Source organism: Gordonia sp. NPDC127522, assembly GCF_042672305.1.
GTDB lineage: Bacteria > Actinomycetota > Actinomycetes > Mycobacteriales > Mycobacteriaceae > Gordonia > Gordonia hongkongensis.
In genome coordinates, this window is sequence record NZ_JBHXVK010000005.1 from 1 (window position 1) to 56,523 (window position 56,523).

55 protein-coding genes (1 of these 55 only partly in view) are annotated in these 56,523 nt (G+C 69.8%); 24 read left to right on the plus strand and 31 right to left on the minus strand.

The window, feature by feature from the left end; all coding sequences use genetic code 11:
- Positions 1-41 precede the first annotated feature (41 nt).
- Genes ACFVHY_RS11615 through ACFVHY_RS11630 form a run of 4 tightly spaced genes read right to left on the minus strand, consistent with a single transcriptional unit; the run spans position 42 to position 5,569 of the window.
- Positions 42-1,340: a glycosyltransferase gene (locus ACFVHY_RS11615; protein WP_390271876.1), complete on the minus strand. Its 1,299-nt coding sequence runs from the start codon at positions 1,338-1,340 to the stop codon at positions 42-44.
- Positions 1,337-2,719 carry a hypothetical protein gene (locus ACFVHY_RS11620; protein ID WP_390271878.1) on the minus strand — a complete coding sequence of 461 codons (1,383 nt, stop codon included), beginning with the start codon at positions 2,717-2,719 and terminating at the stop codon, positions 1,337-1,339. The genes ACFVHY_RS11615 and ACFVHY_RS11620 overlap by 4 nt, the downstream gene beginning before the upstream one ends.
- Positions 2,720-2,750: 31 nt before the next feature.
- A complete protein-coding gene (locus tag ACFVHY_RS11625; protein WP_390271880.1) occupies positions 2,751-4,220 on the minus strand; it encodes a hypothetical protein in 1,470 nt (489 codons plus the stop codon).
- Complete coding sequence (locus ACFVHY_RS11630; RefSeq protein WP_390271882.1) at positions 4,217-5,569, minus strand: glycosyltransferase; 1,353 nt, start codon at positions 5,567-5,569, stop codon at positions 4,217-4,219. The genes ACFVHY_RS11625 and ACFVHY_RS11630 overlap by 4 nt, the downstream gene beginning before the upstream one ends.
- A 179-nt stretch (positions 5,570-5,748) precedes the next feature.
- Here ACFVHY_RS11630 and ACFVHY_RS11635 point away from each other — a divergent pair, with 179 nt between their 5' ends.
- On the plus strand, positions 5,749-7,080 hold the full coding sequence (locus ACFVHY_RS11635) for a glycosyltransferase (RefSeq protein WP_390271884.1): 1,332 nt from the start codon (positions 5,749-5,751) through the stop codon (positions 7,078-7,080).
- A 28-nt stretch (positions 7,081-7,108) separates the two neighbouring features.
- Here the strand turns inward: ACFVHY_RS11635 and ACFVHY_RS11640 are convergent, their stop codons facing one another.
- From ACFVHY_RS11640 to ACFVHY_RS11650, 3 genes are read right to left on the minus strand one after another with little or no spacing between them, the layout of a single operon-like run.
- The gene (locus tag ACFVHY_RS11640) at positions 7,109-7,987 is read right to left on the minus strand and encodes a glycosyltransferase family 2 protein (RefSeq protein ID WP_390271886.1); all 879 of its coding nucleotides are present in this window, start codon (positions 7,985-7,987) and stop codon (positions 7,109-7,111) included.
- Positions 7,988-8,026: 39 nt separating this feature from the next.
- A complete protein-coding gene (locus ACFVHY_RS11645; RefSeq protein ID WP_269554203.1) occupies positions 8,027-8,857 on the minus strand; it encodes an ABC transporter permease in 831 nt (276 codons plus the stop codon).
- Positions 8,854-9,855: an ATP-binding cassette domain-containing protein gene (locus ACFVHY_RS11650; RefSeq protein ID WP_390271888.1), complete on the minus strand. Its 1,002-nt coding sequence runs from the start codon at positions 9,853-9,855 to the stop codon at positions 8,854-8,856. Before ACFVHY_RS11650 ends, ACFVHY_RS11645 begins: the two co-directional genes overlap by 4 nt.
- A 600-nt stretch (positions 9,856-10,455) precedes the next feature.
- Here ACFVHY_RS11650 and ACFVHY_RS11655 point away from each other — a divergent pair.
- The 4 genes from ACFVHY_RS11655 to ACFVHY_RS11670 all read left to right on the plus strand — a co-directional run bounded on the left by ACFVHY_RS11655 (position 10,456) and on the right by ACFVHY_RS11670 (position 15,434).
- The gene (locus tag ACFVHY_RS11655; RefSeq protein ID WP_390271890.1) at positions 10,456-11,913 is read left to right on the plus strand and encodes a condensation domain-containing protein; all 1,458 of its coding nucleotides are present in this window, start codon (positions 10,456-10,458) and stop codon (positions 11,911-11,913) included.
- A gap of 16 nt (positions 11,914-11,929) precedes the next feature.
- Positions 11,930-13,426, plus strand: coding sequence for a condensation domain-containing protein (locus tag ACFVHY_RS11660; RefSeq protein ID WP_390271892.1), 1,497 nt, complete (start codon positions 11,930-11,932; stop codon positions 13,424-13,426).
- Positions 13,427-14,851 (plus strand): condensation domain-containing protein, encoded by a 1,425-nt coding sequence (locus ACFVHY_RS11665; RefSeq protein ID WP_390271894.1) that lies wholly within the window; start codon positions 13,427-13,429, stop codon positions 14,849-14,851.
- Positions 14,852-14,954: 103 nt separating this feature from the next.
- A complete protein-coding gene (locus ACFVHY_RS11670; protein ID WP_065632816.1) occupies positions 14,955-15,434 on the plus strand; it encodes a DUF4383 domain-containing protein in 480 nt (159 codons plus the stop codon).
- A gap of 16 nt (positions 15,435-15,450) precedes the next feature.
- Here the strand turns inward: ACFVHY_RS11670 and ACFVHY_RS11675 are convergent, their stop codons facing one another.
- Positions 15,451-16,035 (minus strand): TetR/AcrR family transcriptional regulator, encoded by a 585-nt coding sequence (locus ACFVHY_RS11675; protein WP_390272224.1) that lies wholly within the window; start codon positions 16,033-16,035, stop codon positions 15,451-15,453.
- Positions 16,036-16,241: 206 nt separating this feature from the next.
- Between ACFVHY_RS11675 and ACFVHY_RS11680 the strand changes: the two genes are divergently transcribed.
- Complete coding sequence (locus tag ACFVHY_RS11680) at positions 16,242-17,804, plus strand: flavin-containing monooxygenase (RefSeq protein ID WP_390271896.1); 1,563 nt, start codon at positions 16,242-16,244, stop codon at positions 17,802-17,804.
- A 26-nt stretch (positions 17,805-17,830) separates the two neighbouring features.
- Positions 17,831-18,658: an SDR family NAD(P)-dependent oxidoreductase gene (locus tag ACFVHY_RS11685; RefSeq protein ID WP_390271898.1), complete on the plus strand. Its 828-nt coding sequence runs from the start codon at positions 17,831-17,833 to the stop codon at positions 18,656-18,658.
- A 151-nt stretch (positions 18,659-18,809) separates the two neighbouring features.
- Here the strand turns inward: ACFVHY_RS11685 and ACFVHY_RS11690 are convergent, their stop codons facing one another.
- Positions 18,810-19,760 carry a glycine/betaine ABC transporter substrate-binding protein gene (locus tag ACFVHY_RS11690; protein WP_390271900.1) on the minus strand — a complete coding sequence of 317 codons (951 nt, stop codon included), beginning with the start codon at positions 19,758-19,760 and terminating at the stop codon, positions 18,810-18,812.
- Between the two features lie 58 nt (positions 19,761-19,818).
- On the minus strand, positions 19,819-20,439 hold the full coding sequence (locus tag ACFVHY_RS11695; protein ID WP_211538110.1) for a MarC family protein: 621 nt from the start codon (positions 20,437-20,439) through the stop codon (positions 19,819-19,821).
- Between the two features lie 42 nt (positions 20,440-20,481).
- Here ACFVHY_RS11695 and ACFVHY_RS11700 point away from each other — a divergent pair, with 42 nt between their 5' ends.
- From ACFVHY_RS11700 to ACFVHY_RS11710, 3 genes are all read left to right on the plus strand, one after another.
- Positions 20,482-21,567: a magnesium and cobalt transport protein CorA gene (locus ACFVHY_RS11700; RefSeq protein ID WP_390271902.1), complete on the plus strand. Its 1,086-nt coding sequence runs from the start codon at positions 20,482-20,484 to the stop codon at positions 21,565-21,567.
- A 49-nt stretch (positions 21,568-21,616) separates the two neighbouring features.
- Positions 21,617-22,276, plus strand: a complete 660-nt coding sequence (locus ACFVHY_RS11705; protein WP_390271904.1) for an endonuclease — start codon at positions 21,617-21,619, stop codon at positions 22,274-22,276.
- A gap of 140 nt (positions 22,277-22,416) precedes the next feature.
- The gene (locus ACFVHY_RS11710) at positions 22,417-23,454 is read left to right on the plus strand and encodes an iron-containing redox enzyme family protein (protein ID WP_390272226.1); all 1,038 of its coding nucleotides are present in this window, start codon (positions 22,417-22,419) and stop codon (positions 23,452-23,454) included.
- A gap of 44 nt (positions 23,455-23,498) precedes the next feature.
- Here the strand turns inward: ACFVHY_RS11710 and ACFVHY_RS11715 are convergent, their stop codons facing one another.
- The 3 genes from ACFVHY_RS11715 to ACFVHY_RS11725 all read right to left on the minus strand — a co-directional run bounded on the left by ACFVHY_RS11715 (position 23,499) and on the right by ACFVHY_RS11725 (position 25,168).
- Complete coding sequence (locus ACFVHY_RS11715; protein WP_390271906.1) at positions 23,499-23,702, minus strand: CDGSH iron-sulfur domain-containing protein; 204 nt, start codon at positions 23,700-23,702, stop codon at positions 23,499-23,501.
- Positions 23,699-24,415: a HemK2/MTQ2 family protein methyltransferase gene (locus ACFVHY_RS11720; RefSeq protein ID WP_390271908.1), complete on the minus strand. Its 717-nt coding sequence runs from the start codon at positions 24,413-24,415 to the stop codon at positions 23,699-23,701. The genes ACFVHY_RS11715 and ACFVHY_RS11720 overlap by 4 nt, the downstream gene beginning before the upstream one ends.
- A gap of 159 nt (positions 24,416-24,574) precedes the next feature.
- Positions 24,575-25,168, minus strand: coding sequence for a suppressor of fused domain protein (locus ACFVHY_RS11725; RefSeq protein WP_058252715.1), 594 nt, complete (start codon positions 25,166-25,168; stop codon positions 24,575-24,577).
- 58 nt (positions 25,169-25,226) lie between these two features.
- Between ACFVHY_RS11725 and ACFVHY_RS11730 the strand changes: the two genes are divergently transcribed.
- Together ACFVHY_RS11730 and ACFVHY_RS11735 are read left to right on the plus strand one after the other, a co-directional pair.
- On the plus strand, positions 25,227-25,916 hold the full coding sequence (locus ACFVHY_RS11730) for a metallophosphoesterase (RefSeq protein WP_390271910.1): 690 nt from the start codon (positions 25,227-25,229) through the stop codon (positions 25,914-25,916).
- The gene (locus ACFVHY_RS11735) at positions 25,906-26,763 is read left to right on the plus strand and encodes a chromosome partitioning protein ParB (protein WP_390271912.1); all 858 of its coding nucleotides are present in this window, start codon (positions 25,906-25,908) and stop codon (positions 26,761-26,763) included. Before ACFVHY_RS11730 ends, ACFVHY_RS11735 begins: the two co-directional genes overlap by 11 nt.
- Positions 26,764-26,791: 28 nt before the next feature.
- Here ACFVHY_RS11735 and ACFVHY_RS11740 read toward each other — a convergent pair whose 3' ends face one another.
- From ACFVHY_RS11740 to ACFVHY_RS11760, 5 genes are all read right to left on the minus strand, one after another.
- Positions 26,792-27,967: an ABC transporter ATP-binding protein gene (locus ACFVHY_RS11740; RefSeq protein WP_058252713.1), complete on the minus strand. Its 1,176-nt coding sequence runs from the start codon at positions 27,965-27,967 to the stop codon at positions 26,792-26,794.
- A gap of 3 nt (positions 27,968-27,970) precedes the next feature.
- Positions 27,971-28,801, minus strand: coding sequence for a carbohydrate ABC transporter permease (locus tag ACFVHY_RS11745; RefSeq protein ID WP_390271914.1), 831 nt, complete (start codon positions 28,799-28,801; stop codon positions 27,971-27,973).
- 4 nt (positions 28,802-28,805) lie between these two features.
- The gene (locus ACFVHY_RS11750) at positions 28,806-30,026 is read right to left on the minus strand and encodes an ABC transporter permease subunit (RefSeq protein WP_390271916.1); all 1,221 of its coding nucleotides are present in this window, start codon (positions 30,024-30,026) and stop codon (positions 28,806-28,808) included.
- On the minus strand, positions 30,023-31,435 hold the full coding sequence (locus ACFVHY_RS11755) for an extracellular solute-binding protein (protein ID WP_390271918.1): 1,413 nt from the start codon (positions 31,433-31,435) through the stop codon (positions 30,023-30,025). Before ACFVHY_RS11755 ends, ACFVHY_RS11750 begins: the two co-directional genes overlap by 4 nt.
- Before the next feature lie 220 nt (positions 31,436-31,655).
- Positions 31,656-32,144, minus strand: a complete 489-nt coding sequence (locus ACFVHY_RS11760) for a general stress protein (protein ID WP_055475026.1) — start codon at positions 32,142-32,144, stop codon at positions 31,656-31,658.
- Between the two features lie 135 nt (positions 32,145-32,279).
- Here ACFVHY_RS11760 and ACFVHY_RS11765 point away from each other — a divergent pair, with 135 nt between their 5' ends.
- The 4 genes from ACFVHY_RS11765 (at position 32,280) to ACFVHY_RS11780 (ending at position 36,711) form a co-directional block, all read left to right on the plus strand.
- Positions 32,280-33,629, plus strand: a complete 1,350-nt coding sequence (locus tag ACFVHY_RS11765; RefSeq protein WP_078112023.1) for a magnesium transporter MgtE N-terminal domain-containing protein — start codon at positions 32,280-32,282, stop codon at positions 33,627-33,629.
- Positions 33,626-34,141: a DUF1003 domain-containing protein gene (locus ACFVHY_RS11770; RefSeq protein WP_390271921.1), complete on the plus strand. Its 516-nt coding sequence runs from the start codon at positions 33,626-33,628 to the stop codon at positions 34,139-34,141. The genes ACFVHY_RS11765 and ACFVHY_RS11770 overlap by 4 nt, the downstream gene beginning before the upstream one ends.
- Before the next feature lie 241 nt (positions 34,142-34,382).
- Positions 34,383-35,507 carry a lytic transglycosylase domain-containing protein gene (locus ACFVHY_RS11775; RefSeq protein ID WP_390271923.1) on the plus strand — a complete coding sequence of 375 codons (1,125 nt, stop codon included), beginning with the start codon at positions 34,383-34,385 and terminating at the stop codon, positions 35,505-35,507.
- A gap of 58 nt (positions 35,508-35,565) precedes the next feature.
- Complete coding sequence (locus ACFVHY_RS11780; RefSeq protein WP_055475030.1) at positions 35,566-36,711, plus strand: Mrp/NBP35 family ATP-binding protein; 1,146 nt, start codon at positions 35,566-35,568, stop codon at positions 36,709-36,711.
- 4 nt (positions 36,712-36,715) lie between these two features.
- Here the strand turns inward: ACFVHY_RS11780 and tatB are convergent, their stop codons facing one another.
- From tatB to sigE, 4 genes are all read right to left on the minus strand, one after another.
- Positions 36,716-37,195: a Sec-independent protein translocase protein TatB gene (gene tatB / locus ACFVHY_RS11785; RefSeq protein ID WP_247451887.1), complete on the minus strand. Its 480-nt coding sequence runs from the start codon at positions 37,193-37,195 to the stop codon at positions 36,716-36,718.
- Positions 37,196-37,226: 31 nt separating this feature from the next.
- Positions 37,227-38,747 carry a trypsin-like peptidase domain-containing protein gene (locus ACFVHY_RS11790; RefSeq protein ID WP_390271925.1) on the minus strand — a complete coding sequence of 507 codons (1,521 nt, stop codon included), beginning with the start codon at positions 38,745-38,747 and terminating at the stop codon, positions 37,227-37,229.
- Complete coding sequence (locus ACFVHY_RS11795; RefSeq protein ID WP_390271927.1) at positions 38,744-39,274, minus strand: hypothetical protein; 531 nt, start codon at positions 39,272-39,274, stop codon at positions 38,744-38,746. The genes ACFVHY_RS11790 and ACFVHY_RS11795 overlap by 4 nt, the downstream gene beginning before the upstream one ends.
- A 234-nt stretch (positions 39,275-39,508) precedes the next feature.
- A complete protein-coding gene (sigE, locus tag ACFVHY_RS11800) occupies positions 39,509-40,129 on the minus strand; it encodes an RNA polymerase sigma factor SigE (protein WP_055475034.1) in 621 nt (206 codons plus the stop codon).
- 292 nt (positions 40,130-40,421) lie between these two features.
- Between sigE and ACFVHY_RS11805 the strand changes: the two genes are divergently transcribed.
- Positions 40,422-41,069, plus strand: coding sequence for an O-methyltransferase (locus ACFVHY_RS11805; protein ID WP_055475035.1), 648 nt, complete (start codon positions 40,422-40,424; stop codon positions 41,067-41,069).
- Between the two features lie 17 nt (positions 41,070-41,086).
- Here the strand turns inward: ACFVHY_RS11805 and ACFVHY_RS11810 are convergent, their stop codons facing one another.
- Genes ACFVHY_RS11810 through rfbD form a run of 3 tightly spaced genes read right to left on the minus strand, consistent with a single transcriptional unit; the run spans position 41,087 to position 44,099 of the window.
- Positions 41,087-42,220, minus strand: a complete 1,134-nt coding sequence (locus ACFVHY_RS11810; protein ID WP_055475036.1) for a sugar phosphate nucleotidyltransferase — start codon at positions 42,218-42,220, stop codon at positions 41,087-41,089.
- A 44-nt stretch (positions 42,221-42,264) separates the two neighbouring features.
- Entirely contained in the window at positions 42,265-43,143 is an 879-nt protein-coding gene (locus tag ACFVHY_RS11815) for a glycosyltransferase family 2 protein (protein WP_390271929.1), read from the minus strand.
- 5 nt (positions 43,144-43,148) lie between these two features.
- A complete protein-coding gene (gene rfbD, locus ACFVHY_RS11820) occupies positions 43,149-44,099 on the minus strand; it encodes a dTDP-4-dehydrorhamnose reductase (protein ID WP_390271931.1) in 951 nt (316 codons plus the stop codon).
- Between the two features lie 311 nt (positions 44,100-44,410).
- Here rfbD and ACFVHY_RS11825 point away from each other — a divergent pair, with 311 nt between their 5' ends.
- Genes ACFVHY_RS11825 through ACFVHY_RS11840 form a run of 4 tightly spaced genes read left to right on the plus strand, consistent with a single transcriptional unit; the run spans position 44,411 to position 48,302 of the window.
- The gene (locus tag ACFVHY_RS11825; protein ID WP_390272228.1) at positions 44,411-46,348 is read left to right on the plus strand and encodes an LCP family protein; all 1,938 of its coding nucleotides are present in this window, start codon (positions 44,411-44,413) and stop codon (positions 46,346-46,348) included.
- Positions 46,336-47,052, plus strand: coding sequence for a TIGR03089 family protein (locus ACFVHY_RS11830; RefSeq protein WP_390271933.1), 717 nt, complete (start codon positions 46,336-46,338; stop codon positions 47,050-47,052). The genes ACFVHY_RS11825 and ACFVHY_RS11830 overlap by 13 nt, the downstream gene beginning before the upstream one ends.
- Before the next feature lie 40 nt (positions 47,053-47,092).
- A complete protein-coding gene (locus tag ACFVHY_RS11835) occupies positions 47,093-47,467 on the plus strand; it encodes a nitroreductase family deazaflavin-dependent oxidoreductase (RefSeq protein ID WP_390271935.1) in 375 nt (124 codons plus the stop codon).
- A gap of 4 nt (positions 47,468-47,471) precedes the next feature.
- Positions 47,472-48,302, plus strand: a complete 831-nt coding sequence (locus ACFVHY_RS11840) for a dienelactone hydrolase family protein (RefSeq protein WP_390271937.1) — start codon at positions 47,472-47,474, stop codon at positions 48,300-48,302.
- Positions 48,303-48,314: 12 nt separating this feature from the next.
- On the opposite strand, the gene purE is transcribed toward ACFVHY_RS11840, so the two are convergent.
- Both purE and ACFVHY_RS11850 read right to left on the minus strand, forming a co-directional pair.
- Positions 48,315-48,827: a 5-(carboxyamino)imidazole ribonucleotide mutase gene (gene purE / locus ACFVHY_RS11845; protein WP_390271939.1), complete on the minus strand. Its 513-nt coding sequence runs from the start codon at positions 48,825-48,827 to the stop codon at positions 48,315-48,317.
- Complete coding sequence (locus ACFVHY_RS11850; RefSeq protein WP_390272230.1) at positions 48,824-50,020, minus strand: 5-(carboxyamino)imidazole ribonucleotide synthase; 1,197 nt, start codon at positions 50,018-50,020, stop codon at positions 48,824-48,826. Before ACFVHY_RS11850 ends, purE begins: the two co-directional genes overlap by 4 nt.
- Before the next feature lie 182 nt (positions 50,021-50,202).
- Between ACFVHY_RS11850 and ACFVHY_RS11855 the strand changes: the two genes are divergently transcribed.
- Positions 50,203-50,763 carry a GtrA family protein gene (locus ACFVHY_RS11855; RefSeq protein WP_390271941.1) on the plus strand — a complete coding sequence of 187 codons (561 nt, stop codon included), beginning with the start codon at positions 50,203-50,205 and terminating at the stop codon, positions 50,761-50,763.
- Here the strand turns inward: ACFVHY_RS11855 and ACFVHY_RS11860 are convergent.
- Genes ACFVHY_RS11860 through ACFVHY_RS11870 form a run of 3 tightly spaced genes read right to left on the minus strand, consistent with a single transcriptional unit; the run spans position 50,735 to position 53,419 of the window.
- Complete coding sequence (locus ACFVHY_RS11860) at positions 50,735-52,132, minus strand: sensor histidine kinase (protein ID WP_390271943.1); 1,398 nt, start codon at positions 52,130-52,132, stop codon at positions 50,735-50,737. The two genes, ACFVHY_RS11855 and ACFVHY_RS11860, sit on opposite strands and share 29 nt — an antisense overlap.
- A 7-nt stretch (positions 52,133-52,139) precedes the next feature.
- Positions 52,140-52,814, minus strand: coding sequence for a response regulator transcription factor (locus ACFVHY_RS11865; RefSeq protein WP_004572230.1), 675 nt, complete (start codon positions 52,812-52,814; stop codon positions 52,140-52,142).
- Entirely contained in the window at positions 52,811-53,419 is a 609-nt protein-coding gene (locus ACFVHY_RS11870; protein WP_390271945.1) for a PH domain-containing protein, read from the minus strand. Before ACFVHY_RS11870 ends, ACFVHY_RS11865 begins: the two co-directional genes overlap by 4 nt.
- Positions 53,420-53,575: 156 nt before the next feature.
- Between ACFVHY_RS11870 and ACFVHY_RS11875 the strand changes: the two genes are divergently transcribed.
- Positions 53,576-54,196 (plus strand): hypothetical protein, encoded by a 621-nt coding sequence (locus ACFVHY_RS11875; RefSeq protein WP_390271947.1) that lies wholly within the window; start codon positions 53,576-53,578, stop codon positions 54,194-54,196.
- A gap of 35 nt (positions 54,197-54,231) precedes the next feature.
- Here the strand turns inward: ACFVHY_RS11875 and ACFVHY_RS11880 are convergent, their stop codons facing one another.
- The gene (locus tag ACFVHY_RS11880; RefSeq protein ID WP_390271949.1) at positions 54,232-55,023 is read right to left on the minus strand and encodes a biotin--[acetyl-CoA-carboxylase] ligase; all 792 of its coding nucleotides are present in this window, start codon (positions 55,021-55,023) and stop codon (positions 54,232-54,234) included.
- A 158-nt stretch (positions 55,024-55,181) separates the two neighbouring features.
- Between ACFVHY_RS11880 and ACFVHY_RS11885 the strand changes: the two genes are divergently transcribed.
- On the plus strand, positions 55,182-56,523 hold the 5' portion of the coding sequence (locus ACFVHY_RS11885; protein ID WP_390271951.1) for an acyl-CoA carboxylase subunit beta. Its footprint extends 287 nt past the window's final position; 1,342 of the gene's 1,629 nt are visible here — the first part of the coding sequence; its start codon is at positions 55,182-55,184; its stop codon lies off the right edge, out of view.

The following is a 56,523-nucleotide window of genomic DNA, read 5'->3' on the forward strand; positions in this document are numbered from 1 at the left end:
CCGACCCGAGCGGGTCGGTGGCCGCAGTCGTCATGTGGGTTCTAGGTCAGCCGGGCTTCGCAGATGTCGGCGGCCGCCGCGACGGCCTTGTCGGCGGGCGTCATCCGGCGGGCGAGAGCAGCAGCGGCCGAACGGGTTCCGTCGTCGAACAGGACCGCGAGACCCGCGCGCGCATCGTCGTCGGTGACACTCGACAGCCGGACGGCCGCCCCGACGCCCAGGGCACGGACCCGTTCGCCCCAGAACGGCTGATCGGCGGTGACCGCGCAGACCAGGGTGGGGAGGCCGGCCCGCAGACTCGCCGCGGTGGTGCCGGCGCCGCCGTGATGGACCGCGGCCGCGCATCGCGGCAGGACCGACGCGTGGTCGACACCCGCGACGTGGAACACGTCCGGGTCGTCGGGATCGACTCCGGTCGGATCTCCCATGGCGATGAGGCAGCGCACCCCCTGGGCACGGGCGGCTGTCCGCCAGCGGGTGATCAGAGCCTCCGGGTCGAGGATCGGCATGCTGCCGAAGGTGACGAACAGCGGGGGTTCACCGGCCTCGAGCCAGCGCGCGAGATCGGTTGCCTCGGCGTCGATCTCGGAGATACCCGCCCGGCTTCCCGCGGGCAGGTCGAAGAATCCGACGACGGGTTTGCGATCGTCCCACTCCGCGGCGAGGCCCGGCACCATCTCCGCGTCGTAGGCCTGGATCTGGGGGATCCGCTCGGCGCTCAACCGTCGCGCCAGCGGTCGCCGGCTCGGGGCCAGGCCGATCCGGCGACGGAAGCGGTTCTCGTTCCACCCCGTCGCGGCCCAGGTCAGCCGGTCGGCGAGGCGCCAGGAGCGCCGCTTCCAGTCCGGCGACCAACTGTCGGTGAGTCCCGGTACGGCGCCGAGGAGTCCGTTCTCCGACATCGGGCCGTATCTCAGCACGGTCAGCGGGATGCCCAGATGTTCGGCGACCGCCAGCCCGCGGTCCTGGCACAGCGGCGCGACGACGAGGAGGTCGGTGTCGCGCAGCGGCGCCGTACCCGCGATGAAGAGTCGCTCGAGGGCGGCGTCCAGGGCGTCGAATCCGCCGCGGACCGTCCGCAACGCAAACGCCATCCGCGCCAATGGGTTACGACTGTTGCGCGCCGACCGCGCATCCTCCGACGACCACGCGGTGTCGGAGTCGAGACCGATCTCGTGGACATCCCGCACGCCCGTTGCCCGCGCGAGACCGGCCAGGTTCGGTGGGACGAGGGCGCTCACCCGGTGGCCGCGCACCTGGAGTTCGAGGGCGAGGCAGATACCGGGCTGGATGTCGCCCCGGCTGCCGTACAGGACGATCGCGATGTGTGCCGGCGTCACCAGAATCGATGCCCGATCCGCCAGGCGGTCAACTCGTCGGCGATCAGTGTGCGCAGCCGGACGGGATCGCCGAAATCGTCGGGGTCGATGCCGAAGAAGGTGAGCGTGACGGTGTCGCCGTAGGTGACCGCCCAGGCGGCGACCGCCGGGCCGCGTTCGCGCCGCTCCTGGGCGGGCATCCCCTGCATCACCGCGCGGATGGCGAACCGGGACGCCGTGTGACCACCGATCCGCATCGCCGAGTCGGGCGTGGCCCCGAGATTCGACACGGTGGTGTCGGGTCCGGGGATTCCGCGCATCAACCGACCGATGAGTCGTCTCGGCAGAATGCGCACGATCGGCTGCAGGTTGTCGGCGGCCTGATCGGCCCCGGACTCGGCGTAGTCGACGAAGGCCCGTTTGCTCGACGACCGGATGGCGGTGAGGTCGGCGTCCGGCTCGACGGGGTCGGCAAGGCGGATCCACACCCCGCCCGACGCATTGGCGCGATTGTCGTCGTCGCCGTGCCGCTTGCTGACCGCGATGCACACCTTCATCGGTCCGTCGAGCGGGCGACCCGAACGGTGCACGATACCGGCGAGCAAGGCGGTGAACAGGGAGTTGCCGGTGCCGCCGTGCTCGGTGGCGCGCGCGGCCCATTCGGTTGCCGAGACGTCGACCGTCGCCAGCGTGGTGTCCGGCTCGGGCGCGGACCGCGGTCTCGCCGGACGCGTGGTACGCGACGAACCCGGCGCGGATCGGGTGTCGGCGGACCCGGTGTCGGTGCCTCGCGCCGCCCGGGCCTCGCGGATCAGGATTCGCGCTGATCGGGCGGCTGCGCGCACCGACTCGGCGGCGTCGGCGGCGTCGGCGCGGACCGCCTCCCAGGAGTGTCCGCTGACGGGAGCGGGCAGACCGGCGGTGCGGCCCGCCGCGGCGTCGGCCACCAGCCGGTAGAGGCCGTGACCGTCGGTGATCATGTGGGAGGCGAGCAGGGACACCGCCCGCCCGCCGCCGCGGATCCGGGCCGAGTCGAGCTGCCAGCCCGTTCCCCGCACGGGATCGAGACGGCTCGCGCGGAGGACGGCGTCGGCCCACTCCCCGACGGCGTCGGCCTCGACGACCGGCACCGGCCCGGGGTGGACTGGCAGCGGCGATCGCACCCAGCGGTGCCTGGCGAACGGGACCCGACGGCGCGACACCGCACGGTGTAGCGGCCCGGCCGCGAGTCCGGCGCGCAACGACTCGATCGCCGCGTCCCCCGGGTCGTCGTCGAAGACCCAGGTGATCTGGATGGGCGCACCCATCCCGAACAGTTCCGCGACGAGCAGGTACGACTCGTCGGGGCCGGTCACGCGGAGTACCTCGGCGCGACGGGTGTCGGTTGCCGTTGCCGTCACGTGTGCTCCTCAGCTTCACGAGGTGACATGATCACCAGATCTCATGGGGCAGACCCCAGGCCGTCAGTTCCCGGTCGAGCAGGTCCGCGACCACCGCGTCGGAGGGAAAACTCGTCTCGTCGCAACCGAGCACGGTGAACGTCACCTGATCACGGGTGCGGACCAGCCACGACTGGACGCCGTCACCGAAGCGCTGGCCGACCGAGGCGTCGACGCCCTGAGCCATGCCGCGGAATGCGACCTTGCGCGCCGACCGCCCGCCGAGCACCGTCGCCTCCGGGGGGATGTCGCCGAGGTTGGAGATCACCGCGTCGGGAATCCCGTTGCCCGCGCTGACCAGCTTCACGATGACCGCGGGCGGCAGGAACCAGGCCAACGGCCGCAGGTGGATGTGCGGTGCCCGGCGGCCCTCCGACAGTCGGACGAAAGCCGCCTTGCACGTCGCCCGGATCCCGCCGAGATCGCCACCGGCGACCGGCTCGTCGGTGAGGTACACCGACACACCGGCGATCGGGTTGGACCGGGTGTCCGCCTCGCTCTCACGACGGTCGACCGGCACCCCGACCTTGATCGGATTCGGCAGCGGCGCATGGCCACTGGAGCGCAGCAAGCCGCTGACCACCGCGATGAACAGAGTGTTCGCGGTGCCGTCGTGCTCGGCGGCGACCCGGTCGAAGTCCGTCGCGGGGACCGTCGCGGTCGCCCAGGTGAAGTCGGCGGCCGGCGACCGTTCGGCTATCGGCGCACGGACCGGACGCGGGTCGGGTTCGGGGCCACCGGCCTTGCGCTGCTCGAGTGCCGCCCGCACGAGCCCGGCGAGGACCGCGCCGGCCTGCGACCCGGCGTCGGCGAGGTCGCCGATCCGCTGCCGCCGCCACGAGACCGGCGGACGCGTCGTCGCCGCCGGATCGGCCCCGGACGCCCGGTCCGCGTCGCGAGCCAGTGGCACCTCCGACGCCGAGGCGGCCTCGGCGGCCGCCGCGAGCATGCCGCGACCGTCGGTGACGACGTGCAGGGCACAGAGGGACACCACCGTTCCACCCGACGCGGTGGGCGCCGACCGCAGGCGCCAGCACCGCCCGCCCTCGGCGTCGAGGGGAACCGAGGACATCTCGGCGGTCGCCCAGTCGTCGATCTTCGCCTCCGACACCGGTCGGCTGTCGGCGGCCAGCCCGGGTGCGTCGGGCGCGGCAATCCACCGCGGGCGGGCTCCGACGACATCCGGTACGACGAGCATGCGGTTGAGGCGCCCTCGCGCGAACGCGGCGTTCATCGCGGTCAGCGTCTCGATCGAGACCTCCTCGTCGAACACCCACACGAGCTGGAGCACCACCGACCAGCCGAGTGCCGGCGTGACGAACCAGAACGGGGCGTCCTCGGAGGTCAGGCGCTCGCCTCGGATCGCCGCCCGCTCGTCGCGGAGCCGGGCTGCGAGGCCACGCAGACCCGGTGCCCGCCCGGCGTCGGGTTGTTCTGCCATGGGCGACTTCGTCGTCGTCATACGTCCACCTTCGTTGCGCTGTGACTGTGTGGTCCCTGTGGGAGCCGTGGCCCCGTGCTCGAGCTTGTCACCGAACGCTCGATCTCGCGCACGGCGTCCCCGAGCGCCACATCCTCGGCCACCAGGGCGTCGCGGAGCCGTCCGGACCGCTCGGCGGCTGCGGGATCGAGCATCGACGCGACGGCGTCGGTCAACCGGTCCACGTCCAGGTCCCGTCCCGCGCGGGCCATGGGCATCGCCACGCCGACCCCCAGGCGTTCGAGTTCGGCGCCCCAGAACGGCTGATCCGCGCCGTACCAGCAGACGACCGACGGCCGGCCCGCGCGCAGAACGGCCGCCGTGGTTCCGGCGCCGCCGTGGTGGACCACCACCGCGCATCGGCCGAAGACCGTGCGGTGATCGACCTGGGACTCGATCCGCACCGCCTCGGATGCGATCTCGGCCCGGACCTCGGCGTCCAGTTCGGTCCAGCCGGCGCACACCAGGACTCGTCGACCGAGCCGCCGACCGAGTTCGGTGACGACGCGTAAGGTGGCCGCCTCTCCCCGCAGCGGCATGCTCCCGAATCCGACATAGATCGGGGCGTCCCCGGCGTCGAGCCAGGACGTGAGCGCGTCGGACCCGGCGACGGGCTGGTCTGCCGGCGATCCGAGGAAACCGACCGTCGGACGACGACGAACCGCGGAGTCGGCGGTCCATCTGCGTTCGTGCTCTACGCCGAACATCGGGTCGTAGGCCTGCAATTCGAGGCCGGGCGCTGCCCGCAGTCGGGCGGCGTAGGAAGCCGACGACCCGGGCGACCCGAGGTGCATGCGCAGCCGGCGCTCACGCCGTCGGGTGAGGACGGCGAACGCGGCGTCGTAGGCGGCCCATTGCGTCCGGACGGCACGCGGTCCGCCCGGGAGTTGACCGGGCACCGGTGCGACCCGACTGTTACGCCGCACCGGCGCGTGATGAAGGGAGATCAGGGGGACGCCGGCGGACTCGGCGAAGGCGAGAGCGGGCTGTTCGGTGATCAATCCCGTGACGATGACATCGGCACCGTCGACGACCCCGGCCATGTCGGAGACGAGCTGGTCCCACCCGGCGTTCCGGAGCGACAGCAGCACGCGCAGCCGTCGCAGCGGATGACGGCCGGCCTGCTTCCGGGCTCGCGCCACCGACTCGAGGTGGGCCCGGGTGTCCACGCCGAGACGCACGACCTCGAGCCCGGTGATGCCGTCTGCCCACTCCAGAGCCGGCCCGATCATGTTGGGCGGCACCCCGAGACGGACGTCGTGTCCGCGCCGCGCGAGCGCGCAGGCCAGCACCGTCGCCGGTTGGACGTCCCCGCGGGTTCCGTTGATCACGAACGAGATCCTCATGCCGACCGCCCGGTGATCCTGGTTCCCGGCCGGGTGGTGATCCCGGTCTCCGGCCGCGCGCCGCAGTGGCCGACCGTGTTTAGAATCGGTCCCGATCCGCCACCGCCGGGCACGGGTCGCCCATCCGACCGCACCCAGACGTGAGGGGTTCGACGTTGAGGTTCGTGATCGCAGTCAACGGCAGTCGCGGCGATGCCCAGCCGGCCGTCGCCCTGGCCGCCGAGCTCGTGGGCCGGGGCCATACGGCGACTCTCGCGCTGCCACCCGACCTGGTCGACTTCGGCAGCGGCGCAGGGGTTCCCACCGAGTCGTACGGGTCGAGCACCCGTGCCCTGCTCGACTCCGAGATGGTCCGGGAGGACATGCGGTCGAAGAACCCCCGGACCCGGTTGCGTGCGGTGTCGGCGATGTCGGTGCGGGATGGCCGGGCGATGCAGCAGCGGTTGCTCGAACTCGCCGACGGCGCGGATGCGATCATCGCGAGCAGCGCCGGTCAGGAACGCGCCCACAATGTCTCGGCGGTCCTCGGCATCCCCCACATCCCGTTGCACTACTGCCCCATCCGGCGCAACAGCTCGGTGTCGTTGCTCGCGCACCTGGGTATCGACGCCCCGGCGATCGTCAACGACCTGAGCTGGCGCGGGGCCGAACGCGCCCTGTGGCTCGCCACCCGCTCGGCGGAGACCACGCTGCGGGCCGATCTCGGACTGTCGCCGCTGAACCACCCGTATTCCGAACTCATCGGCCGTACCGGCGTTCCCGAGATCCAGGCCTACGATCCGGCCCTCTTCGACGGACTCGCGACCCAGTGGGGCCGGCGCCGGCCGCTGGTCGGGTTCTTCACCCTTGCGGCCGCGCAACGCGCCGGGGTGGGCGACGCCGGACTGGACGGGGCCTCGGGAGCGGGGACGCTGGCCGACTGGCTCGACGCCGGCGACGCCCCGGTGTACGTCGGCTTCGGCAGTATGCTGCCCGCCGACCCCGACGGTCTGGCCGATGCATTCCGGACCGCAGCGCGGCGACTCGGGATCCGCCTGCTGGTGTCGGGCGGCTGGAGCGGTTTCATGTCGACCGAAACCGGCGCTGCCGCATCCGAATCCGAGGCAGCGGGACTCACGGACGCGATCCGCGTCGTCGGACACGTCGATCACGACACCGTGCTGCCGCGGTGCCGGGCCGCGGTCCACCACGGCGGCGCGGGTTCGGTGGCCGCCGGGTTGCGTGCCGGCCTGCCGACGCTGATCACGTGGGTCGGCGCCGATCAGCCGATCTGGGGCCGGGCGGTGAGCAAGGCCGCGGTCGGGGCCACGCTGCCGATGGCGCGGGTGACATCGGAGTCGCTGATCGGCGCCCTCGACACGATCCTGGACACCGAGGTCCGGGGACGGTCCGCCGAGCTCCGCAGTCGGCTCATCGCCCCCGACGAGGCCGTACACGCGGCGGCCGACATCGTCGAGGACACGATGCTTGTCACGACGGTGCGCGGCGCCGGCTGATCCCGGAACGCCGACCGACCGCCCGACCCTATGGGAGGACTCGATCGGAACCACCGCCCCGCAACAGGTTTCGCGGGTCGACACGCCCGGTCCGGGAGTCGTAGGACCGCAACACGACGAGTCGTAGCGCATGCGCGACCGTGATTGCGGGCACGTACACCGCCGCCGAACCCGCTGCCAACCCGAAGCGACGGTGCAGCAGGAACGTGCGCGGCAGGAAACTCATGTAGCGGACGAACGGCACCATGCCGGTCTCCATCCGGCGCGGTGACACCCCGACGGTCAGCGAGCGGAGAAACGCGTTACGACCCCCGGCGTCACCGACACACAGTCCCATGTCGACGTCTTCGAAGATGTTGCGGCGCATGCTGACACGGTCCCGGATCCGCACCCAGGTCGCACGGCGCAGCACCATGTTCGAGCCGTACAGGACAGGCACCTCGGACACGGACTGCTCGCCCCGCAACTTGTTCAGCGGGTGCAGCCGGGTCTTCCACCGGTCCAACCTGCCGGCGAGCGGCACGTCGTAGGCCTCCCCTCGCCCGCACAGGGCCGCCCAGTCACCGCGGACATCCGCGGTGAAGAACTCCACGATCGTCCGCGCCCAGTCCGGCGGCACCCGGGTGTCGGCGTCGATGCGGGCGATGAGATCACCGGTCGCCGCGTCGAGTCCGGCGTTGCGCGCGTAGACCAACCCCTGTCGTGCTTCGTCGATCACCCGGACACGGGGATCAGCCGAACACCAGGCATCGATCACCGCCCGGCCGCCGTCGGTCGAGTTGTTGTCCACCACCACGATCTCGGTGATCTGGTCGAACTGTGCGGCCAGGCGGGTCAGGCAGTCGCCGATCGTGTCCTCCTCGTCGAAGACCGGGACGACCACCGAGAAGGTGAGCGGCGTGCCCATGATGGCTACTCCTTGCGCTGATCGGTTCGGTGCGGACACTCAGGTCCGCCGCATGTAGGTCCGCAGGGTCACCGGCACCACGACGGCGAGGACCGCCGCCGCGCCCACGAGCGTGTAGGCGATGTCGGTTCCCACGTCCTCGCCCGCGGCCAGTCCGCGCGCCGCCGTGACGAGATGGGAGACCGGATTCGCCGACGCACAGGCCTGCATCCACCCGGGCATGGTGTCGATCGGGACGAGGGCGTTCGACACGAAGGTGATCGGCATCAGCACGAGCATCGAGACGCCTTGGACGGTCGACGCCTTGTCGAGCAGGACGCCGAGCAGCGCGAAGATCCAGCTCAGCGAGAATGCCACCACCACGATCAGGACGCAGGCGACCGCGACCCCCACGGGGCTCGCCGGCCGGTACCCCATGATCACCCCGACGCAGACCGTGATGGCCGAGGCCACCACGTACCGCAACGTGTTGGCCACCAGTGCGCCGGCCAGCGGCGCGATGCGCGCGATCGGCAGCGACTTGAACCGGTCGAACACCCCGCGATCGAGGTCCTCGCGCAGCTGGACGCCGGTGACCACCGACGCCGCGACACACACCTGGACCAGTACGCCGGGAATGAGCAGCGGCAGGTAGCCCACCACGTTCCCGGCGATCGCGCCGCCGAAGATCGAGGAGAACATGACCGTGAACACGATGGGAAGCACGATGACGTCGAACAGCTGCTGCGGGTTGTGTTTGATCTTCAGCAGGCCACGATGGGTCATGGTGAGTGACTGCATCACCGCGGCGGTCGGCCGAACCCGGTCGTGGGGTTCAGCCGGGGCGTCGCCGGCGGCGAGTGCGCTCGGCTGCAGGGAACCGGTGGTCATGCGCGGGCTCCCGCCGAATCCGCCTGTGCCGCCATCGGTGCCGATCGCGTGGGGTCGCCCCCGTCGGTCAGCGCGAAGAACACCTCGTCGAGGGTCGGGCGCACGACGTTGACCGACGTCAGCCCGAGCCCGCGCGCGCGGAGCGCACCGAGGATGTCGGCGAGGGGGTCGATGTCGGACATGGGCAGCACGAGGATGCCCTCGTCGCGCGCGATCGTCGCCTCGCCGTTCGCGGTGAACGGCGCGCACACCTCTGCCGCGGCGATCAGATCGTCCGCATCGGCCAATTCGAGTTTCACACTCATGTCGCCGACTCCGGCTTTCAATTCGTCGGCGGTCCCGTCGGCGACCACACGGCCGCGATCCATGACCGCGATGTGATCGGCGAGTTCATCGGCCTCGTCGAGATATTGGGTGGTCAGCAATACGGTCGAACCGCGCGACACCATCTCACGAACCGTCTGCCACATCTGCGCCCGCGTCCGTGGGTCGAGTCCGGTGGTCGGCTCGTCGAGGAACAGCAGGCGAGGCCGGGTGATCAGCGAAGCCGCGAGATCGAGGCGCCGGCGCATCCCGCCGGAGAAGTGCCCCACCCGGCGGGTGGCGACCGCACCCAGCCCGAATTCCTCGAGCAGTTCGTCGGCACGGACCCGGGCGCGGCGGCGCGACGAACCGATCAGACGACCGAAGATCATCAGGTTCTCGCGGGCGGTGAGATCCTCGTCGACCGAGGCATACTGCCCCGTGACCCCGATCAGCGATCGAACCGCCGTCGCCTCCGCGACGACGTCGTGCCCGAAGATCCGGGCGCCCCCGGCATCCGGGCGCAGCAAGGTCGCGAGCATGCGCACGGTGGTGGTCTTGCCCGCACCGTTGGTTCCGAGCAGGGCGAACACCCCGCCCGCGGGTACGTGGAGGTCGACGGCGTCGACAGCACGCGTCCCGCCGTACTGCTTGGTCAGACCGTGGGCCTCGATGGCCGGGACGGTCGTGGACATGGCACCCCCGATGCGTGTATTCGACTTCGAGTGGGCCCGCTCGCTCCGCTGCCGGCACCCTTCTCGGCCCACGGTAGGTGAGCTCTCCGGACGCCGCAACGTGACCTGTCCCGGCATACCGTGCTGCCCGGCAATGCATTTCGGCGCAACGCGGCCTGACCGCGCATTCCCTCCGATGCCACCCCTGTGCGGCAGCCGCTCGTCATGAGTTCTTTACATGAACGCAACGAAACGCCCTTGACCGCAGGGCCGAACACCCAATTCGGATCAAAAACCTCTGTCTCGCAGCGCGATTCCGACACCGACGGTGCGCCCGTGCACACCTGGACACCGTCCCCGTGATCAAGCTCACGGACTCCTGCCGCTGCACGTGTCCGATGTGACCGCTTAGGCTCGGTTCAGACACAGGCGGCCGTGATGCGGTCCGTTCGACCGGAGAGACCTCCGGGACGTCGTCGGACAAGGTCGTGCGCGTGCATCGGGGTACGGGCGATTCCTGTTGTCTCAGATCAGAACTCATGGGCCGGGGGGCCATGCCGGCGAAGGCATGGCATGGCGTCGCGGCCCGAGAACGGATGACCGACGCATGGACGACCGCGAATGAAGTTCACCGAACTGTCCGACTATCCCGTCCCGCCCGGGACGGTGACGATCTGGACACCGACCACACGCGCGGATTCCGCGGGCTGGCACACCGATCCGCGACCGTTCACCTACGACCAGTCCGCCTCGATACGACGGTCGACCGCCTGCGACTCCGACGAGGCCTCCTGGCTCGGGGCGGTTTTCGAGATCGACGACGATCTCGACGACGAGCACTTCGATGCCTGCCTGCGGGGGTGGATCACCCGGCACGAAGCCCTCCGCTCGACCTCCGACCCGACAGCCGACGACCCGCACGACGGCCGCCGCACCTACCGCGGAGCGCATCTCGGCGTCGACGCCGAGGCGGTCGGCGGATTCGACTCGGGGGACGACGTCCGCGAGCTGCTCACCGCGGTCTTCGACACCAGGCTCGCGCCGACGCGGTGGCCACACTGCATCGTGGCCACGATCGAGTCCGAGCGCGGCTTCACCGTCGCCTTCGCCGCCGACCACGTGGTGATGGATGCGTACTCGATCCTGTTGAGCATGAGCGAGATCCGCCGGCTCTACCTCTCCCCACGGCGCGGCTCGTCCACCGAGATGGCGGAGGTCGGCAGCCATCTCGACTTCAGCGTCCACGATCGGGCGGTGGGACTCGGACTCACCGTCGATCACCCCGTCGTCGCACGATGGCGCACCTTCCTGGACAGCTCCGCCGAGACCCCGGGCTTCGACCTCCCGCTGGTCCGTCCGCACCTGCAGACCCGGGACCGTGCGCGCACCCCGCGCCAGCGCGGCATCTCCGAGTATGTCGCCTCCGACAACCAGGCGACCTTCATGACCTCGGCAGCGCGTGCGCGCGGACACGGTACCCAGACCGCGGTGTTCGCCGCCCTCGCGGTCACCCTCCGCGCACTCACCGGCCGGGACACGCTGCGGCTCACGATGCCGATGCACACCCGATCCGAGGCACGGTATGCCGGGTCGGTCGGCTGGTATGTCGGTCTGGCGCCGCTCGAGGTCGACCTCACCGCCGCCCACACGTTCGACGACGCCCTCGACGCGACCGCGGCCGCCATCGACGCCGTGCGCCATCTGCCGTCCTTCCCCTATCAGCGCATCGTCGAACTGCTCGGTACCGGCGGCGAACCCGAGTTCGTGGTGTCGTATCTCGACATCCGCCACGTCCCCGGGGCGGCCGAATGGGAGGCGGCCCGCGCGCAGATCCTGCGGGGCGGCTCACGGTCGGACCGCGAGGTCTACCTCTGGATCGCGCGTGTACCCGGCGGGATCACCCTGTCCGCCCGGCATCCCGGCCATGACCCCGCCGACGCGAGCATCCGCGACCTCCTCACGACGTACGCGACCGTCCTGCGAGTACTCGCCACCACCGGCACCGGACTGCCCCTGTCCTCCTACACCCACGCGAACTTCGCCGGCGCCACCGCGATCGACGGCGCCCGCCCCGCATGACCGACGAGAGGACCCGATGAGAATCACGGCCATGGGCAACTGGCGCCCACAACCGGGAACCGCCGTGCGATTCGATCCGACCGAGGCGTGCCGCGCGGCCGCGGCGGCCACTCCCGTCCACACCGCACCGGTGACCTTCCTGGCCCAGAACCACGTCCGCGGTGCTGCGGTGGCCCGGGCCGCGGGCCGTACCCATCGCGGATACCTGGGATCGGGCACGGAGATCGACGGCGACCTCGACACCGCGGCACTCGGGACCGCCCTGACGCTCTTCGTCCGGCGACACGAGGTGCTGCGCACCTGGTTCGAATGCCGCGACGGAGAGGTCACCGCCCATGTCGTCGACCCGTCCGACATCGAGTTCGAGGCACACGTCGACGGCGAACTGGCGAGCACCGAGGACATCCACCCCTATCTCGTCGACCGATTCGACCGCGAGACCCCGAGCGACTCCTTCCCCGGCTTCTCCTTCGGAGCCGTCCGCCGCCCGGGCGGCTTCGCCATCTTCCTGGCGTGCGATCACGCGCTCTCCGACGGCGCCTCACAGGCCCTCGCCCTCGACGAGATCGCGCAGATCTACGCCGAACTGATCCGGCCGGACGGGCACGGCCACCCCGAGCCGGACCCCGCGACGCCGGCCGCCGGGAGTTACTTCGCCTATGCGGCCGCGGAAGCGGAGGTGACTGCCGTGCATCTGGCCGGGTCGCCCCAGACCAGGGCGTGGCAGGACATCTTCCGACGCCACGACCTGCAGATGCCGCGCTTCCCACTGGACCTCGGGCTGGGGCCGGGAGAAACAGCGCAGGTGGCCGGGGTCGAGGTCTCACTGCTCGATCGTGCCGGCATCGTCGCCTTCGACGCCGTCTGCCGGGCGGCGGGGGGTCGGTTCGTCGACGGCATCTACGCCGCCATCGCCGTCGCGGACCGGGAACTGGCCGGCGCCGACGACTACTACGGCATGACGGTGTTCAACACGCGTGCCGCGCTCGACGGGTACGCGACGTCGCAGGGATGGTTCTGCAACTTCGCCCCGGTCGAGTTCTCCCTCGCCGGCGCGTCGACGTTCTCCGAACTCATCCCGGCGGCCCATGCGGCCCGTCGCCGCGCTCGTGACCTGGCCGGCGTCCCGGTCGCCGCCGCACTGGCCGCCATCGCCGCCGCCGGGGCCACCCCGGACGCGATCATCACCGCACCGAACCTGTTGTCGTACATAGACTTCCGCTGGTTCCCCGGCACCTCGCGCGAGGCCTTCCGGCGCGGTGCGCTGTTCACCGGGGAGGGGCGCACGGCCAACGCGTCGGCGTGGATCAATCGCGATCACGACGAGCTCTACCTGGGTAGCCAGATCCCGGGCACGCCCTTCGCCGAGTCGGTGGCCCGGCCCTACTACGAGCGGCTACGCGACATCATGACCGACATCGCCGCGACCGGCGATCGGCGAATCCAGGCACCGGCGGCCGGTTCCGGGCGAGCTGCCCCGGCCACCGACACGGCGCTACGCAGAGGAGCGTGAGTGGGCGTGCACGTCACCACCATCGATCGCTACTGCCCACCCGCCGGCGAGCTGCTGACCTGGACCGTGGACGTCTCGGCCGCCCGGCCCGAGATGTCCGACGTACCACCGTCGTTCAACCAGACCGTGCACCTGGCCACGGCCGGTGACTCGAGTACGTGGCTGGCCGCCGCGTTCACCGTCCGCGGGCGCGTGGACCGTGCGGCGCTCGGGTCCGCCTACCGGGCGCTCATCGCCCGGCACGGCACCCTGCGGTCGTCGTTCTCGGCGGGGCCCGCGGGAATCCGGCGACACGCATACGATCCGGACGACCTGGTCCTGCACCTCGGCAGCGTGGTCGACACGACCGCCGACACCATCCTACGCGACCGGCTTCGCGACACCCTCGATCACGCGTGTCACCCCTTCGGTTACCCCGCGTTCCTGTTCGCGGCAATCGACCGCGACGACGCGTCGACGATCATCTGCGGATTCGACCACTCCCATGTGGATGCCTACTCGATCTCCATCGTCATCGACGACCTGCACCGGTTGTACGACGGATACCGTTGGCACGGCCAGCTTTTCGATCCCACCGCCCTCGCGATGAGCGGGAGTTTCGTCGACTTCTGCGCCGCGGAGTCACAAGCGCCCCCGGTCGCACTGTCCGACCCGCGGATGCGCCGATGGCTCCGGTTCTTCGACGACCGGGACGGCACACTGCCCACCTTCCCGCTGGATCTCGGGGTCGAACCCGGCGCCACCGCGCCACAGGCCACCGAGGTGCGCGCACTCCTCGACCGGCGGGCGACGGAGCAGTTCGCCGAGTTGTGCCGGCGCAGCGGCGCGAGCGTGTTCGGCGGGACGCTGGCCGCGATGGCCGACGCCGTGCGCCGCTGCGGCGGCGGACCCGAACTACCCCTTCTGTTCCCGATGCACACCCGACGGGAAGAGAGGTGGCGCAACGCAGTCGGATGGTTCACCACCAATGCCCCGCTGCGGGTCGTGGGCACCGGCGATCTGCTGGAGACGATCCGGCGTACCGGGCCCGAACTCCGTCGCGCGGTCACGCTCGGCGAGGTTCCCGTCCCACAGGTGATCGAGGCGATGGGCGGACTCCGTCGCACACGCTCGGACATCTTCATGGTGTCCTATGTCGACTACCGGCTGCTGCCCGGCGCCGACCGACACCGGACCATCGACGCCCACCACATCTCGAACGCGACCACCGCCGACGACGCGCAGTTCTGGATCTCGCGCACGGACGACGGACTCGCGCTGCGGGCCCGGCACCCCGACACGCTGACCGCGCACCGCACCATCCGCCGGTTCACCGACGAGCTGATCCGCACCCTGCAAGCGGGCGTCGAACTCACGGCGGTCGGCGACACCGACATCCAGGAGCTGGACGGAGGCGCGGACACCGCGCACGTGGTCGGTCTCTGACCACCAGGTTTGAGAGGTCGCGAGGGGGATACTCCCCAGTCGTCCCCTGCCGTGGTGAAGAACCCGCCGCGACGATCCAGGTCTCTTCCGGAGGTCGGCTCTCATGACATCTGCGAACGCGCGAACCGCCCGGTCACCCATCCAGATCGCGGCACTGGCGGTCGGTGCGGTGTTCCTTCTCGTCGGCATCCTGGGTTTCATCCCGGGCATCACCACCGGCTACGACACCCTCACCTTCGCCGGCCATCATTCCGAGGCCGCCCTCCTGGGGATCTTCCAGGTGTCGGTTCTGCACAACATCGTCCACCTGCTCTTCGGCGTGGCGGGCATCCTGATGGCGCGGACGGCGTCCTCGTCGTTCCTCTACCTCGTGGCCGGCGGCGCGGTGTACCTGGTGCTCTGGGTGTACGGACTCCTGATCGACCACCACAGCGCCGCCAACTTCGTCCCGGTGAACACCGCCGACAACTGGCTGCACTTCGTACTCGGCGTCGGGATGGTCGGTCTCGGCCTGCTCCTGCGCGGTCGTTCGGTCCCAACCGGCACCCGTCGCACGGGACCGGTCGGCGGTCAGCGGATCTGAACCCGGTCGCCGGCCTCTACTGGATCGTCGCCGCCGCGAGGGCGGGCAGCGCAGCTGTGATGAGGGCGAGTAGTTCGTCCCGGGTGAGTGCTTCGGCGTCGATCGGCTCGGCGGTGAGCCAGCGGATCGTGGTCTCCTCGACGAACGCGATCCAACCGTGCACGCTCATCTCGACGATCGGCGTCACCTCGACCCCGAACACGGGCGCGTGGTCGAGAACCCGGCCGACCATCACCTCGCGGGTGCGGTCGACGACCTCCCGCATCGCCGCGTCCGAACTCGACGCGCCGCGGATCAGCGCGGTGTAGGCGGTCCGGTTCTCGCTCACGTAGTCGACGAAGGCCGCCATCGACGCGGCCAGGATCGCGATCGGGTCGCCGAGGGACTCGTCCGGCTCGGTGCGGGCGAGCATCCGGTCGGCCTGGGCCTGTGCGATCGCGACGTGGAATTCCTGCTTCGACGCGAAGTAGTGGAACAGCAGGGCACGCGACACCCCGGCGGCCTCGGCGATCGCGTCGATCGTGATCTCCTCCAGCGGTCGTTCCCCGACCATCGCGAGCCCGTAGTCGATGAGCTGGTCACGACGTGCCTCGGGACTCATGCGCGTGCGTTTGTGCGGCGCGCGCCGGTGGTCACCTCCGTCGTCGCCGGTCGTCTCGTCGCCGGTCGTCTCGTCGCCGATCGTCTCGCCGTTGATCATCGACACCGCGCACGTCCTCGTCTACTGGCCACGCGAACAGCCTACCCCCTATTGAGTGTTGTTCAATAGCTATTGACACGTGTTCAGTACCACCTTATGGTGACACCATGACAACGAACGATGTAGAGATCGCCATCATCGGTGCCGGCTTCTCGGGTCTGGGTGCCGCGGTCCGCCTCAAGCAGAACGGTTTCGACGACTTCGTCCTCCTCGATCGCGGTAGCGACTTCGGCGGGACCTGGCGCGACAACACCTACCCGGGCGCGGCCTGCGACGTGCCCTCGCAGCTCTACTCCTTCTCGTTCGCGAAGAACCCCACCTGGTCGCGGTCCTACTCTCACCAGCCCGAGATCCACGACTACATCAACGGGGTCGCCGACCGGTTCGGAATCGGCGCGAAGGCGCGCTTCGGCACCGAGGTGACGCGGACCGCATGGAACGAGGACGAGGGCCGTTGGATCATCGACACCCTGCAGGACGGCAAGACCGATCAAGTGCGGGCACGAGTCCTGGTCGGCGGTGTCGGCCCGCTCTGCGAGCCCAACCTCCCCGACATCGAGGGCATCGAGTCCTTCGAGGGCAAGATCGTGCACTCCGCGCGCTGGGACAACGACCACGACTTCGGCGGGCAGCGCGTCGCGGTGATCGGGACCGGTGCGTCGGCGATCCAGCTCGTTCCCGAGGTCGCGAAGGTCGCCGGGCGCCTCGACGTGTACCAGCGGACCGCACCGTGGATCGTCCCCCGCACCGAGCGCGCCTACAGCTCCGTCGAGCACTGGGCCTACAAGAACGTCCCCGGGTACCAGTCCGCGGTCCGCGGTGGCATCTACGCCGCCAACGAGGTCGTCGCGTTCGGTCTGACCTACTCCCCCAAGACCCTCAAGCCGGTCGAGTTGCTATGCCGCGCCAACATCCTGCGCGGCATCGGCCGCGACGCCGAGCTGCGGCGCAAGGCCACCCCGACCTTCCAGGTGGGCTGCAAGCGCATCCTGCGGTCCAACGACTGGTACCCGGCCCTCGCCCGCCCGAACGTCGATCTCGTGACCGACGGCATCGACCGCATCACCCCGACCGGGATCGTGTCGAAGGACGGCACCGTCCGCGAGGTGGACGTGATCGTCGTCGCCACCGGATTCCACGTCACCGACTCCCCCGTGTTCGAGAAGATCATCGGCAAGGACGGCCGCAGCCTCGCGCAGGTGTGGAACGAGATCGGTATGCAGGGCTACAAGGGCTCGTTCGTCCACGGCTTCCCGAACATGATGCTGATGGTGGGCCCGTCGACCGGGCTGGGCCACACCTCGATGGTGTACATGATCGAGTCGCAGCTGAACTACCTCGTCGATTATCTGAAAACCTCTCGCGCGCTGGGGATCACCCGGACCGAGGTGAAGCTCTCCGCCCAGCAGGAGTTCAACGCCGGAATCCAGCACAAGCTGCGCAACAGCGTGTGGGTGAACGGCGGGTGTGCCTCCTGGTACAAGGACGCCAACGGCAACATCACCACACTGTGGCCGGGCTTCACCTTCGCGTTCCGGCAGACGACCCGTTCCTTCGACGTCGCCGCCTACGATGTGACCCGCGGTGCCCGGCGATCCGCCGCACCCGCGGTGCCGGCCGGTTCTGCCACCGGCGACGACATCGCGTCGCCCGCCACCGCCAACGCCTGACCGAACCCACCCACAGGAGACAAGACATGAAGGACTTTCGCGGCAAGGTCGTCGTGATCACCGGCGCCGGTTCGGGAATGGGCCGTGACATCGCCGTCAAGCTCGCGCGTCGCGGTGCGCGGCTGGCCATCTCCGACGTCACCCCCGACGGCCTGGCCGTCACCGAGAAGCTGGTGACAGAGGCAGGCGCCGAGGTGCATTCGCAGCTGCTGAACGTCGCCGAGCGCGAAGCGGTACTCACCTACGCCGACACCGTCGCCGAGCACTTCGGCGTGGTCAATGTCGTGTTCAACAACGCCGGCATCGCCCACCACGGCGAGATCGAGCGCACCGAGTTCAAGGACATCGAACGGGTGATGGACGTCGACTACTGGGGAGTCGTCAACGGCACCAAGGCGTTTCTGCCGCACGTGATCGCGTCCGGGGACGGGCACATCGTGAACACCTCGTCGTTGTTCGGCTTGCTGGCCGAACCGGGCCAGGCCGCCTACAACTCCGCCAAGTTCGCGGTGCGCGGATTCACCGAGGCGCTGCGGCAGGAGATGATCATCGCCAAGCACCCGGTGGAGGTGTCGTGCGTGCATCCCGGCGGGATCAAGACCGCGATCGCCCGGAACGCCACCACGTCCGGGGATCACGACCAGAAGGCCACGGCCGAATTCTTCGACCGCTACCTCGCCCGGATGACGAGTGAGGATGCGGCCGAGGTGATCATCGAGGGCGTTCGGAAGAACAAGGCACGCATCCTGGTCGGCACCGACGCCAAGATCCTGGACCTCTCGGTGCGCCTCGTCGCCTCGAAGTACCAGTGGGTGTCGGCGAAGCTCACCGGCTGGGCGCTGTCGAAGGCGTAATAGGTCCGTGGTCGCGCACGGGTCGTGACACCGACACGCGGTCGGGGCGTGTCGGTGTCACGGCGCCGGGAGCGAAGCGAGCGGGCCGAATGAGCACGGCGCCGGGAGCGAAGCGAGCGGGCCGAATGAGCACGGCGTTGTCGTGTCTTCCCTACAGCCCGTGTTCGCCCAGCCAGGCCAGCGCGACGTCGCGCGGGTCCGCACCGCCGTCGACCTCGGCCGCCATGGTGGCGAGATCGGCGGTGGTGATCTCGCCCGCCACCTTGTTCACGGCCTTCACCTGATCGCGGTTCAGTGCCGCGGAACGGAACACCGGGACCAGCACCTCCGCCCGCGGACCCGACTCGTCCGCGGGTTCGGCAGCCGCGGCACCGTCCGCGGTGTCGCCGCCACCCGGTGATGTGCGGAGCGCCTGGACCTCCGACGACGCCCCGTCGGCGTCCTCGCCGGCGATCTCGAGGGGGGTCAGCAGCCCGACCGCGCTGCCGTCGGCGGCACGTCGGAGTACCTCCTCTCCGGTGGCGGCGACCTCGACCGGACCGAAGGCACAACCGGCGTCGGCGAAGCCACGCATCGTCGAGTCATCGGGTTCGGCGACGGCCACGACCGGCAGGCCCGCCGGCAGTCGGCCGCAGTCCTCGAGTCCGGTGGCGCCGACGTCCCCGGCGAGGGTCGTCGACACGAAGATCTGTGGCGCCGCCGACACCGGCGTCTCATCGCCGACCGAAACCCCCTGCGGGAGTGAGCGGTTCAGGTCGTTGTAGACGTCCTCGGCGCCGATCGCGGTAGACGCCGGGGACAACAACGTCAGCAGTTCCCCGGTGAAAGCGGGGAAGAGATCGAGCGCAGCGCGGTCCATCTCGTCCAGCAGCGCCGGCGCGTCGCCGCGGAGCTGGTCACCGGACACCACCGACCCCGAATTGCGCAACGCTCCCGCGTACACTTCGGCCATCACACGCATCGCCGGGTCCTCCGACGAGCCGATCACCACCCCGCGTGGCGGAGACGACGAGTCGTCGGCGCACCCGGCGATCACCACCGCCAGGACGACGATCAGACCGGCCACCGTGATGAGACGTTTGCGGACACGACGTTCAGTCACCCCGCCACCGTATCCGCAGCACCTCCCACGTCCGAACGAGGCGGGTCCCCGGGTCGGCTCACGCTCCCTCGGCAATGAATCCCATCACGGAGTCGGCGATGAGCTGCACGGCGATCGCGGCAAGGAGCAGGCCCGCGATCTTGGCGAGCAGCGTGATGCCGCCGATGCCCAGGAGGCGGATGAGCGCCGTCGAATAGCGCAGGACGAGCATCACCACCAGGTGAACGCTGACGATGGCTGCCGCGATGGCCAGATAACCACCAGATCCGGCGTCGACGCCGCTCACACCGACGATGACCGCGGCGATGGCACCCGGTCCGGCGAGCAGCGGGGTGCCGAGCGGGACCAGCGCGACGTTGACGTCGTCGGCGGCCGTGGGCTTACCGGCGTTGCCGAGGCCGGTGAGCAATTGCAGCGCCACGAGCAGCAACAGCAAACCGCCGGCGCCCTGCAGCGCCGGGATCCCGATGTGGAGATAGTTCAGGATGGCTTTGCCGGCGACGGCGAACACACTGATCACCAGGAGGCTGACGAGCGGCGCCTGCCAGGCCGCGCGCCGCCGGTACTCCGGCGAGCGCTGACCGACCAGGCTGAGGAACAGCGGGATCTGGCCAGGCGGGTCCATGATGACGAGCAGCGTGATCAACGTCGTCGTGTACACCGTGACGTCGAAGGACACGTTCGGAGAGTGTACGGGGCCCGCCGGGTAGCATCGGCACTCGTGCCCTCGATCCCCCGGCCTGGTCCGCGCGGGTTGTCACCGCGCCGCGAACGCCGCCCGCTCCCCGAGATCCGTGTCCCCGTCGCACGGGCGATCGTCGACTGCGCGGTGTACGTCGACGGCCACCGGCAACCGGGACGGGTGAGCTACACCGAGGGCCTCGCCCGCGTGCGGGCCGCCGGCGAGGGCTTCGTATGGGTCGGACTCCACGCCCCCGACGACGCTCAGATGGCCGATGTCGGCGCCACGTTCGGCCTTCACGAACTCGTCGTCGAAGACGCGGTACACGCACACCAGCGGCCGAAGCTCGAGGTCTACGACGACACCCAGTTCCTCGTCCTGCGCACCGTGCAGTATATCGAGCACGAGACGATGGCCAAGGCGAGCGAGGTCGTCGAAACCGGCGAGATCATGGTCTTCGCGGGGCCGGACTTCGTACTGACCGTGCGCCACGGCGAGCACACCGAGTTGTCCGAACTGCGCCGTCGCCTGGAGACGCACCCCGAGCGTCTGGCCCTCGGCCCGACCGCGGTGCTGCACGCCGTCGCCGACAAGGTCGTCGACAGCTACCTCGCCGTCACCGACCGGATGGATGCCGATGTCGCGGCGATCGAGGAGGTCGTGTTCGGTCGGCAGGCTCACGCACTCGACATCGATCCCGTCTACCTCCTGCGGCGTGAGGTGCTCGAACTCCGTCGCGCGGTGACCCCGCTGGCGGCCCCGCTGCAGAGTCTCACGGCGAGCGGTAATCCCCTGGTGCCCAAGGAGATCCGGCGCCAGTTCCGCGACGTCGCCGACCACCTCACGACCGTCATCGACCGGGTCCTGGAGTACGACGAGCTGCTCACCTCCCTCCTGCAGGCCGCGGCGGCGAAGGTCGGTATCCAGCAGTCGACCGACATGCGCAAGATCTCGGCATGGGTCGCGATCGCCGCGGTGCCGACCATGGTCGCCGGGATCTACGGCATGAACTTCGACCACATGCCCGAACTGCACCAGGAGTGGGGTTATCCCGTCGTGCTGGGCTGTCTCGTGGCCCTCTGCGCGACGCTGTTCGTCGTGTTCCGGCGCAGTCACTGGTTGTGACCGGCGGCGTCCGGGATTGCCCACGCACCGGCGTGGGTAACCGGCTTCGATGACCCGCACGGACCACGCCGAGGACACGGCGCGACAACTGATCGACCGCGCCGGCCGCACCTACGCGCAGGACGCCGGCATCACCCTGAAGAACACGCCGTCGCCGCTTTTCGAACTGTTGGTGCTCGCCCTGCTCCTCGGTACGCGGATCTCCGCGGACATCGCGGTGGCCGCGGCGCGCGAACTGTTCACCGCCGGTTACCGGACGCCGGAGAAGATGGCCCGCGCCGACTGGCAGAAGCTGGTCGACGCGCTCGGCCGCGGCCACTACGTCCGCTATGACGAGAGCACCGCCACCCGCCTCGGCGAGGCGGCGCAGAAGGTCCTCGACGACCACCGCGGCGATCTCCGTGGGCTCGCCGACGACGCCGACTCCGACCCCACCCGGGCGGCCGAACTGCTCCAGGATTTCACCGGCATCGGTCCGGTCGGGGCCGACATCTTTTTGCGTGAGGTGCAGTCGGTGTGGGAGTGGGTCGCGCCGCGTTTCGACAAACGCGCGCTCGCCGCCGCCCGCGACCTCGGACTACCCGAGGACCCGGCACGGCTCGCCGATCTCGCCGACGGCCGGCCCGAGGTGCTGGCGGCGGCGCTGGTGCGTGTCTCGCTCGACAAGCGGTTGCGCGCGGAGATCGCCGGATCCGACAACCGGGCCTAGGCTGGGACGACGATCACAACCACCCGGTGGTGGTTTGTGCCGTCCCCGATCCGGTTACCCAGGAGAGCTGGCGTCCGCCGCGCACCGCGGTGCCGGACGCCCGGACCCGACAGGAGGACTCCCAGGTGTCAGCTGACCCGATGGTCGACGATCCGACGGCGCACGACAGGGTCTTCCGACGCCCCCCGTTGCCGGGTGCGCGCGGACCGCTCTCGGACATGGTGATCGATCTCCTCCGCGGCGACCCTGCGTCCGCATCGGTCCTCGACCTGCCGGCCGACGACCCGAGGGTCGTCGATGCCGATCCCTACGGCGATGATCTGCAGCTCGCGCTGTACCTCTGCTACGAGATGCACTACGTCGGGTTCGTCGACGCCGACGCCGGATGGGAATGGAGTCCGGCCCTGCTCACGGTCCGGGCCACGCTCGAGCAGCGGTTCCTCGCCGCCCTGCATCGCGACGTCCCGGCGATGACCGCCGACGATTCCGCCGAGCACGAGATGGACGAACTGTGCATCGAGAACCCCGACGGTGACGGCGCCTCCTACCGGCTCCGCGACGCCGGGTCGTGGGAGCAGTACCGGCAGCTCTTCGCCCTGCGCTCGCTGTACCACCTCAAGGAGGCCGACCCGCACGCCTTCGCGATCCCTCGACTGCGCGGGCATGCCAAGGCCGCCTACGTCGCCGTCGAGTTCGACGAGTTCGGCGGCGGACGCGGCGACGCCGTGCATCAGGAGCTGTTCGCCGATCTGCTCCGCGCTTCCGATCTCAGCGCCGACTACCTCGGCTACCTCGACACCGTGCCCGGCGTCGCCCTCACGCCGGTCAACCTGATGTCGCTCTTCGGACTCCACCGGCGCTACCGGGGCGCGGCGGTCGGACATCTGGCGGCCACCGAGATCACCTCGCCGCCCGGTTCACAGCGCCTGCTGGCCGGTTTGGAGCAGCTCGACGCCCCGGAGGCGTGCCGACGGTTCTATCGCGAACACGTCGAGGCCGATGCTGTGCACGAGCAGATCCTGCGTACCGATGTCGTCGGCGATCTCATCCGCACCGAGCCGGACACCGAAGCCGATGTGATCTTCGGGATCCGCGCCTTCCTGTTCGTCGAAGACGCCCTCGACCGGCATGTGCTGTCCGCGTGGGACGACGGAAAGAGCGCCTTCCCGGGTATCTGATCCGGGAAGGCGCTCGTTCGGGCCGGTGCGAGCTGGGTGAGCCGTCAGGTCGCGCGACGGCGCTTCTTGCGGTGGCTGGTGTCGCACAGGGGGTAGTTCTTGCTCCGACCGCACGCACACACCGCGACCATGAATCGATCCGACTGCACCCGCGCGCCGTCGGGGAGTTCGATGTCGACCGGGCCGGATACCAGGACCGGCCCCCCTCGGATCACCCGCACCGCATTCGGTTTCCTGTCCCCGCTCACCGCGACGCTCCGGCCGGGGCGGGGCCATTCGGGGCGACGGCGACGATCGCGACGAGACGCTCGATGCGACGGTTGCGTTCGAGCATGCCGCACTCTTCCATCCAGCCCGCGCGTGCGGTGAGGACCGGACCGAACGGGATGACCCGCTCGGCCACCACCTCTGCGGTCAATCCCCCGGCGCGCAGGGCGCGCAGCGAGGCGTCGGAGTCCGCGAATTCCGAGTGGACCAGCACGAAGGCGCCGCCGGGCACCAGCAGTTCGGGAACGCGTGCGCACAGCGGGTCGAGGACGGCCCGGCCGTCGAGTCCGGCGTCCCAGGCGTGCGACGGGCCGGCCGGGTGCAGTTCCGACTCGGACTCCGGTGGGGTCGGAACATACGGGGGGTTGCAGGTGACGACGTCGTAGCGACCCTGATGGCACCGGAGATCACCGTGCGCCACCTCGATCCGGACCCCGGCGTCGGCTGCCGCGCGCCGGGCATAGGCGACCGCATCCGCCGATGCGTCCACCGCGGTCACGTGCGCCGCACCCGCCCGGGCGGCCGCTATCGCGATGGCCCCGCTGCCGGTGCAGAGATCGAGCACGCGGGCCCCCGAGACGCCGCGGGAACGAAGGGTGTCGATCAGCAACTGGGTGTCCTGCTGTGGCAGGTAGACATCGAGCTCGGGTCGCGCTGCGGTCGCGGTGGGAAGCGACGATGAGGTGATGGTCACGCCGGGCACCGCCCGTTCGTCGTGCCGATGGTCCCTGCTCCCCGTGACTCCATGCACCCTCACTTCTCAGACGGACCGTACTCAGTTGGTCAGATGTTCCCTCTGTCATACGTTCCGAAACCTCGACGCGGATGACTCCGCCGGGAATCCGCCGGCCGGTCAGGCCGGGGTTGCCGAGGCCCGATCCGGCCGCCGCACATCGATACCCGCCTCACGCCAGGCCTCGCGGAGTGCGTCGGCACCCTTCAGACGGACCCACGCGGCCTCGTTGGCGGTGATCGGCACCGCCCGGAGCATGCTGACCGGGTCCATGGGCGTGGGCAGCTCGACCATCCCGAGTTCGTCTGCCTCGAGCAGGACCGCGGTGAACGGCGAACCGTCCCACAGTGGTTCGCCGAGGTCGACCAGCGCATCGGCGGCGATGACGAGGCCCTCGACCGCCGGCGCGGCCGCCAGCGTCGCCATGCGCTTGTGCAGACCCGGCAGCGGCGTTCCCGACGACACGCGTACGACGAGTTCGGCACGGGGGCCGCGGACCGGATCGGCGTGCAGGTCGGTGGGATCGGACATCGGGTGTCGTGCGCACCCCGACGTCACGTAGACCACCTCACCCCGATCGCCGGCCTCGTCGGGCACGAACCGCAGGACGTCGATCGGCTCGACACCGAGGAACGTCACCGACGCACGTTGGGGGGTCGCCCCCAGCCGGTCTTCGAGAAATCGTCCGACGACCTCAGTCACGGCTTCGCTCACAACCGACAGGCTACCGACTCCGGCGCACAGGCCCGGGGTGCTCCTCTAGCCTGGAGCAATGGTCCGGGTTCTGGCGGTCGCCGACGAGGTGGTGGACTCCCTCACCTTCGGGGTGGGGATCGAGTCCCGGCCCGACCTCATCCTCGGTGCGGGTGACCTCCCGTTCGAGTACCTCGAGATCCTGTCGTCGCTGTGCGACGCGCCGTGCGTGTTCGTGCCCGGCAATCACGACCGGGACCTGCGCGGGTACCGCCGCGGCCGCACCGGCTGGACGCGCGCCGGACTCCCCGTCGAGGACCCCGGACCGTGCGGTGCGGTCAACGCCGACGGCCGGACCGTGACGGTCGCCGGACTCCGTATCAGCGGCCTCGGCGGCAGTCGCCGCTACAACAGCGGCACCAACCAGTACACCGACACCCAACAGCGGTTGCGGTCCCTCCGGTTGCGATGCACCACCGCCCTGTCACCTCCCCGCGGTGCCGACATCCTGCTCACGCACAGCCCGGCCCGCGGCGTCGGCGACCGCGACGATCTGCCCCACCGGGGTTTCGACTGCTTCCACCCGCTGGTCCGGTCGCTGCAACCGGCGCTGCTGGTCCACGGCCACGTCCATCCGTACGGCGAACGACCGGCTGATCTGCCGATCGGCTCCTCGACGACCTCGATGAACGTCGTCGGCTATTGCCAGTTCGACTTCGATCCCGCCACCCGGGAGGTCGAGATCGTGAGGCGCAGACATGGCGCGTGACACCGGATTTCCCGACGCCGACGCGGAGAACGACTTCGCCCGGATGCGACGCCAGGCCGAACGCGCGCGGCTCGCACAGTGGTTCATGCGTCAGCCCGCCGACGTGAACACCATCCTCCCGTTCGACGAGGTCGTCGCCGCGCTCGGCCGGACCGGGGAGACCCCACTCGGACTGCAGGTCGTCGAGGTGTCCTCGATCGTCGGAAGTGTCGACCGCACCAAGGATTTCGACCGCTACTTCCGGCCCACCTCGTCGCGCGGCCGGGAGCGCTGGCAGCGGCTGGCGGCCGCGCAACGCCGCGGAGAATCCGTCCCTCCGGTACAGCTGTACCGGATCGGATCGATGCACTTCGTCATCGACGGCCATCACCGCGTGTCCATCGCGATCGCGCGGAACTGGGTCACGATCGACGCCTACGTCACCCTGATCCACACGCGCATCTCCCCCGAGGGCATCACCGCGACCTCCGACCTGGTCCTCAAGGACCATCGTCGGATCTTCCTGTCACGCGTGCCGCTCGAGGGGTCCCAGGCCGAGGCCATCCGACTCAGCTTCCCGTTCGACTACGCCGAACTCGCCGAGAACGTCGAGGCGTGGGGATTCCGCCTGAGCCAGGAGATCGGCGAGTTCCTCAACCGCACCGAGACCGCCCGGCGCTGGTTCGGTGAAGAGTTCCTGCCGGTCGTGCGGATGGCACGCCGGGCGGGCATCCGGCCCGACCTCGACAGCGACGCCGAGCTGTACATGTGGGTGGCCTGCGAGCGGTATCGGCTTGTGCGCAGGCACATCTGGGACGAACACGTCTTCGACGAACTACTCGACCACTCCCGCAGGCGCCGGCGCTGAGCCGACGCCTGCAGGGACATGCGGAACACTAGCGGACGCGCAGGGACTGCCCCGAGCTCTGGTCGAACACCGCGATCTTCGACGCGTCGTAGAACAGCTCCGCCGAACCGCCGCGGCTCACCTTCGAGTCCGGGGACAGTCGCGCGATGAACTGGTTGCCGCCGAGATCGGTTCCGGAATCGGCGGACAACTCGGCGAGGGCGTCGCTCGACGCCCGGCTCGACCCGACGCCGAAGTAGGCGTAGATGTCGGAACCCATCGACTCGAGCACGTCGATGTTCGCGGTGAAGGTCCCGCCGTGCCCACGGGTCGTCGAGTCGACTAGAGACGCGTCTTCGAGGTGCTCGGGCCGGATGCCGATGAGCACGTCCCCGCCACTGCCGACGTCGCCGGCACGCGAGACCACCGCACGGTGGTCGTCGAGCACGATCGTGCCGATCGCGGTCTCGATACCCTCGCTGCCGAGGCGCCCGGACAGGAAGTTCATCGCCGGGGAGCCGATGAAACCGGCCACGAACACGTTGGTCGGATTGTTGTACAGTTCCTGCGGAGTACCGATCTGCTGCACGTACCCGTTGCGCAGCACGACGACCCGGTCACCGAGGGTCATCGCCTCGGTCTGGTCGTGGGTCACGTAGACCGTGGTGGTCCCCAGTCGCTGCTGCAGCTGTGAGATCTCCGTGCGCATCTGCACGCGCAGCTTCGCATCGAGGTTCGACAGCGGCTCGTCCATCAGGAACGCCTTCGGCGAGCGCACGATCGCCCGGCCCATCGCCACGCGCTGCCGCTGACCGCCGGAGAGATTGGCCGGCTTGCGGTCGAGGTACTGCCCGAGGTCGAGGATGCGCGCGGCCTCGTCGACCTTCGCGGCCACCTGATCTTTCGGCATCTTCGCGAGAGTCAGTGGGAAGGCGATGTTCTCGCGCACCGACATGTGCGGGTAGAGCGCGTAACTCTGGAACACCATCGCGATGTCGCGGTCCTTGGGTGCGCGCTCGTTGACCCGCTCCCCGCCGATCCGCAGCTCGCCGCCGGAGATGTCCTCGAGTCCGGCGATCATGTTGAGCGTCGTCGACTTACCGCATCCCGACGGGCCCACCAGGATCACGAACTCGCCGTCGGCGATCTCGATGTCGACCCCGTGCACGGCGGTCGAGCCGTCGGGATACTGCTTGGAGACGTTGTCCAGAACGATGTCTGCCATGGGTTATCCCTTCACGGCGCCGGAGGTCAGGCCGGCCACGATTCGACGTTGGAAGAAGAGCACGAAGATGATGATGGGGATGGTGATGACCACCGCGGCGGCCGAGATCGACCCGGTCGGTTCCTCGAACTGCGAACTGCCGGTGAAGTTCGCGATCGCCACCGGCGCGGTGATCGCCCGTTCGGTCGACGTCAGCGACAGGGCCAGGAGCAGGTCGTTCCAGGCGAAGATGAACACCAGGATCGCCGCCGTCACGACGCCCGGGGCGGCGAGCGGGGCGATGACCTTGCGGAAGGCCTGCCACGGGGTGGCGCCGTCCATCTTGGCGGCCTTCTCCAGCTCCCACGGGATCTCGCGGAAGAAGGCGGACAAGGTGTAGATCGCCAGCGGCAGCGCGAAGGTGATGTAGGGCAGGATCAGGCCCGGCCAGGTGTCGAACAACCCGATCGCCCGCTCGATGTTGAACAGCGGTGTCACCAGCGAGATCTGGGGGAACATCGCGATCAGCAGCGCGGCACCGATCAGGAGCTTCTTGCCCGGGAAGTCCAGGCGGGCCACCGCATAGGCCGCCATCGTCCCCAGGATCACCGCGATCACCGTGGTGATCAGACCCACGCCGATCGAGTTGATCAGCGCCGAGGTGAAGGCGCTGGTCTCGAAGATGCTCCTGTAGTTGTCGAGGGTGAACTCACTCGGCCAGAACTTCCCGTCGGTCACGCTGCTCGCCGGCTTGAAGGACAGGCTGATGATCCACAGCAGCGGGATGAGTGCATACAGGATCACCAGGATGTTGGCGATCGACCACCAGGCCTTGGACTTTCCGCTCGCATTCAACGGCTTACCTCCCCTCGTCGTCGGAACCCGGTGCGGCGGTGCCGAACCCCTTGATGAACACGAACGCGATGATCGCGACACAGATGAAGATCAGGATCGAGATCGCCGAGCCGACGCCGAGATTGAAGGCGCCGAACAGATTGTCGTAACCCAGCATCGACACCGAATAGGTGTTGTTGGACCCACTGGTGAGGACGTAGATGTTGTCGAACACGCGGAACGCGTCGAGTGTGCGGAACAGCAGCGCCACCAGGATCGCCGGCTTCATCAGCGGAAGGATGATGCGCCACAGTCTCGTCCACGCCCCGGCGCCGTCGACCTGGGCCGCCTTGAGCAGATCGTCCGGGACGAGCGCGAGGCCGGCCAGCAGGAGCAGGGCCATGAACGGCGTCGTCTTCCAGACCTCGGCGAGGACGATGATCGCCAGCGACGGCCATTGCTCGGTGAGCGGTGCGGTGCCGTCGGGTAGCAGGTTGGCGAGATATCCGGTGCCCGGCGTCCACGCGTAGTACCAGGAGAACGCCGCCGCCACGGTCACGATGCCGTACGGGATCAGGACGACGGTGCGGATGGTGCCCCGCCCGAAGATCGTCCGGTGCATGACGAGTGCGATCGCCATGCCCAGCACGAGTTCGATGAGTACCGAGACGACCGTGATGCCGACCGTGACGGCAAACGCCGTCCACCAGTAGTTGTCGGTGAGGACGGTGGCGTAGTTGGCGAACCAGACGAACTCGCGTTCCCCCGGCGCCGAGAGGCTCATCTTGTTCAGCGAGAGCCAGACCGCGTACACGATCGGATATCCGGTGACCAAGAGCATCATCAGTGCGGCCGGCGCCACGAGCCAGAAGGCCAGCCGGCGCTCGGCGGTTTTGCCCTCGCTGCGCTTGCGCGGGGCGGCCGGCGGCGTGTCGGCCCGGGGCCGATCGATCACCGCGGTGCCCCCGCCCGTCCCGGTCGCCGGCTTCGACAGCGAGCCGGGCGCGGGATCCGGGGTGGGCCGGTCGGTGTGAGACGACGCCGCGGTCACCTCGTGCCGACCTCCCGGCGGAGCGGTCCACACCTGATCGGACTGCACCGGGGGTGTGTCACCGACGATCGGGATCGGACCGGTCTGCGGTGGGGCATCATCCGGGAGGGCGTGTCGCCCGGCGCGGAACCCCGCGTCGTCGGGGTTGCCGCCCGCGTTCTCGGCGTCGTTGCGCGGAGTGTCGTTGTCGCTCACGGGACCAGCCCTTCCCCGTCGATGGCCTTCTGGACCGCTTCGGCGAGCTCGTCGACCAGGGCCTCCGGCTCCCAGGCGCCGACCGGGCTCAACTTGGCCTGCAGCAGCGTCGAGATTGCTTGATAGTCGGGCGATTTCGGCCGCAGAGCAGCGTGCTCGGGTTCGAGCTGCCGCTTGATCTCGTCGGCCATCGGGTACGCGAGGCGGAAGTCGGCGTCGTCGTAGATGGACTCGATGACCGGCGGCGGACCCGCACTGAACGAGAACGTCTTCTGCGATGCCTCACTGGTGATGCACTCGGCGGCCTGGTAGGCGAGGTCCTGCTGTTGCGAGGTGCTCGCCACGGCGATGTTGATGCCGCCCAGGGTCGTCTTGGTGGGAAGTCCCTCGAAGCCCGGGTAGGGCGCGAAGTCGAAGACCCGCCGCATCTCGCGGTTGAGCGGGACCACCTGCGCCGGGGTCGGCGGATTCGCGGTGTCCGCGTACAGGTTCGCGTACTCGGTGAGGTCGAGGAAGGCGACACTTCCCGCCACGGCGTTCTCGCGCATCCCGGCGAAGACGAACGGCCAGTTCACCTGGTACAGGGCCTCACCGCTCTCCATGCCGAGCCGCGCGGCGCCCTCGTCGGAGTTGGTCAGCGACGGATCGGCACCGGGGGCGGTGGCGACCCGCTTCAGCGTCTCCAGTGCGCGGACCGTCGCGGCGCGGTGTTCGGGGGTGTCGTTCAGCGTGACCTTGTCGGGGTCGTCCGGGTCGACGATCTGCCCACCGGCGCTGGCGAGTACCGAGTTGAACCACACCATCAGGCCTTCGTACTGCCTGCCCTGCACCATGATGTAGGTCGGTCCGCCGTTGCGACCGCTGACGAGCGCGTCCTCGAGCATGCCGTTCCACGTCGACGCCGGACGCCGGCGGTCGACGTCCTCGACGAGCACATCCGGTCGGTACCAGAGCAATTGGGTGTTCGTGGAGAACGGGATGGCGTAGAGCCGTTCCCGCTCGTCGTCGTCGGTCTTCCAGACCGCGGTGTCGAGCGGACCACCCAGGGTGCGCGCCGACACCTCGGCGGCCATGGCGTCGGGCACCGGCACCATCCAACCCGCGTCGGCGAATTCGGCCGTCCACACCACGTCCATGCCCATCAGGTCCAGCCCGCTGTCGTTGCCCGCGAGGCGCCGTGCGAGCTGCAAACGCTGATCGTCGGCGCCCTTGGGCAACGGGGTGGTCACGACCTTGTACGCACCACCGGAATCGGCCGAGCACTTGTCGCCGATCTCGGCGAAGGTGTCCGCGCCGTCGGCCGGCGGATAGAAATTGAGTACGCCCGCTTCATATCCCGAGCCACATGCGGACAGCACGGGCAGCATGGCCACCGCTGCCACCGCCGCGGCGAGGACCTTTCGTCTCACGCGCCTGGTAGATCCGTCGGTGCTGATGGATCCGTCCGTGCTGACCCTGCTCCGCACGCAGCCTCCTCGATGTCGTACGCGGCGCCGCAGCGGTGCTCCGCCGTGAGCGTCCGAACAGCAACGCTATACGTGAGGATTCGTGACATGCAACACATTCGGCATGGGCGTGCCATTCCGCGGGCGATTGTGATCGCACCGTGTCCGACCGCGGGAGGCGACGTCAGAAGGTGAGACGGGCGAGCATGTCGCGCGCCTTCTCTGCGCTTTTCGGGTCGCACAGCACGTCATAGCGGCCGGCGACCAGCTGCATGGTCGACGCGAAATCCCGCTGGCCCCGGGTCGCCGCGTACGGAATGGTCGCGGAGATCACACCGAAGACCATGCCGCCGACGATGCCCACCAGGATGGGCGCGATGGGCGAACCGGCGAAGACGAGCGCCACCAGACAGCCGAAGAAGAAGCCGAGCCAGGCACCCGAGACCAACCCGCCGCCGATCACCTTGCCCCACGTCAGCCGGCCGATGACCCGCTCGACCTGCATCAGATCGACGCCCACGATGGTGACGTCCTGGACGGTGAAGTTCTCGTCGGACAGGAAATCCACCGCGCGCTGGGCTTCGGCGTAGGTTCCGTACGAACCGATCGGCCAGCCCTTGGGCGGGGTGGGCAGTCCCGGCGTCTCGCGGCTCGGGCGCATGGGATTGGTCATATCGGGGCCTTCCCTGTTGTGAGACTCCAGTGTGGAACGTCGCGGTGAGACCCGACAGTGGGACTGGTCTCCCACCGGTGGGCGTTCGTGTCTGCCGTCGGCCTCCGCTGCACCGATGGCACTACCCTTACTCCCATGTCGTCGGTGAGCAAGGTGTTCGTGGCCAGATTAGTCGGGTTGGCCGTCCTTGGTCCCGACGGCGAATCCATCGGACGCGTCCGCGACGTGGTGATCTCGATCCGCATGTCCGGGCAGCAACCGCGCGTCCTCGGCCTCGCGGTCGAATTGACCACTCGGCGTAGGATTTTCGTGCCGATGCTGCGGGTGACCGCGATCGAGCCCCAGGCCGTGGCCCTCAACACCGGCACCGTCAGCCTGCGTCGGCTCCACCTGCGGCCCGGCGAGGCACTCGCCATCGGACAGGTCCTCGACACCCACGTCCGGGTCGTCGATCCGGATCTCCCCGAGCTCGCCGACGCCGACGTGACGGTGATCGACCTCGGGATCGAGAAGACCCGGACCCGCGATTGGGTCGTCTCCCGAGTCGCGATCCGGGCGGGACGTCGCGGCCTGCGCCGGCGCCACGAGACACAGGTCGTGGAGTGGTCCAGCGTGCAGGGCATCACCCAGAGCTCGCTGAACCTGCCCGGACAAGGAGTCGCGCAGGCCCTCCTGCAGTTCGAGGGCATGCGCCCGGCCGACGTGGCCAACGCCCTGCGCGAACTGCCCGCGAAACGTCGCGACGAGATCGCAGCGGCCCTCGACGACGAACGGCTCGCCGACGTGCTGCAGGAGTTGCCGCCCGACGACCAGAAAGAGGTGCTGGCCGCGCTCGGACGCGACCGCGCCGTCGACATCCTCGAGGCTATGGACCCCGACGACGCCGCCGACCTCCTCGGCGAACTGCCCGACACCGAGGCCGAGGCCTTCCTCGAGGAGATGGACCCCGTGGAGTCCGAGCCCCTCCGCCGACTCCTGCTGCACTCCCCCGACACCGCGGGCGGCGTGATGACCTCGGAGCCGATCGTGGTCACCGCATCGACCACCATCGCCGAGGCCCTCGCCCGGGTCCGCAACCCCGACCTGACGCCGGCCGCGGCGAGTCTGGTGTTCGTCGTCCGCCCGCCCACCTCGACGCCGACCGGCAAATATCTCGGATGTGTGCATCTGCAGGCTCTCCTCCGGGAACCGCCCGCGCACCTGGTCGGCGGCATCCTGGACACCGACCTCGCCCAACTCCATCCCGAGGACTCCCTGGAGACGATGACGAGATATTTCGCGACCTACAACCTGGTCTGCGGCCCCGTCGTGGACGAGGCCGGCCACCTGCTCGGCGCGGTGAGCGTCGACGACCTGCTCGACGAGATCCTGCCGCGCGACTGGCGTGAGACCGAACCCGAGGACGTCGTCGAGGCCGACGGGTACGGCGTCGGGAGCGGCCCGGAACCGGCATCGGGCGGCGGCCCCCAGGTGCGGATCCGATGAGCGAACCGGGACGCAAGCTCGACACCCCCAGCACCCGCCGCACGATCTCGTTCAATCTCGACTCCGACGTCGTCGGGATGTACAGCGAGCGGATCGCCAGGTTCCTGGGCACCGGACGATATCTGGCGATCCAGACGGTCATCGTCATCGTGTGGATCGTGCTGAACCTGGTCGCGGTGTCGATCCAGTGGGACCCGTACCCGTTCATCCTGCTGAACCTCGCGTTCTCCACCCAGGCGGCGTACGCGGCGCCGCTGATCCTGCTGGCCCAGAACCGGCAGGAGAACCGCGACCGGGTGTCGCTGGAAGAGGACCGGATGCGGTCCGCCCAGACGAAGGCCGACACCGAGTTCCTGGCCCGGGAGCTCGCCGCGGTCCGTCTCGCGGTCGGCGACACCGTCACGCGCGACTACCTGCGCAAAGAACTCGACGACCTGCTCGACGAACTCACCGAACGGCTCGGCGCCCCCGCCGGCGACGAATCCGGCCGCCGCGGTTCCAAGGAACACTGACACCAAAAGCCGGGTTCGTGTCTGGGACGTCAGACCCATATGTATGGTGGGTCACAGTTCGGACCGGGTCTCGGCGTCTGTCACGACGCGACGAGATTCTCCGACACATCCATGTGAGCGGCTCTGGACCTGGGCCGCGGGTGGACATCGCCGCGTTCTCGGGGGCAGAAGTGTGTGTTGACAACGGAGTGAACTGGACCGGGCAGCGGCCCGGGACCCCACGATGTGCAGGAGGCCGCCGGTGAGGCCCCTCGACCTCGTCCGCCGTCGCCGTGGTCCGCGCCGTCCGTCCTCGTTCCCACGACGCGCCGCGACGCTGGTCGTCGGCGGCGGTCTGGTCGGTGCGCTGGTCCTGGGGACCGCGACGTCGAGCGCCTCCGGCGGCAACGTCGCGTCGGCCGTCGTCGAGTCCGATGCTCCCGTGATGGTGGCCGAGCTCGTCGCGGGTTCGCCGAGCGCACTCCTCGGCTTCGCGCCGCCGCCGGAGAAGCCCGCGACCGCGCTGCCGGCGCCGCAGTTCCGGCTCGCGAGCGACCTCCCCTCGGGCCCACTGGGGATCCCGGGCGTCGTACTCCAGGCCTACAAGCTGGCCGCCAACCGCATCGCCGCCGAGAGCGCGGCCTGCAAGCTGCCGTGGTTCCTGCTGGCCGGCATCGGACGCATCGAGTCCAATCATGCGAGCAACGGCTCGGTCGATCAGTACGGCACGACGATCAACCCGATCGCCGGGCCGGTCCTCGACGGGTCGCTGGCCGGCAACGCGGTCATCAAGGACACCGACGGCGGACGCATCGACGGCGACGCCGGACACGACCGGGCGATGGGCCCGATGCAGTTCATCCCGAGCACGTGGGCAGCGTGGGGCTCGGACGCCAACGGCGACGGAAAACCCGACCCCAACAACATCTTCGACGCCACGTACTCGGCCGGCCGGTATCTCTGCGCCGGGGTCACCGACATCATGAACGAGCGCACCCGCGTGTCGGCGGTGCTGCGGTACAACCGCTCGATGGAGTATGTCGCCAACGTCCTCGGCTGGGCCGGGGCCTACGCGACGGGCGTGATGCCGACCGACCCCATCCCGGAGATGAAGCGCAAGCCGTCGAGCAGCTCGAGCTCGTCCCGCAAGCCCAGCCGGCCGGAGTCCGGGTCGTCCTCGTCGTCGTCCTCCTCCACCACGCGGCGGCCGAGCCCTCCGCCACCGCCGTGCATCATCGTCTGCCTGCCGTCGATCCCGCCGCTGTTCCCGGGCCAGCCCGCTCCCCCGCCCACCAAGAGGGATGCCCCGGCGGTACAACAGGCGCCGGCGGGGAACGCCGGCCCGAACAGGCCGGGAGGGGCGAGCACCCCGGTTCCCGTCCGCTGACGGCGCCACCGGAGGACCTGCGCCCGGAACCGTCGGCGCCGCCGGTAGTCTGGGCCAGATGACAACAGGAGTCGCGCCCACGGAATCGGCAGTTCGCGCCGCTCTGGGCAAGGTCAAGGATCCCGAGATCGGCAAGCCCATCACCGACATCGGGATGGTCAAATCGGTCACGATCAACGACGACGCGAGCGTCGATGTCGGGGTGTACCTCACGACGTCGGGATGCCCGATGCGCACCGAGATCTCGCAGCGCGTGGAAACGGCCGTCGCCGACGTCCCGGGTGTCGGCGCGATCCGCGTCGAACTCGACGTCATGGACGACGAGCAGCGCACCGAGCTGCGCAAGAAGCTCCGCGGGGACAAGGCCGAGCCGGTCATCCCGTTCGCCCAGCCCGGCTCACTGACCCGCGTCTACGCCGTCGCGTCGGGTAAGGGCGGCGTCGGCAAGTCGAGCGTGACCGTCAACCTCGCCACGGCGCTCGCCGAACGCGGGCTCACCGTCGGCGTTCTCGACGCCGACATCTACGGCCACTCGGTCCCCCGCATGCTCGGGAGCGACGCCAAACCCACGCAGGTCGAGCGCATGATCATGCCGCCGAGCAACCACGGCGTCCGCTTCATCTCGATCGGACAGTTCACCGACGGCAACACGCCGGTGACCTGGCGCGGTCCCATGCTGCACCGAGCCCTGCAGCAGTTCCTCGCGGACGTCTACTGGGGCGATCTCGACGTCTTGCTCCTCGACCTGCCGCCGGGCACCGGTGACGTCGCGATCTCGATCGCGCAGCTCATCCCGGGCGCGGAGATCCTGGTGGTGACGACACCCCAGCAGGCCGCGGCCGAGGTCGCCGAGCGCGCCGGGGCCATCGCCCTGCAGACGCGGCAGAAGATCCTCGGCGTCGTCGAGAACATGTCGTGGCTGGAACTGCCCGACGGCAGCCGCATGGAACCGTTCGGGTCCGGCGGCGGCGAGCAGGTGGCGCAACGCCTCACGCGCGCGGTGGGCGCCCAGGTCGACCTGCTGGGTCAGGTACCGCTCGAGACGGCCTTACGCGAAGGCGGCGACGCCGGTGTCCCGGTGGTGCTGTCGGCACCCGAATCGGCGTCCGGTTCCGCCCTGCGCGCCATCGCGGGCAAGCTCGCGGCGCGTAAGCGCGGCCTGGCGGGTATGAGTCTGGGACTCGACACCATCCGGAATTCCTGACCGGTCAGGTCGCGTCCCAGTCGGCCGCGGCGGGACGCGACCCCGACCGCGACGGGCGGTCCGACGCCGCGGACCCCGCCGGGCCGGCGGAGTCCTGATTCCCGGTCTCCTGCTTCTCGAACGACAGGGGCGCCGACACGGGCTTGATCTCCGGCGCCGCCGGGGTGGTCTTCCGGTCGACCGTCGTGGCGCTCTCGTTCAGCCGGAACAGTGAATCATCGCCGTCGAGAAGGTGTTTCGTGACGATGGACCGCGGCGTCATACCCCGCAGTTCGTTGAGGTCGGCGAGCGGCTTGCGCAGGTCGTCGAATTCGGGACCCAGCTCGTCCTTCAGCTGATTGCTCGCACCGGTCGCGTAATCACGGACCTTCTTGGCCGACTGCATCGTCCAGGAGACGGCACCGGGGAGACGTTCGGGGCCGAGGATGACGAGGGCCGCGACCACCAGGATCGCTATCTCGCCCCATCCGATGCTGCTGAACATGTGCCTCGTCCTGACCTGTGCGGTGGTGTGGTTAGTCGCTCGCCGGAGTGATGGTACCGCTGAACGTGCGACCCGCCCGCCAGTACTGGAACGGGACCGACTCGCCGATGCTCGCGGTCCGGATCGCGACGTTCAGCTCGTCGGCGCTCTCGATCGGGCGATTGTTGAACGAGGTGATCACGTCGTTCTCCCGGATGCCCGCGCGTTCGGCGGGGCTGCCGGCGACGACGTTGCGGACCTGTGCGCCCAGCACGCGCTCGTTGCGCACCGAACTGGCGTTGACGCCGATCTGCGGGTGGTTCACGCGGCCGTCGCGGATCAGCGCCTCCGCGATGGGCTTGGCCTCGTCGATGGGGATCGCGAACCCGAGCCCGATGTTGCCGCCCCCGGCGCCGAGGCGTCCGGCGGTGTTGATGCCGACCACCTGGGCCTCGCCGTTGACCAGCGGACCGCCCGAGTTGCCCGGGTTGATCGCGGCATCGGTCTGGATGGCGTCGATCACCGCGTCGGTGTCGGACTCCGCGTCGGGCGTCAGCGCCACGGCACGGTCGGTCGCGCTGACGATACCGCTGGTCACGGTTCGATTGAGCCCCAAGGGAGATCCGAAGGCGACCACCTCTTCGCCGATCTGCAGGTCGCCTGAGGTACCGAGTACCGAGACCGTCGGGTTCTCGACGTTGTCGACCTTCAGCACGGCGAGATCGGTCTTGGGATCGCGACCGACGATACGCGCCGGGACCCGCTGACGGTCGAAGAACACGACCTCCAGTTTGGCGCTCTTGTCGTTCGCGGCCATCGAGATGACGTGGTTGTTGGTGAGGATGTAACCCTCTTTGTCGATGACGAATCCCGACCCGGTGGCGTAGGCGCCCGCCGCGCGGACGTCGATGGCGACGACCGACTTCTCCACCGCCCGGGCCACCTCGGCCACGGACGACCGCGGTCCGGCGTCGCCGCCGGTGTCCTCGGTGGACAACTCGACCGTGTCACTGGTGAGCGGCGCGGCCACCTCCGCGGTGTACCGGCCCATCAGCCCGCCGACGAGCCCGATCAGCAACGCGATCACCGCGAGCGTGGCCAGGGCGACCCAGCTCAGGCGATTGCCGAGCAGGATGTCGCGGACACCGAGCTTGGGGCCGATCTCGGTCGGGATGTCCGACGATGCGGACGCCAGCGCGGGTGCGTCCAGCCGCGCCGGACTCTCCGGGTCGCGCCACGGGTCGTCCGGCGCCTGCGGTTGTTCGGTCTGCCCGTAGGTCGCGAGCGGGTCCCGCTGCAGGGTGTCGCTCGATCCGGCCGGCCGGCCGAAGGCCTCGGCGAGCACCGGGTCCGGGGGTGCGATCTGCGGCTCGGGCGGCCGCTTGTCGCCGTCCGAGTTGGCGAACGAGCCGCGCACACCCGACGGGCGGCCGAACACCTGCGCGGTCGACGGCGACACGGGCGAGTGTCGAGTCCGCGACGGCGTCAGACGTTGTGACTCGGGCGGTTCGGCGCGCCGCGCGAACTGTGCGTCACCGGTATCGGGAGAATCGGCGTCGGGGGCCACGGTCACCGGCCCCGGCGACGGAAGGCGCGGCCGCGGGCCGCGGGGATGCCGTCGGTCGGCGCATCGGGCGACACGGTCGGCCCGAACCCTGTCGGGCGGGGTGGCTCGGAGCTCAGATCGATCTCACGCGTGGGGATCTGGGAGAGCTGACCGAGGAGGGAGTCCGGGATCGACACGCGGCCGGACTCGCGGAGTCGCGTGCGGGCCAGCGACTGCGCCTCGACCGCGGTGACGCATTCGGGACACAGCGCCAGATGATGAGCGGCCCGCGCATGCGCGGACATCCCGAGCTCGCCGTCGACGAAGGCGGCGACCGCCTCGGGGGCCAGGTGCTCGGTGGGTGCGAAGCCGCGTCCACCGGCCGTACCCGGCGCGCGGTAGCCGCGGTTGGGCAGGAACGACGAGGGAGCCGGACTCCAGGTGTTCGTATTCCACCTGGCTGGGGTCCAGGAGGACCGCCGGCGACGAAGGTTGGGAGTCGGCGGTTCGACACCGCCACTGCCGGTCGGACGCCCGCGATCGCCGTCCATCATCGTCGTTCACCCCTCTCCACGACGAAACCGCCGCACGATGAATCCTGTGTTGCCACTGGGCTCTGCTGCTGTCTGCCACGGTACCGACCGGCGGCATCCGATGCCGTCCCCCGAACGCGCGGTGTCCGCGGGCTGCGGACTCCGATCGCATCGTGTCCCGTGACACAGGCAACGTCTCAGCGTATCCGAGACTCCCAACGACGCTCGGCGGAGCAGGGTTCCCGGGCAGCGACCTCAGGCGTGCGAGCCGAGCGCGACCGAACGGCTGCTGGTGTGGCCCTGGGCCGCGAGGGCGTCGCGGATGCTCTGCCGACCGCGATGGATGCGGCTGCGGACGGTACCCAGCTTGACACCGAGGGTCGCGGAGATCTCCTCGTAGGACAGGCCCTCGATGTCACACAGCACCACGGCCGCGCGGAAGTCGGGCGCCAGCGAGTCCAGGGCGCGCTGCAGGTCGGGGTCGAGGTTCGTCGCGTCGAAGACCTGCTGCGGATCCGGGGTGTCGGCCGGCACCCGGTCGTACTCCTCGGGCAGGGCTTCCATCCGGATCTTGCTGCGGCGACGGACCATGTCGAGGAACAGATTGGTGGTGATGCGGTGCAACCAGCCCTCGAAGGTGCCGGGACGGTAGTTCGACAAAGAGCGGAAGACCCGGATGAAGGTCTCCTGCGTGAGGTCCTCGGCGTCGTGCTGATTCCCCGACAGACGGTAGGCCAGACGGTAGACGCGGTCGGCGTGTTCGCGGACCAGGTCATCCCAGGACGGCATGAGCAGTTCGTCGCCGGTGGCGTCGAAACCTGCGGTGCCCGCCGGAACGGCGGGCACGGCGTCGGCGGGATCGCGGGGATCGGTCATGGTCGGTGGTCGGTTCCTCTCTCGTGAAACACGCACCCGGTGACCCAAGCACTCACCGAAGACGAACGGATGATTCCGGCTGGGTATTCCCGAGCTGCCAGGGGGTTCACACCGACCTCCCGGGACCTGTCCCAACCGGAACAGCTCTCACCCTCTCCTATCGGAGTGTGGCCGCCGTATGAGGCGCCTGAGTGTTGCCTGAGGATGCATCGGCGGTCTCGCCCCGACCGGATTCGCCCAGGTCTGGCGTGCCGGATCGGGTTCCGCCGCGGGGCCGGACTAACCTCGACGCGTGACCGAGTCAACGCCGTCCACACGCCCCGACCTGATCGCCTACGCCGAGTCGGCCATCGTCGAGGACGACGCCGTCATCGCCGCCCGCGCTCGCGCCGAGGAGCTCGGCGCGACACCGGTCAGCCCGGCGGTCGGCGCGCTGCTGGCTCTGCTGGCCCGCGCGGCCGATGCGCGCGCCGTCGTGGAGATCGGGACCGGCACCGGGGTGAGCGGCCTCTGGCTGCTCAACGGCATGTCGGCCGACGGCGTGCTGACCACGATCGATCCCGAGCCCGAACATCACCGGGCCGCGCGGGCGTCGTTCGCCGGCGCCGACATCGCCCCGGGCCGCACCCGGCTCATCAACGGCACGCCGGTCGAGGTGCTGCCGCGGTTGTCCGACGCGTCCTACGACCTGGTCTTCGTGGACGGACCACTGCTGGACCTGCCCAGGTTCGTGCGCGAGGCCGTCCGGATGTTGCGACCGGGAGGTGTCGTGGTCGTCCACAACGCGACCGCGCACGGAACGGTCGGCGACCCGGCCCGCACCGAACCGCCGACGGCGGCGGCCCGCGAGGCGGCCCTGCTGATCGCCGACGACGAGCAGCTGCTTCCCGTGGTCATCCCGCTCGGGCCCGGCGTGCTCGCCGCCGCGAAGATCCGCTAACGGCCGCCCCGACCGGACTAGACGTCCGTCGAGAACCGGATCCCGTTGTCGGGGATCTCGATTCCCGGCCACACCCGGGCGCCGCGCAGCAACTCGCAGCGGGCGCCGATGTCGGCGCCGTCGCCGATGACCGTGTCCCGGACCAGCGCACGCGGCCCGATGCGGGCACCGAAGCCGATGATCGACCGTTCCACGACCGCGCCGGCCTCGATCACGGCGCCGTCGAAGACGACCGCGCCGTCGAGACGGGCGCGCGGGCCGACCTCGGCGCCACGGCCGACCACCGTGCCGCCGATCAGGAGGGCACCCGGGCCCACTCCCGCGCCTTCGTGAACGAGGGACTCGCCGCGACGGTCCCCCAGGGCGGGCGACGGCGCGATCCCGCGGACGAGGTCGGCCGAGCCGCGGACGAAGTCCTCGGGCGTACCCATGTCCCGCCAGTACGCGTGATCGACGTGTGCATGGACGTGACTGCCCTCGGCGAGCAGCCGGGGGAACACCTCGCGCTCGACCGACACCGGCAGGCCGGCCGGGATGGATTCGATGACCTCGCGCTTGAACACATAGGTGCCGGCATTGATCTGGTCGGTCGGCGGGTCCTGGGTCTTCTCCAGGAACGCGGTGACCCGGCCGTCGGCGTCGGTCGGGACGCAGCCGAACGCGCGTGGGTCGCTGACCCGCACGAGGTGGATGGTGACGTCGGCGTCGGCGGCGCGGTGACTGTCGATGACGTCGCCGACATCGGTGCCGCCGAGGACGTCGCCGTTGAACACCACGATCGTGCTGGCGGTCAGTTCGTCGAGGACGTTGCGGATTCCGCCGCCGGTGCCCAGCGGCTCGTCTTCGGTGACGTAGCGCATGCGCAGACCCAGCTTCGAACCGTCGCCGTAGTACTCGCTGAAGACCTCGGCCTTGAACGAGGTGCTGAGCACGATGTCGCGGATACCGGCCGCCCGGATACGGGACAGCAGATGGGTCAGGAACGGCAGCCCGGCGGTGGGCAGCATCGGTTTCGGCGCGGACAGGGTGAGTGGGCGCAGGCGGGTTCCCTTCCCGCCGACGAGGACGACGGCCTCGACGTCCTCCCTGATGTTGTCCGATCCCCCCACGGACGGTCTTTCCACCGACTCACGCACGGTGTAGTTGTCCACTGGATCGGGTCCTTCCTCGAGGTGACTGGTGTTCACTTCAGCATTCATCGGGAGTTCTCGCTCGCCGACGCGCGTCGCGCCGCGCGCACGGCGAGCCGGGATCGGACCTCCAGGCCGATGCGCAACGCCAGGCGCAGCGGCGCCCGCCACGGTCCCGGATTGCGGTCCGCCTGGAACCGGTAGGCACTACGGTGGTGGGCGGGCAGCATCTTCTCCGGATGCCGGCCGGCGCTGTGCCCCTTGGTGTGCACGACCTCCGCGCTCGGCACATAGACGTTCTGCCACCCGGCCTTGCCGAGGCGGTCGCCGAGATCGACGTCCTCCATGTACATGAAGTAGCGGGCGTCGAAGCCGCCGATGGCGTCGAAGGCCTCGCGCCGCACGAGCAGGCACGAGCCCGACAGCCACCCGACCGGACGTTCCGACGGTGTCTCGTCGTCCGCGCGGTAGGCCGCGGTCCACGGATTGGACTTCCACACCGTGCCGAGGATCGCGTGTCCGGTCCCCGACACGAGGTCGGGAACGCGCCGCGCCGAGGGGTAGATCGAGCCGTCGGGTTCGCGGATGAGCGGACCGAGCGAACCCGCTCGCGGCCAGCGCTGCGCGGCGGCCATCAGCTCGTCGATGGCACCGGGCTTCCATTCGACATCCGGATTGGAGATGAGCACGAACTCGACATCCGGGTCGAGCTCGGCGACACCGCGGTTCATCGCACCGCCGTAGCCGATGTTGCCGCCGGTCCGGACCAGCGTGACCGTGTCGTACTCCAGCTCGGCCCGTTCGGGCGCGCCGTCGTCGGACCCGTTGTCGGCGATGATGACCTGCGGCATGACGTCGGTGACCGCGTCGAGGCTGCGCAGGAAGGTCACGAGGTGATCGCCGGAGAAGTAGGTCACCGTCACCACGGCTGGCTGAACTGGCACGCCGCTCAGGGTAACGAACCGGTGTCGGCGTCCGACGCGGCGATCGCCGCGTGCAGCGCGGGTCGCCACGGCCGGAGCGGGGTGAGGCCGGCGGCCTCCCAGGAGTGGCCGGAGAGCACCGAGAACGCCGGCCGCGGCGCCGGGCGCGGGAACTCGGCGGTCGTCGTGGGCAGGACCCGGTCGGGCTGCGCCCCGACCTCTTCGAAGACCCCGCGGGCGACGTCGAACCAGGTGGCCGTGCCCGAGTTCGTCGCATGCAGCACCGCGCCACAGACCTCGTCGCGCGGGCCCGCGACGACGAGTTCCCAGAGCCCGTCGGCGAGGTCGTAGGAGTAGGTCGGGGACCCGAGCTGGTCGTCGACGACCGACACCGTCTCCCGCGACTGTTCGAGCCGCCGCATCGTGCCGACGAAGTCGCGGCTGTCGGGTCCGCCGGTGTAGACCCATGCCGTCCGCACGACGGTGGCCCGCGGATCCGCCGACAGTGCGGCGCGTTCGCCGTCGAGTTTGGTGCGGCCGTACACGGTCGCGGGCGTTCCGCTCACGTCGTCGGGTTCGTAACCGCTCCGCTCGACCGGCCGGGAACCCTCCGCGGCGGCCCCGGGGAACACGTAGTCGGTCGACACGTGCACGAACCACGCGCCGGCGTCGGCGGTCCGGCGCGCGAGCACCTCGGGTCCGGTGGTGTTGACCCGCCGCGCGCCTTCCGCGTCGGCCTCGGCTCCGTCGACGTCGGTGTAGGCCGCGCAGTTCACCACGATGTCGTCGGGGCCGAGGTCGCCGAGCGCGGCGGCCACCGAGGTCGGGTCGGCGATGTCGACGTCGGCTGAGGTGAGCGGCCGCACGACGACGTCGGGAACCTCGCTCGACCGCGCTTGCAGGGCGGTCCCCAGCTGCCCGCCGGCGCCGACGATGTACACGGTGGGGTTGCTCGGCGTCACACGCATGGGCACCATCGTGCCGGAGTCCGGCGGTACCCACGCGGCGACGCGCTCGCCGGCACACGTGACGACGGCTACTCACGCGACCGGCGTTGCGTTCTCGAATTCGCGAATCACTTCAGTAGCCTGGCGACAGCACACAACAGCCGACCCGCCTTGCACATCAGCATCGACATCCTCAGGCGTAACGCTCGCCGCGGACACCCCGGACCCGATGTGCCGACCTCGAAAGGGACCGCTCACCAGTGGATTCACCATCCGACGGCCCGCGTCGGCGCGCGCAGCCGCGCGGTCCGGCACGGCCGGGTCCGGACGGGCGTCAGCCGATGCCCGGCGATCGGCGCGCTCCGGAGCCCGGTGCGCGCAGGCGCCCGGCCCGGCCCCCGTACGACGGTGGACCAGATGGACGCGAATCCTCGCGGCGCGCCGCACCGCTCCCCGGTGAACCGGGCAATCCCCCACCCCGAGCGCGACGCCAGCCCCCGCCGGACCCGCGACGTCGCGCTGCCGATCCACGCGACCCCCGGCGTCGGCCGGCCGCCGACCCCCGCAACTCCGAACGTCGCGCCCCCGGCGGTCGACGAGCCACGCCAGAAGCCGTGGAACCCACCCCGACCCGGCAGCGCCGCCCAGGCGAGCCGCGGCCCGTCCGGCGCACCTCCGGCGAGATCCACACCCGCCCGGCCCCGGCCGCGAAGCGGACGTCCGAGCGGAAGCCGGGCGAACCGAAGTCCGGCGACCGCCGGAAGCCGGCGAAGACGGCGAAGACGGCGAAACCAGCAACATCGGCTCCGCCGAGCGTCCCCCCCGATGACAGTCGGCGAACGAGTGCCCGCACCCCGGGGGCTGGCTGGGGTCGTGCGCTCATCGCGGTCGCCTCGGTGGCGGTGCTGTTGTGCACCGGATACGCCTGGAACACGATGTCGGATCTGCAGACCCGCATCACCCAGCTCGGCGGACTCGATCTCGGCGGTGGCGCCGAAGACGGGGCCGTCGACATCCTCCTCGTGGGCACCGACTCGCGGACCGACGCCAAGGGCAATCCGCTGTCGCCGGAGGAACTCCGACTCCTGCGGTCGGGAGACGAGGTAGCGACCAACACCGACACCATCCTGCTGATCCGCATCCCCGACGACGGCTCGTCGGCGACCGCGATCTCGATCCCCCGCGACTCGTACGTCGACGTACCCGGTGTCGGCATGAGCAAGATCAACGCCGCCTACGGAACGACGCGCGAAACCGTTCGCGCGCAAGCGGTCACCGATGGCAAGTCGGAGGGCGAGGCCGAGTCCGAGGGCACCCTGGCGGGCCGGAAGGCGTTGGTGGACACCGTCGCCAACCTGACCGGCGTGCAGGTCGACCACTACGCGGAGGTGGGCCTGCTGGGGTTCGTGCTGTTGACGAACGCGGCCGGCGGCATCGACGTCTGCCTGAACAACGCGGTCCGGGATCCCTTCACCGGCGCGCGGTTCCGCGCCGGCCGTCAGACTCTCGACGGGCCCAAGGCGCTCAGCTTCGTGCGCCAGCGCCACGGCCTCCCCCGCGGCGATCTCGACCGCATCACCCGCCAGCAGGCGTTCATGGCGTCGCTCACGCAGAAGATCATCTCGGCGAACACCCTGACCGATCCGGGCAAGCTGTCGGAGCTGCAGGACGCGGTGTCGCGGTCGGTGGTCATCGACGACGACTGGGACATCATCCGGTTCGCGGAGCAGCTGAAAGACCTCAGCGGCGGCCGGGTGAAGTTCGCGACCATCCCGATCGTGACCGAGCAGGGCTGGAGCGAGGACGGTCAGCAGAGCGTCGTCCAGGTGGACCCGCGCGAGGTCCAGACGTTCACCGACGACCTGCTGGCCCCGAAGCAGTCGCAGGGGGTGCAGCGCGGCGACTACATGGTCGACGTGGTCAACGCCGGCACCATCGACGGGCTCGCCTCGAACGTCGCGAACATCCTGACCAACAAGGGTTTCCGGGTCGGAGCCACCTCCAGCGGCAAGGCCGACACGAAGGACTCGATCGTGTACGCCAAGGACGAGAGCGACGCCGCTCGGCTTCTCGCCAAGGATCTCGGCGGCGCCGAGGTCGTCGCCGATCCCGCCCTCGGCGACGATCAGCTGAAGGTGGTGCTCACCAACACCTACGCCGGTCCGGGCTCGATCAGCGACACCGGCGACCAGACCGACAACACCCCGGCGAGCGAGCGCGTCGGCAACAAGCGCCCGCCGATCACCGCGGGCAACGAGGGGCCGATGTGCGTGAACTGACTCCGAACACTGTCACCGACGCGATCTTCGCCGCGGTCGCGGATCATTCGCGTCCGCTGCTGACCTACTACGACGATTCCACAGGTGAGCGCACCGAACTGTCGGGCGCCACGCTGGGCAACTGGGCGGCGAAGACCGCGAACTATCTGGTCGACGAGATCGGCATCATCGACGGCGCCTTCGTCGGGGTCGACCTGCCCGAGCACTGGCAGACGGCCGGCATCGTGTTGGGCGCGCTCTGGGCGGGCGCCGAGGTGCATTTCGACACCCCCGACGACGGGATGGTCCTGTTCACCAGCCGCGACCGCCTCGACAGTTATCCCGACGTCGACGAGGTCGTGGTCGCATCGCTCGATCCGTTCGCGTTGCCGCTGCGCGATCTGCCGCCCGGTGTCGGTGACTACGGCAGCGTCGTCCGGGTCCACGGAGATCAGTACTCGTCCCGCTACCCGGTATCGGCAACTCTCGAGGGCGCCCCCATCGACGAGGTGCTCGACGACGCCCGGGCGACGGCCGAGCGCGAGGGAATCGGACCGGGCGCCCGCGTGGTGTCCACCCGGCCGTGGTATTCGGGCGACCGGGTGATCGCTCACCTCCTGGCACCTCTGCTGGCGGGCGGCAGCCTCGTCCACGTCTCCGCGGCCACCCCGGAACGGGTCGCGGCCATCGCCGAGATGGAGAAGGCCACGCTGGTCCTGTCGTGAACCCCCGGCGGGCTCGCCGCCGATCGGGCACAGTGGGGACATGCGAATCCCCCGCGCGGTGGCCCGGCTGAACAAGCGAGTGACCAACCCCATCCAGCGACAATGGGCGCCCCGACTGGCTCCGTACGCGATGGTCGAGCACGTCGGACGCAAGTCGGGCAGGCACTACTCCATCCCGGTGATGGCGTGGGTCGACGGCGATCGGCTCACCATCATCCTCACGTACGGGCGGCACACCGACTGGGTCCGCAACGTGCAGGCCGCCGGGACCTTCGGCCTGATCCGCAAGAACCGGCACTACCGGGTGACCGGTCCGCGGGTGGTGCCGTCGGACTCGCCGGACATCGCCCGAGGTGCCCGCATCCCGGCGCGACTGTTCGACTCCGCACTCCTCGGCACAGTGCACGCGGCGTGATCTGATGGCCGACGACCCGCTCGACGACTTCGACGCCGAGGACGTGACCCTGTACGGGACCACCCGCCGGGTGCATCGCCTCGGCAGCGGTCCCGCCGTCATCGTCATCGCCGAGATGCCGGGGATCAGCCCCAAGGTCGCCGACGTCGCGCGCCGGGTGGCCGGGGCGGGCGCCACCGCGGTGCTGCCGTCGCTGTTCGGCGTCGACGGTCGTGATCCTCGCCCGGACACCCTCGGCGCGGTCGGCTCGGCGACGAACATGCTCGGCACCATCGCCCGGGCCTGCATCACCCGCGAGTTCACGATCCTGGCCACCGGCAAGACGTCACCGGTCGCGTCGTGGCTGCGGGCGCTGGCCGCCCGCGAACACGACCGGTGCGGCGGCCCCGGGGTCGGTGCCGTCGGGATGTGTTTCACCGGCGGGTTCGCACTCGCGATGGCCACCGACGAGCGGATGCTCGCCCCGGTGCTGTCCCAGCCCTCACTGCCGTTCGCGGTGTTGCCGGGACGCGCGCGGGCCATCGACGTGAGCGAGTCGGATCTCGCTCTCGTGCAAGCGCGGTGCGCACGCGGCCTGGAGGTGATGGGTCTACGTTTCCAGGGCGACCGCCTCGTGCCGGGAGCCCGATTCGCGTACCTGCGGGAGCTCCTCGGCGACGCCTTCATCGGCATCGAACTACCCGACGAGTCCGCGAACCCGGATTCGATGCTGCCGCGGCCACATTCGGTGCTCACCGAGGACCTCCGCGACGAGCCCGGGCAGCCGACCCGCGAGGCCTACGATCGGGTCATCGACTTCTTCACCGCGAAACTCGGCCTGCAGCCGACGATCTGATCGACGGAAGACCTACTCCCCCAACAGTTCCTGCTGGAGCGCCGCGTCCTTGTCGAGAACCATCTGTTCGAGCCCCTGCTGGAACTCGACCATCCGGGCGCGCAGGTCGGAGTCGGCGGCGGCGAGGATCCGGACCGCGAGCAGCCCGGCGTTGCGGGCACCCCCGACCGACACCGTGGCCACCGGGACCCCGGCGGGCATCTGCACGATCGACAGCAGCGAATCCAGTCCGTCGAGATGCCGCAGCGGGACCGGTACCCCGATCACCGGTAGCGGGGTCGCCGACGCGACCATGCCCGGAAGATGCGCGGCGCCACCGGCTCCCGCGATGATCACCTCGATGCCGTGGCCCGCCGCGCCGGCCGCGTAGTCGAGCATGCGCTGCGGCGTGCGGTGAGCCGAGACGACGCCCACCTGGAACGGCACGTCGAACTCGGCGAGCGCCTCGGCGGCCGCCTTCATCGTCGGCCAGTCCGAATCACTGCCCATGATCAGGCCCACCCGCGGGCCGTGCGTCTCACTCATGAATGTTCATCCCATCCGTCGGTCCACGTCGCCCGCGACATCCACTGGGCCGCGCGTTCGGCACGCTCCCGTACCGACTCCGGCGAATCCCCTTCGCGCCCGACGATGTTCACATGCCCGATCTTGCGATCGGATCGCTCGCCCTTGCCGTAGAGATGCACCTTGGCCTCGGGCATCCGGGCCATGAGGTGGTGCAGCCGCTCGTCCATCGACATCGCCGGCGCGTCCGCCGCACCGAGGATGTTGGCCATCACCGTAAGAGGCGCACTCGGTGCCGTGCTGCCCAGCGGGTAGTCGAGGACGGCGCGCAGGTGCTGCTCGAACTGCGAGGTCACCGCGCCGTCCATCGTCCAGTGCCCGCTGTTGTGCGGACGCATCGCCAGCTCGTTGACGACCAGCTCGCCGTCGACGGTCTCGAAGAGTTCCATCGCCATGACACCGACCACGCCGAGCTCGTCGGCCAGCCGCAACGCCATCTGCTGTGCGTGCGCGGCGACCTCGTCGTCGAGCCCGGGAGCCGGTGCCAGGACGACCGCGCACTGCCCGTTGCGCTGGATGGTCTCGACCACCGGCCACGCCCCACCCTGGCCGAACGGCGACCGCGCGATCATCGCCGACAGCTCTCGTCGCATCGGCACCTTCTGTTCGGCGAGCAGCGCCGGTGCGTCGTCGGGGTACTCGTCGAAGACCGCGAGAGCGTCGTCCGCGCCGTCGACGAGCCACACCCCGCGGCCGTCGTAACCGCCGCGGACCGCCTTGACGACGATGGCCCAGTCGTTGGCCTCACCGAACTCGATCAGACGAGACCGGGCCGCGGCCCGGTCCCCGGACAGGTCGGCGAAGTCGGGCACGGGCAGGCCGAGTTCGGCCAGCCGGACCCGCATGGCGAGCTTGTCCTGCGCGAAATGCAGCGCCTTCGACGGCGGCAGCACCGCGACGCCGTCGGCTTCGAGTGCCTGCAGGTGCGCCAGCGGGACACCCTCGTGGTCGAAGGTCACCGCGACCGACCCGGACGCGGCGCGTCGCAGATCGTCGAGGTCGTCGTGCGACCCCAGGACGATGTCGGCGCTCACCTGGGCGGCCGGATCGGATTCCGAGGCCGCCAGTACCCGCAGGCACTGACCCAGCGCGATGGCGGCCTGGTGGGTCATCCGAGCGAGCTGACCACCGCCGATCATCGTCACGGTCGGCATCCCCGACGCCCGGCCGCCCGGGCGCCCCGATTCAGGGACCGGCGGCACCTGCGACGACGGGGACACGGCACCGCCGACCTGCTCGCGTGAATTCACGCGCACCATCGTGGCATGTACGCGGCATCATTCGCACAACCGCCCGGCACGTGTCCCGGCGGTTTCGTTTCGTACACTCGGATCTTGTGCCATTGATCGACGAGATGATCGCCCGCCTCCCAGCGCCGGTCCGTCGGCTCGTGATGCGGCACCACGAACTGATCAAGTTCGCGATGGTCGGCGGGACCACCTTCGTCTTCGACCTCGCCATCTTCTACAGCCTGAGCCTCACGGTCCTGGAGACCAAGCCGGTCATCGCCAAGGTCATCGCCGGCGTCCTGGCCACCATCCTGAGCTACATCCTCAATCGCGAGTGGGCGTTCAAGAACCGCGGCGGCCGCGAACGTCACCACGAGGCGATGCTGTTCTTCGCCATCAGCGGGATCGGCGTCATCCTCCAGGCCGCCCCGCTGTTCGTCGCCAACAACATCTTCGACATGCGCTCCAACCTGAGCGTGTCCGAGATCGTGGTCATCGACTTCGTGCTCGGCTACGTCATCGGCAACCTCATGCAGATGGCGTTCCGGTTCTGGGCACTGCGCAAGTTCGCCTTCCCCGAAGAACAGTTGCGCGGCGGCGACGCCGGATCGACCGACCTGCACCCCTCGCTCGCCGAGCTCAACGATGAGGAACTCGGTCACGCCTGACGCCCGATCGCGGGGACCGGCCGGAGTTCTCGTCGATCTCGTCGGCGAGTTCGGAGTCGCCCCGGTCGGTGCCGAGCTGATCGCGTCCGGTGACCAGCCGCGCGGGCACGACGATCGCGAACACCGGCGGTCGCCGGACGGTCAGTTCGAGTCGGCCACCGTCGGATTCGATCAATGCCCGCGCGAGTGACAGGCCGACCCCGCTCCGGCCCGCGCCGGGCCGTCGCCCGGCCGAGAAACCCCGACGGAAGATGTGCGCGGCGATCTCGTCGGCGACCCCGTCACCCTCGTCGGCGACGGTGATGCGCACCAGGTCCCCCGCGGGCAGGGTGCCGACGTGGATCCGGCAGGTCCCGCGGCCGTGCTGCAGGGCGTTGTCCACCAGCACACTGACCGCCTCGCGGAGACGACCCGGGTTCGCGGTCAGCGCGTGCGGGACGCCGTCGAAGGTCGCCAGCAGTTCGCGGCCCCTCGCCTCGAAGGCATGCCGGAAATCCCCGACCAGCGTCGTCAGCATGTCCGACACGTCGACGAACTCGGGCGCGGGTTCGTCGGCCCGGGACGCCTCGACCAGCTCGTCGAGTTCGGCGGCGAGCCGCTCGATCTGATCGAGGGCGGCCTCGGCCTCGGTGACGACCGCGGGATCGTCGTGCAGGGAGAGTTCCTCCAGGCGCAGCTGGATCGCGGTGAGGCGGCTGCGCAACTGGTGGGAGGCGTCACCGGCGACCTCTCGCTCGCGCTCGAGGCGCAGCGCGAGTTCGGCGTTCGCGTCGGCCAGTGCACGCGACACCCGATCGAGTTCGGCGATGCCGTACATCTTCCACTGGGTCCGGAAGTCGCCCCGGCCCATGGTCGCGGCCCGATCGGCGAGATCGGTCAGCGGATCGACGATCCGACCCGCGGTGACCGCGGCGACCAGCGTGCCGCCGATGACGGACGCGACGACGATGACGGCCACGATCGAGGCGGCGGTGAACTGGTCGTTGCGCACCTCGTCGCGCGGGATGGACAGGGTCAGCGTCCCGGCCGCGCCGAGCGCGATGGACTCCGAGAGTCGGGGCTCGCTGATGTCCGCCCCGACCACCGTGCGCTGCAGGGTGCCGGTGGGGTCGGGAAAGGTGACGATCAGGCTGCCGTTCGGCGGCAGCAGCAACCGGAACGCCTCGCGGTCGAGGGACTCCGGCGGGATCCGGCCGTCGGCCCCCTCCTGCCGGATCAGCTGGTCTGCGACGACCTTCAGCCGGTTGTCGAGGTCCTGATGCGCGTTGTCGGCGACCCACCACCACGCGACGACACTCAGCGGGATGCCCAGCAGCCCGCCGACCGCCAGCAGGACGGCGATCATGGTCGTGAGCAGGCGGCGGCGCATGGGCGGGCTAGGGGTCGAACCGGAATCCGACGCCGCGCACGGTCACGATGTGGCGGGGACGGTCGTGGCGGTCGTCGCCGATCTTCCGGCGCAGCCACGAGATGTGCATGTCCAGGGTCTTCGACGACCGCAGGTCGGCCGAACCCCACACCTCGGTGAGGATCTCCTCGCGCGTCACCACCTCGCCCGCGCGTTCCATGAGGAACCGCAGCAGGTCGAATTCGCGGTTGGCCAGGGTGAGGTCGTGTCCGTTCACCAAGACCCGGCGCGCCCGCGCGTCCAGGCGCAGGGCACCGCCCTCGAGGACGACGTCGCCGGGCTGGCGACGCCGCAGGAGGGCGCGCACCCGCGCCAGCAGCTCGGCCAGGCGGAACGGCTTGCCGACGTAGTCGTCGGCGCCGGCGTCGAGGCCGACCACGAAATCCACCTCGTCGGTGCGTGCGGTCAGCATCAGCACCGCGAGCGCGGGACGCTGGGCCCGAACCCGCCGGCACACCTCCAGGCCGTCGAGCACCGGTAGCCCGAGGTCGAGGATGAGCAGCTCATAGCGGGTGTCGAGGGCCTTCTCCAGGGCATCGGCCCCCGTCGAGACCACCTCGCAGCCGTAACCCTCACGCGACAGCGCCCGCGCGAGCGGTTCGGCGATCGCGGCGTCGTCCTCGGCGAGCAGCACGGTCGTCATCGGTCGCGGCCCCCCCGGTTCTCCGCCCGGTCACCGGGGTGCGCGGGACCGTCAGCGGCCTGGTCGTAGGAATCGCGCCGGTGCCCGTCCCACGGATGATCTTCGTCGTCGTGGACGTCGAGCACCTCGTGGTACAGCAGCGCGTGCACCCTCTCCACCTGCGGGATGTCGTCGAAGGACAGCGGTTCGTCGGAGGCCGATTCGATGACCAGCGTGCCGGTGCGCAGCATCCGGTCGACGAGGCCGTGCCGGAACTCGACGGTGTTGATCCGGCGGATCGGGATGTCGATGCCCGATCGGGTGATGATTCCGTTGCGGAACATCACCCGCCGGTCGGTGAGCACGAAATGCGTTGTCTTCCAGGCCATCAGCGGGCGGACGAAGTACCAGCCGAAGCCGATGGCCCAGACCGCCGCGACCGCGATGAGCAGCACGGTCTGCGGTGTCGACCGCAACCCCGACGACGTGATGACGCCGAGGAGTACGCCGGCGGCGGCGGTGAGGAGCCCGAACAACAGGAACGGCCCGAGCAGGCATTTCCAGTGCGGGTGCCGATGGAGGACGACGCGTTCCCCCGACGCCAGGTTCTCCCGCGGATAGGCCATGCGGCTCAGCATAAACGGCCGGGTGCCGCAGTAGACTGCCAATGACGCCGACCGCCGCCGTCCTCGTGCTGTGAGCATGCCAGGGCCCTGACACCAGATCCGACCGACACCAGATCCGACCATCGGCTCCCACGACCGGTCGGGGAGGAGAACGCCATGAGCTACCAGGATCCCCGCGACCCGCGGACCGCGCGCTACGAGTCCGGTTACACACCCGAGTCGCGTGCCTACAGCAGCCAGAACGACCCGTATGCGCGCGATCCGTACGCGGCCGATCCTTATGCGGGAGATCCGTACGGGGGTCAGAGCGGCTACGGCCGGCCGGGCCAGCCCGCCAAGCCCCGTCGTGGCCCGGACATCAATCCCGTCACGTTCGCCGGCGGTGTGGTCATGACCGGCGTGGTGACCGGCCTCGCGGCATGGCTCGTCGCCTGGATCATCTCCGCGTTCGTGGAGAAGGTGAACGAGTCGGGCAAGTTCGGCGTGTGGAACCCGGTCGCCGCCAGCGAGCTCTGGTTCGGCGTCGTCGGCTTCCTGTGCGCGCTTGCCGCGGGTGCGCTCTGGTACGTGCTGCACCTGGTCACGCCGTCACCCGATCAGTTCTACCGGTGGATCGTCGGCCTGCTGCTGGTGGCGGCCGTGCTGATCCCGATCCTGACCTACAACCAGATCTCGGTGGGCATCGAGACCGCGATCGTGCACCTGGTGATCGGTCTGCCCTCGCTGACGATCATCCCGGCGATGGCCGGCAAGAGCGTGCAGCGCCTCGCCGGCTGAGCCGGCGAGAAGCGGAGCGACGAGCCGAGTCGAAGTCACTCCGGCCGCAGGTGGGTGACGTCCCCCGCGGCGGCCACCACCTGCTCACCGTCGGCGACGACGACGATCCGGCCGGAGGAGTCGACACCGGTCGCGGTGCCGACGACCTCACGATCGCCGGGCAGGACCAGCCGTACGCGGCGGCCGATGGTGTCGCTGTCGTCGCGGTACCTCGCCGCGAGCCCGTCCAGGTCGTGCGGCCACAGGTCGAGCAGCTCGGAGAGCGCCCGCAGGTACGACGCGGCGAGCTCGGTCAGCGGGACGTCGCGGCCGGTGGCGAGCCGGAGCGAGGTGGCGGTCGGGACCGGCAGCTGCTCCTCCGCCATCGTGGTGTTGAGCCCGGTGCCGATCACCGCCACGCCTCCCGGGCCACCTGCGGCATGCTCGCTGCGGGTGTATTCCGAGAGGATGCCCGCGACCTTCTTGCCGTCGATCAGCACGTCGTTCGGCCATTTGAGCGTCGGACGGATCCCCATCGCGTCATCGACACCCTGCACCGCGGCGAGTCCGGCCAGCAGCGACAGCCAGCCCAGGTCCTCGGTGTGGTCGGCGACGTCGAGCGCGGCCGACATGGCCAGCTGCGTGCCGGCCGGCGCGGTCCAGGTGCGGGCGTGGCGGCCACGTCCGGCGGTCTGGTCGGTGGTGATCCGCACGGTGCCCCCGACGGATTCGCCGGCGGCGCGCGACACGAGGTCGGCGTTGGTCGAACCGGTCGCCTCGACCACCTCGATCCGGTGCCAGCGGGTGCCGGTGAGACGGGTGCGGAGCAGATCGGCGTCGAGACTCATACCTGACGAAACTACTGGCCGCCGCCTCTGCACAAACGGATACCACCGGTTTCCCGGTCGACCCGGCTGCCCACCGACCGATCGCTCGTAAACCTGAGGGATATCTCACGTTGATCCGGTTGACGTGGCTCACACTCGGGTAGTTAGCATCGTCAGTCATGACCACTGCTTCGCGCGACGACGCCGCCGCTCCCGACATCCACACGACGGCGGGAAAGCTCGCCGATCTGCGCAATCGTCTCGAGGAGACCAAGCATCCGGTCGGTGAGGCCGCCGTCGAGAAGACCCACGCCAAGGGCAAGCTCACCGCGCGGGAACGGATCACCCACCTGCTCGACGAGGGTTCCTTCGTCGAACTCGACGCCCTCGCCCGGCACCGCAGCACCAACTTCGGACTCGCCGAGCGCCGCCCGCTCGGTGACGGCGTCGTCTCGGGTTACGGCACCATCGACGGTCGCGAGGTCTGCGTCTTCTCGCAGGATTCGACGGTTTTCGGCGGCAGCCTCGGCGAGGTCTACGGCGAGAAGATCGTCAAGGTCATGGACCTCGCGATCAAGACCGGTCGCCCCCTGATCGGTATCAACGACGGCGCCGGCGCCCGCATCCAGGAGGGCGTGGTCTCGCTCGGCCTCTACGGCGAGATCTTCCACCGCAACGTGCGTGCTTCCGGTGTCATCCCGCAGATCTCGCTGATCATGGGCGCCGCGGCCGGCGGTCACGTGTACTCCCCCGCGCTCACCGATTTCGTGGTCATGGTCGACCAGACCAGCCAGATGTTCATCACCGGCCCGGACGTCATCAAGACGGTCACGGGCGAAGAGGTGACGATGGAGGAGCTCGGCGGTGCGCACACGCACATGTCGAAGTCGGGCACCGCGCACTACGTCGCCTCCGACGAAGAGGACGCCCTGGAGTACGTCAAGGAACTCCTGAGCTACCTGCCGAGCAACAACCGCGCCGATGCCCCGCGTCTGCCCGTCGCGCAGCCGGCCGCCGGTTCCATCGAGGACACCCTCACCGAAGAAGACCTCGAGCTCGACTCGCTGATCCCGGATTCGCCGAACCAGCCCTACGACATGCACGAGGTCATCCGTCGCATCCTCGACGACGACGAGTTCCTCGAGGTCCAGGCGGAGTACGCGACCAACATCATCATCGGCTACGGCCGGGTGGACGGTCGCAGCGTCGGCATCGTCGCCAACCAGCCGACGCAGTTCGCCGGCTGCCTCGACATCGACGCCTCGGAGAAGGCTGCCCGGTTCGTGCGGACCTGCGACGCCTTCAACATCCCCATCGTCACCCTGGTCGACGTCCCGGGCTTCCTCCCCGGTACCGATCAGGAGTACCGCGGCATCATCCGTCGCGGCGCGAAGCTGCTCTACGCCTACGGCGAGGCGACGGTCGGCAAGATCACCGTCATCACCCGGAAGGCCTACGGCGGCGCGTACGACGTCATGGGCTCCAAGCACATGGGTGCCGACGTGAACCTGGCGTGGCCCA

Excerpts from the sequence above, each read along its gene's own strand:
- ACFVHY_RS11625 (WP_390271880.1), bottom strand. The coding sequence starts at position 4,220 with ATGACGACGACGAAGTCGCCCATGGCAGAACAACCCGACGCCGGGCGG.
- ACFVHY_RS11640 (WP_390271886.1), bottom strand. The coding sequence starts at position 7,987 with ATGGGCACGCCGCTCACCTTCTCGGTGGTCGTCCCGGTCTTCGACGAG.
- ACFVHY_RS11645 (WP_269554203.1), bottom strand. The coding sequence starts at position 8,857 with ATGACCACCGGTTCCCTGCAGCCGAGCGCACTCGCCGCCGGCGACGCC.
- ACFVHY_RS11650 (WP_390271888.1), bottom strand. The coding sequence starts at position 9,855 with ATGTCCACGACCGTCCCGGCCATCGAGGCCCACGGTCTGACCAAGCAG.
- ACFVHY_RS11655 (WP_390271890.1), top strand. The coding sequence starts at position 10,456 with ATGAAGTTCACCGAACTGTCCGACTATCCCGTCCCGCCCGGGACGGTG.
- ACFVHY_RS11660 (WP_390271892.1), top strand. The coding sequence starts at position 11,930 with ATGAGAATCACGGCCATGGGCAACTGGCGCCCACAACCGGGAACCGCC.
- ACFVHY_RS11670 (WP_065632816.1), top strand. The coding sequence starts at position 14,955 with ATGACATCTGCGAACGCGCGAACCGCCCGGTCACCCATCCAGATCGCG.
- ACFVHY_RS11675 (WP_390272224.1), bottom strand. The coding sequence starts at position 16,035 with ATGAGTCCCGAGGCACGTCGTGACCAGCTCATCGACTACGGGCTCGCG.
- ACFVHY_RS11680 (WP_390271896.1), top strand. The coding sequence starts at position 16,242 with ATGACAACGAACGATGTAGAGATCGCCATCATCGGTGCCGGCTTCTCG.
- ACFVHY_RS11685 (WP_390271898.1), top strand. The coding sequence starts at position 17,831 with ATGAAGGACTTTCGCGGCAAGGTCGTCGTGATCACCGGCGCCGGTTCG.
- ACFVHY_RS11705 (WP_390271904.1), top strand. The coding sequence starts at position 21,617 with ATGACCCGCACGGACCACGCCGAGGACACGGCGCGACAACTGATCGAC.
- ACFVHY_RS11710 (WP_390272226.1), top strand. The coding sequence starts at position 22,417 with ATGGTCGACGATCCGACGGCGCACGACAGGGTCTTCCGACGCCCCCCG.
- ACFVHY_RS11730 (WP_390271910.1), top strand. The coding sequence starts at position 25,227 with ATGGTCCGGGTTCTGGCGGTCGCCGACGAGGTGGTGGACTCCCTCACC.
- ACFVHY_RS11735 (WP_390271912.1), top strand. The coding sequence starts at position 25,906 with ATGGCGCGTGACACCGGATTTCCCGACGCCGACGCGGAGAACGACTTC.
- ACFVHY_RS11740 (WP_058252713.1), bottom strand. The coding sequence starts at position 27,967 with ATGGCAGACATCGTTCTGGACAACGTCTCCAAGCAGTATCCCGACGGC.
- ACFVHY_RS11760 (WP_055475026.1), bottom strand. The coding sequence starts at position 32,144 with ATGACCAATCCCATGCGCCCGAGCCGCGAGACGCCGGGACTGCCCACC.
- ACFVHY_RS11765 (WP_078112023.1), top strand. The coding sequence starts at position 32,280 with ATGTCGTCGGTGAGCAAGGTGTTCGTGGCCAGATTAGTCGGGTTGGCC.
- ACFVHY_RS11770 (WP_390271921.1), top strand. The coding sequence starts at position 33,626 with ATGAGCGAACCGGGACGCAAGCTCGACACCCCCAGCACCCGCCGCACG.
- ACFVHY_RS11780 (WP_055475030.1), top strand. The coding sequence starts at position 35,566 with ATGACAACAGGAGTCGCGCCCACGGAATCGGCAGTTCGCGCCGCTCTG.
- tatB (WP_247451887.1), bottom strand. The coding sequence starts at position 37,195 with ATGTTCAGCAGCATCGGATGGGGCGAGATAGCGATCCTGGTGGTCGCG.
- ACFVHY_RS11795 (WP_390271927.1), bottom strand. The coding sequence starts at position 39,274 with ATGATGGACGGCGATCGCGGGCGTCCGACCGGCAGTGGCGGTGTCGAA.
- sigE (WP_055475034.1), bottom strand. The coding sequence starts at position 40,129 with ATGACCGATCCCCGCGATCCCGCCGACGCCGTGCCCGCCGTTCCGGCG.
- rfbD (WP_390271931.1), bottom strand. The coding sequence starts at position 44,099 with ATGGTGCCCATGCGTGTGACGCCGAGCAACCCCACCGTGTACATCGTC.
- ACFVHY_RS11825 (WP_390272228.1), top strand. The coding sequence starts at position 44,411 with ATGCCCGGCGATCGGCGCGCTCCGGAGCCCGGTGCGCGCAGGCGCCCG.
- ACFVHY_RS11835 (WP_390271935.1), top strand. The coding sequence starts at position 47,093 with ATGCGAATCCCCCGCGCGGTGGCCCGGCTGAACAAGCGAGTGACCAAC.
- ACFVHY_RS11840 (WP_390271937.1), top strand. The coding sequence starts at position 47,472 with ATGGCCGACGACCCGCTCGACGACTTCGACGCCGAGGACGTGACCCTG.
- purE (WP_390271939.1), bottom strand. The coding sequence starts at position 48,827 with ATGAGTGAGACGCACGGCCCGCGGGTGGGCCTGATCATGGGCAGTGAT.
- ACFVHY_RS11850 (WP_390272230.1), bottom strand. The coding sequence starts at position 50,020 with ATGCCGACCGTGACGATGATCGGCGGTGGTCAGCTCGCTCGGATGACC.
- ACFVHY_RS11860 (WP_390271943.1), bottom strand. The coding sequence starts at position 52,132 with ATGCGCCGCCGCCTGCTCACGACCATGATCGCCGTCCTGCTGGCGGTC.
- ACFVHY_RS11865 (WP_004572230.1), bottom strand. The coding sequence starts at position 52,814 with ATGACGACCGTGCTGCTCGCCGAGGACGACGCCGCGATCGCCGAACCG.
- ACFVHY_RS11870 (WP_390271945.1), bottom strand. The coding sequence starts at position 53,419 with ATGGCCTATCCGCGGGAGAACCTGGCGTCGGGGGAACGCGTCGTCCTC.
- ACFVHY_RS11875 (WP_390271947.1), top strand. The coding sequence starts at position 53,576 with ATGAGCTACCAGGATCCCCGCGACCCGCGGACCGCGCGCTACGAGTCC.
- ACFVHY_RS11880 (WP_390271949.1), bottom strand. The coding sequence starts at position 55,023 with ATGAGTCTCGACGCCGATCTGCTCCGCACCCGTCTCACCGGCACCCGC.